This is a genomic window from Klebsiella sp. GN_Kp190, from assembly GCF_040061795.1.
In the GTDB taxonomy this organism is placed as follows: domain Bacteria; phylum Pseudomonadota; class Gammaproteobacteria; order Enterobacterales; family Enterobacteriaceae; genus Klebsiella; species Klebsiella michiganensis.
In genome coordinates this window covers 1-56101 of sequence record NZ_JBEAFN010000003.1, presented here as the reverse complement: position 1 = coordinate 56101, position 56101 = coordinate 1, and the positions used below count along the sequence as shown (strand labels likewise).

57 protein-coding genes, 1 other RNA gene and 1 other annotated feature are annotated in these 56101 nt (G+C 52.1%); of the genes, 40 read left to right on the top strand and 18 right to left on the bottom strand.

Annotated elements, in window-relative coordinates; genetic code table 11:
- The first annotated feature begins 276 nt into the window (after positions 1–276).
- The 21 genes from ABLU67_RS01210 (at position 277) to ABLU67_RS01110 (ending at position 21618) form a co-directional block, all read left to right on the top strand.
- Positions 277–618, top strand: a complete 342-nt coding sequence (locus ABLU67_RS01210) for an HNH endonuclease signature motif containing protein (protein WP_117066453.1) — start codon at positions 277–279, stop codon at positions 616–618.
- Positions 619–735: 117 nt separating this feature from the next.
- Positions 736–1200, top strand: a complete 465-nt coding sequence (locus ABLU67_RS01205; RefSeq protein ID WP_102811759.1) for a phage terminase small subunit P27 family — start codon at positions 736–738, stop codon at positions 1198–1200.
- Positions 1154–2890, top strand: coding sequence for a terminase TerL endonuclease subunit (locus ABLU67_RS01200; RefSeq protein ID WP_189090627.1), 1737 nt, complete (start codon positions 1154–1156; stop codon positions 2888–2890). Before ABLU67_RS01205 ends, ABLU67_RS01200 begins: the two co-directional genes overlap by 47 nt.
- Positions 2891–2896: 6 nt before the next feature.
- Entirely contained in the window at positions 2897–4216 is a 1320-nt protein-coding gene (locus tag ABLU67_RS01195; protein ID WP_016809740.1) for a phage portal protein, read from the top strand.
- Complete coding sequence (locus ABLU67_RS01190) at positions 4192–4899, top strand: HK97 family phage prohead protease (RefSeq protein ID WP_015370217.1); 708 nt, start codon at positions 4192–4194, stop codon at positions 4897–4899. The genes ABLU67_RS01195 and ABLU67_RS01190 overlap by 25 nt, the downstream gene beginning before the upstream one ends.
- 9 nt (positions 4900–4908) lie before the next feature.
- Positions 4909–6129: a phage major capsid protein gene (locus ABLU67_RS01185; RefSeq protein ID WP_047934992.1), complete on the top strand. Its 1221-nt coding sequence runs from the start codon at positions 4909–4911 to the stop codon at positions 6127–6129.
- Between the two features lie 45 nt (positions 6130–6174).
- Positions 6175–6429, top strand: a complete 255-nt coding sequence (locus ABLU67_RS01180; protein ID WP_117066455.1) for a hypothetical protein — start codon at positions 6175–6177, stop codon at positions 6427–6429.
- Positions 6430–6434: 5 nt separating this feature from the next.
- Positions 6435–6767 carry a head-tail connector protein gene (locus ABLU67_RS01175; protein WP_032734570.1) on the top strand — a complete coding sequence of 111 codons (333 nt, stop codon included), beginning with the start codon at positions 6435–6437 and terminating at the stop codon, positions 6765–6767.
- 12 nt (positions 6768–6779) lie between these two features.
- Positions 6780–7118 carry a phage head closure protein gene (locus ABLU67_RS01170; RefSeq protein ID WP_049099930.1) on the top strand — a complete coding sequence of 113 codons (339 nt, stop codon included), beginning with the start codon at positions 6780–6782 and terminating at the stop codon, positions 7116–7118.
- Positions 7115–7564: an HK97-gp10 family putative phage morphogenesis protein gene (locus ABLU67_RS01165; RefSeq protein ID WP_014838144.1), complete on the top strand. Its 450-nt coding sequence runs from the start codon at positions 7115–7117 to the stop codon at positions 7562–7564. The genes ABLU67_RS01170 and ABLU67_RS01165 overlap by 4 nt, the downstream gene beginning before the upstream one ends.
- Positions 7561–7908 (top strand): DUF3168 domain-containing protein, encoded by a 348-nt coding sequence (locus ABLU67_RS01160; protein ID WP_015370214.1) that lies wholly within the window; start codon positions 7561–7563, stop codon positions 7906–7908. The genes ABLU67_RS01165 and ABLU67_RS01160 overlap by 4 nt, the downstream gene beginning before the upstream one ends.
- A 56-nt stretch (positions 7909–7964) precedes the next feature.
- Positions 7965–8675 carry a phage tail protein gene (locus ABLU67_RS01155; protein ID WP_117066456.1) on the top strand — a complete coding sequence of 237 codons (711 nt, stop codon included), beginning with the start codon at positions 7965–7967 and terminating at the stop codon, positions 8673–8675.
- 30 nt (positions 8676–8705) lie between these two features.
- Positions 8706–9110 carry a phage tail assembly chaperone gene (locus ABLU67_RS01150; protein ID WP_032734564.1) on the top strand — a complete coding sequence of 135 codons (405 nt, stop codon included), beginning with the start codon at positions 8706–8708 and terminating at the stop codon, positions 9108–9110.
- A gap of 2 nt (positions 9111–9112) precedes the next feature.
- On the top strand, positions 9113–9418 hold the full coding sequence (locus ABLU67_RS01145; protein ID WP_032734562.1) for a DUF4035 domain-containing protein: 306 nt from the start codon (positions 9113–9115) through the stop codon (positions 9416–9418).
- Between the two features lie 54 nt (positions 9419–9472).
- Complete coding sequence (locus tag ABLU67_RS01140; RefSeq protein ID WP_049100202.1) at positions 9473–9814, top strand: hypothetical protein; 342 nt, start codon at positions 9473–9475, stop codon at positions 9812–9814.
- Positions 9815–9873: 59 nt separating this feature from the next.
- Positions 9874–13482: a phage tail tape measure protein gene (locus tag ABLU67_RS01135; RefSeq protein WP_064402556.1), complete on the top strand. Its 3609-nt coding sequence runs from the start codon at positions 9874–9876 to the stop codon at positions 13480–13482.
- A gap of 20 nt (positions 13483–13502) precedes the next feature.
- On the top strand, positions 13503–13976 hold the full coding sequence (locus tag ABLU67_RS01130) for a hypothetical protein (protein ID WP_004177132.1): 474 nt from the start codon (positions 13503–13505) through the stop codon (positions 13974–13976).
- Complete coding sequence (locus tag ABLU67_RS01125) at positions 13963–14439, top strand: DUF1833 family protein (protein WP_117066458.1); 477 nt, start codon at positions 13963–13965, stop codon at positions 14437–14439. Before ABLU67_RS01130 ends, ABLU67_RS01125 begins: the two co-directional genes overlap by 14 nt.
- Positions 14440–14451: 12 nt before the next feature.
- A complete protein-coding gene (locus tag ABLU67_RS01120) occupies positions 14452–14832 on the top strand; it encodes a nitrite transporter (protein ID WP_117066459.1) in 381 nt (126 codons plus the stop codon).
- A complete protein-coding gene (locus ABLU67_RS01115; RefSeq protein ID WP_117066460.1) occupies positions 14829–17906 on the top strand; it encodes a host specificity factor TipJ family phage tail protein in 3078 nt (1025 codons plus the stop codon). The genes ABLU67_RS01120 and ABLU67_RS01115 overlap by 4 nt, the downstream gene beginning before the upstream one ends.
- Before the next feature lie 220 nt (positions 17907–18126).
- Positions 18127–21618: a hypothetical protein gene (locus tag ABLU67_RS01110; protein ID WP_181943943.1), complete on the top strand. Its 3492-nt coding sequence runs from the start codon at positions 18127–18129 to the stop codon at positions 21616–21618.
- Between the two features lie 41 nt (positions 21619–21659).
- Here the strand turns inward: ABLU67_RS01110 and ABLU67_RS01105 are convergent, their stop codons facing one another.
- Both ABLU67_RS01105 and ABLU67_RS01100 read right to left on the bottom strand, forming a co-directional pair.
- The gene (locus tag ABLU67_RS01105; RefSeq protein ID WP_117066531.1) at positions 21660–22400 is read right to left on the bottom strand and encodes a hypothetical protein; all 741 of its coding nucleotides are present in this window, start codon (positions 22398–22400) and stop codon (positions 21660–21662) included.
- A 9-nt stretch (positions 22401–22409) separates the two neighbouring features.
- Positions 22410–24527 (bottom strand): hypothetical protein, encoded by a 2118-nt coding sequence (locus ABLU67_RS01100; RefSeq protein ID WP_117066532.1) that lies wholly within the window; start codon positions 24525–24527, stop codon positions 22410–22412.
- Positions 24528–24618: 91 nt separating this feature from the next.
- Between ABLU67_RS01100 and ABLU67_RS01095 the strand changes: the two genes are divergently transcribed.
- From ABLU67_RS01095 to ABLU67_RS01085, 3 genes are all read left to right on the top strand, one after another.
- Positions 24619–25167, top strand: coding sequence for a recombinase family protein (locus tag ABLU67_RS01095; protein WP_098362846.1), 549 nt, complete (start codon positions 24619–24621; stop codon positions 25165–25167).
- 263 nt (positions 25168–25430) lie between these two features.
- The gene (locus ABLU67_RS01090; RefSeq protein ID WP_032734479.1) at positions 25431–25850 is read left to right on the top strand and encodes a translesion error-prone DNA polymerase V autoproteolytic subunit; all 420 of its coding nucleotides are present in this window, start codon (positions 25431–25433) and stop codon (positions 25848–25850) included.
- Position 25851: 1 nt separating this feature from the next.
- Positions 25852–27117: a Y-family DNA polymerase gene (locus tag ABLU67_RS01085; RefSeq protein ID WP_117066476.1), complete on the top strand. Its 1266-nt coding sequence runs from the start codon at positions 25852–25854 to the stop codon at positions 27115–27117.
- Here the strand turns inward: ABLU67_RS01085 and ABLU67_RS01080 are convergent.
- The 4 genes from ABLU67_RS01080 to smpB form a co-directional block, all read right to left on the bottom strand.
- Positions 27110–27781 carry an SOS response-associated peptidase gene (locus tag ABLU67_RS01080; protein WP_117066475.1) on the bottom strand — a complete coding sequence of 224 codons (672 nt, stop codon included), beginning with the start codon at positions 27779–27781 and terminating at the stop codon, positions 27110–27112. The genes ABLU67_RS01085 and ABLU67_RS01080 overlap by 8 nt on opposite strands.
- A 220-nt stretch (positions 27782–28001) precedes the next feature.
- Complete coding sequence (locus tag ABLU67_RS01075) at positions 28002–28922, bottom strand: hypothetical protein (RefSeq protein ID WP_117066477.1); 921 nt, start codon at positions 28920–28922, stop codon at positions 28002–28004.
- Between the two features lie 168 nt (positions 28923–29090).
- Positions 29091–29454, bottom strand: a transfer-messenger RNA (tmRNA) gene (ssrA, locus tag ABLU67_RS01070).
- A 144-nt stretch (positions 29455–29598) separates the two neighbouring features.
- Positions 29599–30081, bottom strand: coding sequence for an SsrA-binding protein SmpB (smpB, locus tag ABLU67_RS01065; RefSeq protein WP_004104655.1), 483 nt, complete (start codon positions 30079–30081; stop codon positions 29599–29601).
- Positions 30082–30230: 149 nt separating this feature from the next.
- Between smpB and ABLU67_RS01060 the strand changes: the two genes are divergently transcribed.
- Both ABLU67_RS01060 and ABLU67_RS01055 read left to right on the top strand, forming a co-directional pair.
- A complete protein-coding gene (locus ABLU67_RS01060; RefSeq protein WP_004123817.1) occupies positions 30231–30668 on the top strand; it encodes a type II toxin-antitoxin system RatA family toxin in 438 nt (145 codons plus the stop codon).
- Positions 30658–30948 carry an RnfH family protein gene (locus tag ABLU67_RS01055; protein WP_128334942.1) on the top strand — a complete coding sequence of 97 codons (291 nt, stop codon included), beginning with the start codon at positions 30658–30660 and terminating at the stop codon, positions 30946–30948. Before ABLU67_RS01060 ends, ABLU67_RS01055 begins: the two co-directional genes overlap by 11 nt.
- A gap of 66 nt (positions 30949–31014) precedes the next feature.
- Here the strand turns inward: ABLU67_RS01055 and bamE are convergent, their stop codons facing one another.
- The 3 genes from bamE to nadK form a co-directional block, all read right to left on the bottom strand.
- On the bottom strand, positions 31015–31356 hold the full coding sequence (gene bamE / locus ABLU67_RS01050; RefSeq protein ID WP_004123807.1) for an outer membrane protein assembly factor BamE: 342 nt from the start codon (positions 31354–31356) through the stop codon (positions 31015–31017).
- A 147-nt stretch (positions 31357–31503) separates the two neighbouring features.
- A complete protein-coding gene (gene recN / locus ABLU67_RS01045) occupies positions 31504–33165 on the bottom strand; it encodes a DNA repair protein RecN (RefSeq protein ID WP_348852109.1) in 1662 nt (553 codons plus the stop codon).
- 86 nt (positions 33166–33251) lie between these two features.
- On the bottom strand, positions 33252–34130 hold the full coding sequence (gene nadK, locus ABLU67_RS01040) for an NAD(+) kinase (RefSeq protein WP_004123797.1): 879 nt from the start codon (positions 34128–34130) through the stop codon (positions 33252–33254).
- A gap of 125 nt (positions 34131–34255) precedes the next feature.
- On the opposite strand from nadK, the gene grpE reads away from it, so the two are divergent.
- Complete coding sequence (grpE, locus tag ABLU67_RS01035; protein WP_004853330.1) at positions 34256–34846, top strand: nucleotide exchange factor GrpE; 591 nt, start codon at positions 34256–34258, stop codon at positions 34844–34846.
- Positions 34847–34910: 64 nt separating this feature from the next.
- Here the strand turns inward: grpE and ABLU67_RS01030 are convergent, their stop codons facing one another.
- Together ABLU67_RS01030 and ABLU67_RS01025 are read right to left on the bottom strand one after the other, a co-directional pair.
- Positions 34911–36200, bottom strand: a complete 1290-nt coding sequence (locus ABLU67_RS01030) for an HlyC/CorC family transporter (protein ID WP_025107352.1) — start codon at positions 36198–36200, stop codon at positions 34911–34913.
- An 18-nt stretch (positions 36201–36218) separates the two neighbouring features.
- The gene (locus ABLU67_RS01025; protein ID WP_004853326.1) at positions 36219–37010 is read right to left on the bottom strand and encodes an inner membrane protein YpjD; all 792 of its coding nucleotides are present in this window, start codon (positions 37008–37010) and stop codon (positions 36219–36221) included.
- A gap of 164 nt (positions 37011–37174) precedes the next feature.
- Here ABLU67_RS01025 and ffh point away from each other — a divergent pair, with 164 nt between their 5' ends.
- From ffh to ABLU67_RS00990, 7 genes are all read left to right on the top strand, one after another.
- Positions 37175–38542, top strand: coding sequence for a signal recognition particle protein (gene ffh, locus ABLU67_RS01020; RefSeq protein ID WP_057173933.1), 1368 nt, complete (start codon positions 37175–37177; stop codon positions 38540–38542).
- A gap of 235 nt (positions 38543–38777) precedes the next feature.
- Positions 38778–39026, top strand: coding sequence for a 30S ribosomal protein S16 (rpsP, locus tag ABLU67_RS01015; RefSeq protein WP_004123777.1), 249 nt, complete (start codon positions 38778–38780; stop codon positions 39024–39026).
- 18 nt (positions 39027–39044) lie between these two features.
- Positions 39045–39593, top strand: coding sequence for a ribosome maturation factor RimM (gene rimM / locus ABLU67_RS01010; RefSeq protein ID WP_014226441.1), 549 nt, complete (start codon positions 39045–39047; stop codon positions 39591–39593).
- Between the two features lie 45 nt (positions 39594–39638).
- Entirely contained in the window at positions 39639–40406 is a 768-nt protein-coding gene (gene trmD, locus ABLU67_RS01005; RefSeq protein WP_004104636.1) for a tRNA (guanosine(37)-N1)-methyltransferase TrmD, read from the top strand.
- A 39-nt stretch (positions 40407–40445) separates the two neighbouring features.
- Positions 40446–40793, top strand: coding sequence for a 50S ribosomal protein L19 (gene rplS, locus ABLU67_RS01000; RefSeq protein WP_004104634.1), 348 nt, complete (start codon positions 40446–40448; stop codon positions 40791–40793).
- A 120-nt stretch (positions 40794–40913) separates the two neighbouring features.
- Positions 40914–41351, top strand: coding sequence for a DUF2946 domain-containing protein (locus ABLU67_RS00995; protein ID WP_201993751.1), 438 nt, complete (start codon positions 40914–40916; stop codon positions 41349–41351).
- A 53-nt stretch (positions 41352–41404) separates the two neighbouring features.
- Complete coding sequence (locus ABLU67_RS00990; protein WP_116280454.1) at positions 41405–42775, top strand: PepSY-associated TM helix domain-containing protein; 1371 nt, start codon at positions 41405–41407, stop codon at positions 42773–42775.
- A 4-nt stretch (positions 42776–42779) separates the two neighbouring features.
- On the opposite strand, the gene ABLU67_RS00985 is transcribed toward ABLU67_RS00990, so the two are convergent.
- The 3 genes from ABLU67_RS00985 to ABLU67_RS00975 are packed head-to-tail and all read right to left on the bottom strand — an operon-like array spanning position 42780 to position 44999.
- Complete coding sequence (locus ABLU67_RS00985; RefSeq protein WP_014226437.1) at positions 42780–43262, bottom strand: OmpA family protein; 483 nt, start codon at positions 43260–43262, stop codon at positions 42780–42782.
- An 11-nt stretch (positions 43263–43273) separates the two neighbouring features.
- On the bottom strand, positions 43274–44497 hold the full coding sequence (gene dgcN, locus ABLU67_RS00980) for a diguanylate cyclase DgcN (protein WP_014839238.1): 1224 nt from the start codon (positions 44495–44497) through the stop codon (positions 43274–43276).
- Positions 44490–44999 (bottom strand): YfiR family protein, encoded by a 510-nt coding sequence (locus ABLU67_RS00975; protein WP_004853313.1) that lies wholly within the window; start codon positions 44997–44999, stop codon positions 44490–44492. The genes dgcN and ABLU67_RS00975 overlap by 8 nt, the downstream gene beginning before the upstream one ends.
- 344 nt (positions 45000–45343) lie before the next feature.
- On the opposite strand from ABLU67_RS00975, the gene aroF reads away from it, so the two are divergent.
- From aroF to ABLU67_RS00960, 3 genes are all read left to right on the top strand, one after another.
- Entirely contained in the window at positions 45344–46414 is a 1071-nt protein-coding gene (aroF, locus tag ABLU67_RS00970) for a 3-deoxy-7-phosphoheptulonate synthase AroF (protein WP_014226435.1), read from the top strand.
- A 9-nt stretch (positions 46415–46423) separates the two neighbouring features.
- Entirely contained in the window at positions 46424–47545 is a 1122-nt protein-coding gene (gene tyrA / locus ABLU67_RS00965) for a bifunctional chorismate mutase/prephenate dehydrogenase (RefSeq protein WP_014226434.1), read from the top strand.
- Between the two features lie 68 nt (positions 47546–47613).
- On the top strand, positions 47614–48486 hold the full coding sequence (locus ABLU67_RS00960; protein ID WP_032751928.1) for an SMP-30/gluconolactonase/LRE family protein: 873 nt from the start codon (positions 47614–47616) through the stop codon (positions 48484–48486).
- On the opposite strand, the gene pheA is transcribed toward ABLU67_RS00960, so the two are convergent.
- The 4 genes from pheA to bamD all read right to left on the bottom strand — a co-directional run bounded on the left by pheA (position 48483) and on the right by bamD (position 51249).
- Positions 48483–49643 carry a bifunctional chorismate mutase/prephenate dehydratase gene (gene pheA, locus ABLU67_RS00955; RefSeq protein WP_004853306.1) on the bottom strand — a complete coding sequence of 387 codons (1161 nt, stop codon included), beginning with the start codon at positions 49641–49643 and terminating at the stop codon, positions 48483–48485. The genes ABLU67_RS00960 and pheA overlap by 4 nt on opposite strands.
- A gap of 30 nt (positions 49644–49673) precedes the next feature.
- Positions 49674–49798: a sequence feature (Phe leader region), on the bottom strand.
- Positions 49750–49797 carry a pheA operon leader peptide PheL gene (pheL, locus tag ABLU67_RS00950; RefSeq protein ID WP_101706155.1) on the bottom strand — a complete coding sequence of 16 codons (48 nt, stop codon included), beginning with the start codon at positions 49795–49797 and terminating at the stop codon, positions 49750–49752. It overlaps the preceding feature by 48 nt.
- 106 nt (positions 49799–49904) lie before the next feature.
- Positions 49905–50240, bottom strand: a complete 336-nt coding sequence (gene raiA / locus ABLU67_RS00945; protein ID WP_004104616.1) for a ribosome-associated translation inhibitor RaiA — start codon at positions 50238–50240, stop codon at positions 49905–49907.
- Between the two features lie 271 nt (positions 50241–50511).
- Positions 50512–51249, bottom strand: a complete 738-nt coding sequence (gene bamD, locus ABLU67_RS00940) for an outer membrane protein assembly factor BamD (protein WP_004853303.1) — start codon at positions 51247–51249, stop codon at positions 50512–50514.
- Between the two features lie 132 nt (positions 51250–51381).
- Here bamD and rluD point away from each other — a divergent pair, with 132 nt between their 5' ends.
- The 3 genes from rluD (at position 51382) to clpB (ending at position 55791) form a co-directional block, all read left to right on the top strand.
- Complete coding sequence (rluD, locus tag ABLU67_RS00935; RefSeq protein WP_048260100.1) at positions 51382–52362, top strand: 23S rRNA pseudouridine(1911/1915/1917) synthase RluD; 981 nt, start codon at positions 51382–51384, stop codon at positions 52360–52362.
- A complete protein-coding gene (yfiH, locus tag ABLU67_RS00930; protein ID WP_014226432.1) occupies positions 52359–53090 on the top strand; it encodes a purine nucleoside phosphorylase YfiH in 732 nt (243 codons plus the stop codon). The genes rluD and yfiH overlap by 4 nt, the downstream gene beginning before the upstream one ends.
- A gap of 127 nt (positions 53091–53217) precedes the next feature.
- Positions 53218–55791, top strand: coding sequence for an ATP-dependent chaperone ClpB (gene clpB, locus ABLU67_RS00925; RefSeq protein ID WP_049070042.1), 2574 nt, complete (start codon positions 53218–53220; stop codon positions 55789–55791).
- The last annotated feature ends 310 nt before the right edge of the window (positions 55792–56101 follow it).

The following is a 56101-nucleotide window of genomic DNA, read 5'->3' as shown; positions in this document are numbered from 1 at the left end:
GCTTGTGCGGGGCTTTTTTATTGGAGGTTATATGCGGCTTACAGTTCTGGATGACGATCCCCGTGAATACATAACACCAGGTAGTGAACGCATCAGGGTTTATCTCAACGGTGTTGAAGTAAAGCACGCTTTTCTGCTGACGATGAAAGAGGCGAGGTGATTGCCGCTCTGATTTATTGCCGTGGTTACCTCACTGTCGAGAACGGCGAAGTTAAGCCCCCGATGCTGTTCGGTCAGGTGAGGATCGTACGCCCATCCAAGCAATAGGACCAGAGCATGAACAAAGAGCCCCGCATCTACGGCAGCAAGTGGGACCGTGAGCGTCTTATCTTCCTTCGTGCGCACCCCTTGTGCGCCATGTGCCAGGAGCAAGGCAGAGTGACAGCGGCAACGGTGGTTGACCACATCATCCCGCACAAACTGAAAGAGGCTCTGCGCTCTGGTGACAGCCAGGCAATAGCGAAAGCGCAAAAGCGTTTCTGGAGCCGGAATAACTGGCAAGGGCTGTGTAAGCAGCACCATGACTCAACGAAGCAGAGAATGGAGAAGCGCGGCACCGTTATCGGCTGCGATGAAAACGGTATTCCGCTTGATCCAAACTCTCACTGGTTCAGATGACGTCAATTCCATAGGGGAGGGGCGGGTCAAAAGTTCAGAACCCTGATCCCAAATGACCGCCGCCCATCCTTTTTGTGCACAACCGCGAAATGAAAAGTTTTTTTCCGGGAGGTTCCGATGGCAGGACGACGCCCGAAACCGACCCACCTCAAAGTGGTCTCCGGCAACCCGGGCAAACGTAAACTCAACGATAAAGAACCGAGTCCGGCGCGAGAAATTCCAAGCCCGCCGGCGCACCTGACCGACTGGGGAAAGGTTGCCTGGGGAAGGTTGACTGTTCTCCTTGACGGGATGGGGGTGTTGACAGTTGCCGACACCTTAGCCCTTGAACGGCTATGCGATATTTACGCTGATATTCTTCAGTTGCGCGACACCATCGCAGTAGAGGGAAGAACCTATACCGTCCAGACCGAGGGTGGTTTTCTTATCAAAGCTAACCCGGCCGTTTCGATGCTGGCCGATGCCGACCGCCGTTTTAAAAGTTACCTGGTTGAATTCGGTCTGACGCCAGCGGCAAGGACGAAGGTGAAAGTGAATGGCGAAGACCCCGAAGAGGACACGCTCGACAAGTTCTTCGGTTGATCCTGCAACCCAATATGCGATGGATGTAACCTCGGGCAAAGAACTGGCTGGTCCTGACATCCGTAACTCATGCCAGCGCCATCTCAATGACCTGAAGTCATGCCATGCCCGTGGTCTGCACTGGGATGTTGAGGCGGCGCAACGCTCGATTGACTATTTTGCGAAAGTTCTGAAGCTCAATGGTGGTGATTTCGAAGGCGAGCCTTTCGTGTTGCTGCCATGGCAGTGCTTCATCGTCGGTTCGATTTTTGGCTGGAAAAACGCCAGAGGTTTTCGCCGGTTCCGAATGGTCTATGTGGAGTCCGGGAAGGGATCCGGTAAATCCCCTCTGTCTGCGGGTATAGGGCTTTACTGTCTCACTGCGGATAAAGAAGCACGCGCTGAAGTTTATGCCGCTGCCACGAAGAAAGACCAGGCAATGGTCCTTTTCCGTGATGCGGTTGCGATGGTGGATCAATCTCCAGCTCTTTCCGCACGTATTCAGAAATCAGGTGGTGCCGGTAAGGAATGGAACCTGGCTTTTCTTCAGTCTGGTTCCTTCTTTCGTCCAATCAGTTCAGATGACGGGCAGTCCGGCCCGCGACCGCATTGTGCTCTTATTGATGAAGTTCACGAGCATAAAAGCAATCAGGTTGTTGAAATGATGCGTGCCGGTACCAAAGGTCGTCGGCAGGCGCTGATTTTCATGATCACCAACAGTGGGCACGATAAAACGAGCGTCTGCTATGACTATCACGAATACGGCCGAAAGGTTTCTGCCGGTTCGATAGAAGATGACAGCTTTTTTGCCTTCATTTGTTCTCTGGATGAAGGAGACGATCCTTTCAAGGATGAGTCCTGCTGGAAAAAAGCTAACCCTTCGCTGGGTCACACCTTTGAAGAAAGCTATCTTCGTGAGCAGGTGACTCAGGCCCGCGGGATGCCTTCGAAAGAGAGCATCGTCAGACGTCTTAACTTCTGTCAGTGGGTTGACGCGGCTAATCCGTGGATGAGCAGTGATGTCTGGATGGGTTGTGAGGAGAGCTTTGATCCAGATGAACTGGAAGGTGAGGAATGCTATGGCGGTTTAGACCTGTCCGGATCGCGTGATTTGACGGCACTGGCGTTGTTTTTTCCAAAACAACGTAAGTTGCTGGTGGAGTTCTGGACCCCGAAAGATACGTTACTGGAACGGGCCAAAACGGACCGGGTACCTTATGACGCCTGGGAGCGAGATGGTCACATCCACACCACACCTGGCAAAGCAGTGAAATACGGCTTTGTTGCCCAGCGCATTGCAGATCTGACTCAGAAGTTTGATATCAAGGCCATCGCCTTCGACCAGTATCGCATTAAATATCTTGAGCCGGAGCTTGAGGAAGCATCTGTTTCTGTTCCCTTAATCCCTCATGGGCAAGGGTATTACAAAGCGAAAGATTCCGGGCTGTGGATGCCTCACTCCATCGAATTGTTTGAAGAGTTGCTTGATGACAGCGTCATTATCATCAGGACGAACCCTTGTCTTCGCTGGAATGCGGCTTCAGCAGTGACGGAGGCTGATCAGAAAGAAAACCGAATTTTTGCCAAGAAAAAAAGTACCGGGCGTATCGACGGCATTGTAGCGGGCGCTATGGCAATCGGTGCCTCCGAAGGCTATGAGGATGATTCTGGCGATATCGACGACTTTTTCAGTAATCCCATCATTGTGTGAGTCACCATGAATAAAGATAAGAAGCCAGGCCGGATAAAAAGCGCCGTTCGCCGGTGGCTCGGCGTACCCATCTCACTTACAGACGGTGAATTCTGGGCTGCTTATGCTGGTGGGCAGTCCGCAGCAGGCAAATCCGTTACGGTTGATAAAGCCCTGCAGTTATCGGCAGTGTGGTCATGTGTAAGGCTGTTATCCGAAACCATCGCGACTTTGCCTGTAGGTTTTTACGAAAAAACGGCTGATGGTCGCCAGAGTGCAAATGATCACCCGCTTTATGAGCTCCTCCATAATCAGCCGAATGCTGACATGACCGCTGTGGAGTTCTGGGAAATGATCATGGCCAGCCTTCTTTTATGGGGGAATGCTTACGCGGAAATCGACCGTACCGGAAAGCGTATTACCTCGCTTGTACCGCTCAGGCCAGAAAGGATGAAGGTTGATTTAAGTAGCAGCGGAGATCCTATTTATACCTACCGTGACTGGCCTTCAGGTACATCCCGAAACATTAATGAACGGGACATCATGCACATCCGTGCGTTCAGCACCAATGGTGTCATGGGCCTGTCACCTGTCAGTTATGCCCGACAGACACTTGGTCTGGCAATGGCAACAGATGAAGCCAGCGCAAAAGTTTTTAAAAATGGTATGCGGCCCAGTGGCGTTCTCTCAATGGATCAAATCCTGAAAAAAGAGCAGCGCAATGAAGTACGTGAAAGCATGGTTGAACAATTTTCTGGATCCATGAATACCGGGAAAATGATGGTTCTTGAAGCGGGAATGAAGTTTCAGCCAGTTGACCTCAACCCGGAAGACGCCCAGATGCTGCAGTCCAGGGCATTCAATATCGAAGAGATTTGTCGGTGGTTCAGAGTATGGCCGGGGTTGATTGGACACAGTGCCCAGGGGCAGACAATGTGGGGAAGTGGCGTCGAACAGATGCTGATTGGCTTTTTAACGTTTTCACTTCGTCCATGGCTTACCCGTATTGAGCAGGCGATTCGTAAAAGCCTCCTGGCTCCGGGAGAAAGAAATAAGTACTTCGCAGAGTTTTCCATCGAAGGTCTCTTACGTGCCGACAGCGCCGCCCGTGCCGCTTTTTACTCAACGATGACCCAGAACGGTCTGATGACCCGCAATGAAGCACGGCAAAAAGAAAACCTTCAGCCAAAACCTGGCGCTGACCAACTAACCGTTCAATCTAACCTGCTGCCGATAGATCAGCTTGGCAAGTCCGGCGACAGTGAATCGGCCAAAAACGCACTGCGGGAATGGCTTGGCATTAAATCAGAGGAGACGCCGGAATGTACCGGAAAAACGCAGCCATGAAAGTAAAGGCATTCAACTTCGATATTAAGGCCGTCAACGATGACGGCCTTTTTTCTGGATACGGTTCTGTCTTCGATGTTGTCGATAGTTACAACGAAGTCGTGGCGCCGGGTGCGTTCCTCGAAAGCATCGAGGAAACACGGGCGAAGGGGAGAACGTTCCCGGTTCTCTGGCAGCATCGCACCGGCGAACCCATCGGGAACTGGGACATCTCGACCCTGAAAGAAGATAAACATGGGCTTTTTGGTGAAGGGGCCCTGTGGCTTGAAGACGCGGCCTACGCGAAAACCGCCTGGCGGGGCATGAAAACCCGTGCCATTACAGGCCTTTCCATTGGCTATTACGTCCGTGAGTCAAATTACGATGAGAAAACCCGGATCCGCACCTTAACGAAGCTCGACCTGGTTGAAATCTCCATTGTTACCGTGCCGGCCAATGATGATGCGCGTATTGACGTCATTAAGTCGAAGCTGTCACACGGTGATCTTCCTTCCTTACCTGAATTTGAGAAGTTCCTGCGAGAGGCAGGTTTCTCGAAAAGTCAGTCCGCCGCGGTCGCCTCCCGCGGACTGTCCTATCTGCTTGACCGGAGTGAGTCCGGGGGCGAAGACGGCGAAACCAAAGCGGCTATTGCGGCGATGCGCCAGCAACTGAGCCAGTTTTCTCTCCCAAAAATTCTCTAAGGGATTTATATGTACCAGAAAAAATCGGCTGACGATCAGCCACAAAGTATTGGCGAAATCTCCTCCCAGCTCACCATGGTGATTGATCAGGTCAAAAACTTCGGCGAAGACGTGAAGAGAAAAATGGAGGCAGGAGAAACCGTTTCGCTGGAACTGAAACAAAGAACGGACGAAAGCATTAATCAGATGAACGAGCTGAAAGAACGTCTCACTGAGCTGGAGCAAAAAGGTGCACGCCGCCCGAACGATGCACCTGCACAGCGAAAATCGCTCGGTGAGCTGGTGGTCGAAAGTGAAGAGTTCAAAGGCATGGACAGTTCGGCCCGTAAGAGCATCCGCGTTAAGCTGGAACAGAAAGATATTATGAACGTGCCGGCGACTACGGGCACTGGCGTGAGCACAACCAACAGTCTGGTGGTCTCCGATCGTGTTCAGGGCATTATCGCCCCGCCAGAACGCACTCTGACCATCCGTAATCTGCTTATCCCCGGTAATACCGCATCTAACGGTATTGAATTCGTTCAGGAAACGGGGTTTACCAATAATGCTGCAGCTGTGGCGGAAGGTGCTCTGAAGCCAAAATCAGACATTAAGTTTGAGTTGAAAAGTGCGCCGGTTCGTACCATTGCGCATTATTTTAAAGCGTCCCGTCAGATCCTGGACGATGCGCCCGGTCTGGCCAGTTATATCGATGGCCGTGCTCAGTATGGTCTTCGCTTTAAAGAGGAGCAGCAGTTGCTGAGCGGCGATGGCACCGGCGCGAATATCCTCGGTATTCTGCCGCAGGCAACAGAATTTGCTCCAGCGCTTACCCTGTCCAACGCCACGCCGATCGACCGTCTTCGCCTGGCTGTTCTGCAGGCCGTTCTTGCAGAATATCCGGCGTCTGGTTTTGTACTGAACCCTATTGACTGGGCAGGCATCGAGTTAACCAAAGATAACGAAGGCCGCTACATCATTGCGCAGCCGGTCAATGGTGGTGTTCCACGTATCTGGGGTCTTCCTGTTGTGGAAACTCAGGCTATGGCGCAGAACAACTTCCTGACTGGAGCCTTCAACATGGCTGCGCAAATCTTCGATCGCATGGATATCGAAGTGCTGCTCTCCACTGAGAACGAAGATGACTTTATTAAAAACATGGTCACCATTCGTGCGGAAGAGCGTCTGGCGTTAGCAGTTTATCGTCCGGAAGCATTTGTCACCGGTAATGTAACCGCTTCTGGCGGCTGACAATTCAGGGCCGCTTAGCGGCCCTCTCTTTCTGAGGAGATTGTGATGGCCAGAAAAAATGTGGATGAACCGTCTGTATCCGACGGTAAAAATGCGGCGCCAGAACCCACTGAGGCCGGGACTATTCAGGTTCAGCCTGTCCGGCGTTTTATGGATGGCGATATTTTCAGGACGCCCGCCGATGATCCTTTTCATGTCTCTCGCTTACGTGCTGCCGAGCTCAAAGGTAACGGGCTGGTGACGATAGTTGGTGAAGTCCCTGATAACAAAATGAACCGCGCCCTCGAAACCAAAGGGTAATGGTTATGACGGTAATCAACACTGAAACAGCCATGGAACATCTCAGGCTGGATGATGAAATCGATAAAACGATGGTGGAGGGGTATCTTGCCGCTGCGGAGGATGCTGCTATGCAGTTTCTTAACCGTCGCTTTTTTGCTGACCAGGCTGCTCTGGATAGTGCTGTTGAGAATGAAAGTGCCGGCGATCGTCCGCTTATCATCACGCCCTCCATTCAGAGCGCGGTTCTTCTTATAGTGGGCTGGTTGTATGAAAACCGCGGGGATGATCTGAGTCCTGATATCCCAGGACCCGCACGCTGGTTGCTGAATCCCTGGCGAATTCAAATGGGTGTTTAGCCGGAGGGGATGATGAAAATTGGACCAATGCGGCATCGGATCACCATCCGAAATTTTATTGCTACGCGAACACCGAGTGGTCAGCCGACAGAAGAGTGGTCTGACGGCGCCACTATCTGGGCAGAGGTAAAGGGAATCAGTGGACGAGAGAACCTGACAGCAGGAGCAGAAAGGGCAGATGCTACAGTTCGTGTCTGGGTTCGATATCGCAATGATATTTCGGCATCATCGCGGCTTCTTGTCCTGAACGGCCCCTACAAAGGAGTGACATTGAATGTCACCGGGCCTCCGGTGCCAGATAGCAAAGGTACCCGGCTGGAAATTCTCTGCAAACAGGGGACCGAAAAATGATTGATGTGAATCTGGATTTTTCCGGCTTAGAGGATATCGCCCGAGACCTGCAAATCCTCAGCAAAGCCGAAAACAACAAAGTCCTCCGGGACTCTACTCGGGCCGGGGCTGAAGTCCTCCGACAGGAAGTGATTGATCGGGCTCCTGAGCAAAGCGGAAAACTGAAGAAAAACGTTGTTGTCGTCACCCAGAAAAGCCGTCGCCGTGGGGAAATCGCATCGGGGGTGCATATTCGTGGCGTTAACCCGCGAACGGGGAACAGCGACAACACCATGAAGGCCAGCAACAAGCGGAATGCTTTCTACTGGCGCTTCGTGGAGCTGGGAACATCTACGGCCCCGGCACATCCTTTTGTTCGCCCCGCTTTTGATACCCGACAGGAAGAGGCCGCAAAGGTAGCGATGGAGAGAATGAACAAGGCGATCGATGAGGTGCTGGCGAAATGACAGAGGATGATATCTATACCCTGCTGTCGCCGCTGGCAGACGGGCGGGTTTATCCGTATGTGGTGCCGCTTGGCAGCGACGATTTACCCGCAGTGGCCGCTCCTTACATCATTTTCTCGATACCGACTGATGTTGCCGGGGATGTGTTCTGTGGGCAGGCCGAATCGACGCTGCACATTCAGGTAGACGTGTGGGCAGAAACTAACGATGAGGCCAGGGCGTTGCGGCTTGAGGCCCTTTCCCGGCTGGAAGTGCTTTCACCTACCGAAGTAACCAAAATCCCCGGCTACGACACTACAACCCACTTGCATCGGGCAACGCTTGAAATAACGGTCATTGCCTGACAGGAACCAATCCAATCTGACCGCCGCTGGCGGTTTTTTCATTTATGGAGGCTGCAATGTCAGCATTGTACGAACGCGCCCAAAAAACGGTAGTAATGATTACATCAGTGCCGGTCACTTCGGAAGAGCTGGCATCGGCGACCTGGCTCAACCTGAGTTGTACCATTAAACAGGCCAGTTTTACCGCTGGTCAGAAAAACGATATTGACGTGACAACGCTATGCTCCGAAGAAACGGAGAATATCAACGGACTCCCGGCACCGTCTGAGATGTCTCTCTCCGGTAACTTCTACCGCAACCCGGCGCAGGATACGCTGCGTACTGCTTACGATAATGACGGCGTATACGGCTTTAAGGTTGTGTTCCCTTCCGGGAATGGCTTCCTGTTCCGCGCCGAAGTTCGTCAGCATACCTGGGATTCACAGACCAACGGTGTTGTTGCTGCAACGTTCTCTCTGCGTCTGAAAGGTAAGCCCAGCAATATTGATTCGACAGGTATTCTGTCATTCATCAACGATCTTTCACCTTCGCTATCAGTAGCGGCAGGAAGCGCCCTGACAATGGGTGTGGTCATCCAGGGTGGCACTGCACCTTATACCTACGTCTGGAAAAAAGGTTCGTCAACCGTCAGCGGGCAGACCAGCGCAACGTTTAATAAGGCCAGTGCAGTTTCTGGTGATGCCGGTGTTTACTCCTGTGTAGTCACTGACTCTGCCACTCCGGCGAACGTTATCACCTCATCTGACTGCACCGTCACCATCAGTTAATGGAGCGCCGGGAAACCGGCGATAAACTTAATGTCAAAACAGAATCTTAAAGCGCTGGCGCTGGCCCCGATGGCGGGTTTTCGTAAAAAAGAAGTCACCGTTCCGGAATGGGAAAACGCCAAAGTTATCATTCGTGAACCATCGGCTGAGGCCTGGATTCGCTGGCAGGGGATTGCCAGCCCGGAACAACCAAAACTACCGGAAGGGCAGGAAGCGTCAGAGGTGCCAGAACTGACCCCTTCAGAACGCGCGTTCCGCACGATGCGGGCAGATGTCACACTCTTCATTGATATTCTGCTGGATACCGACCTGCAGTACGTTTTCACCGTCGATGATACCGAACAGGTTGAAGCAATTTATGGCCCTGTCCATTCCCGGTTGCTGAAACAGGCGCTTGATCTCATTCGTGATGCGGATGATGCCAAAGCAAAGTAAAAATGCCTGGCATGCAGTTCCTGATGGCGCTGGCGCTCCGGATGGGCCGCACGCTGGGCGAACTGCGACAAACCATGACGGTTGGCGAATTCAGAATGTGGGCTGAATTCGACCGTATCAGCCCGATCGGTGATATCCGTGGCGATATTCTCAATGCCCAGCTGGTTTCAGCGATGTACGGGGCGCAGGGCGGTAAAGTCACCATCGAAGATGCTCAACTCAAGTGGAGCACAGAAGAGGATGAGGTAATCGACAGTGGCGATCCATTTGCCGGATTAGAGGCCGCTTTGCTCGCGGCTTCTCAGTGACAATACATACGCGACGGTTTAGGATCCCCTACTGTGAACCACAAAGGGGGGATTATGAAGAAAATACTAATTATGATTGTTTGCATTCCTTTAATTAATGCATGCAAGCCATCTGAAAAAGATTTTATTTCTATTGGGGAAGCCGTTGTTAGAGAATCACTGAAAGATCCTGATAGCGCTAAGTTTGAATCTTTTTATCACAAGGTTGGCGACAATGATGGATACGTATGTGGGAATGTTAATGCAAGAAATTCTTATGGTGGATATACAGGAAGAAAAGAATACTTTGTATTTATAGAAACGGAAAGCGGTAAGCTTAAAAATAACGGGCCAGTAACCATCGTAAGTGATAGCGATAGTAACGCATTAGAAAAATATAAACTTTTCTGTCAATAAGTTAAATCCTCAAAAAGACCTCGCCTTAGCGAGGTCTTTTTATTTCAGGAGAAAAATAAATGGCAACCCTGCGTGAACTTATTATTAAGGTCTCAGCAAACTCTCAGTCATTTCAGACAGAGATCGCCCGCGCTTCACGCATGGGGCAGGATTATTATAAAACCATGCAGAATGGTGGTCGTCAGGCCGCAGTCGCAGCAAAGGAAAGCCAAAAGGCTCTTTCCGAATTAACGGATGGATTTGCTTCTGCTGGTCGGGCCGCCACGGCAGCAGCAGCTGCATTTGCTACTGGTAAATTAGTTCAAATTGCTGACCAGTGGAACTCCGTGAACGCAAGGCTTAAACAGGCCTCAGTTTCCTCAAACGATTTCACTCTATCTCAGACTCGTTTAATGGCGATCAGTCAAAGTACTGGTACGGCTTTTACCGATAACGCCAATCTATTTTCGCGTGCAGCTGCATCCATGCGTGAATTTGGCTACAGCTCAGATGAAGTAATCAAAATCACCGAAGCGGTATCAACAGGACTTAAACTATCCGGTGCTAGTTCTGAAGAGGCCGGCTCTGTTATTACCCAGTTTAGCCAGGCTCTTGCTCAAGGTGTTTTGCGTGGCGAGGAGTTTAATGCAGTTAACGAATCTGGGGATCGTGTTATCCGTGCCTTGGCTGCTGGTATGGGGGTTGCCCGAAAAGACCTTAAAGCAATGGCGGATCAGGGGCAACTCACGATAGATAAAGTCGTACCAGCTTTAATCAGTCAGTTAGGTGTGTTACAGGGGGAGTTTTCCTCGCTACCGCCGACAGTTTCCGGTTCAATGCAAAAAGTCACTAACTCCTTTATGGCATGGGTTGGTGGGGTGAACCAGGCGACTGGCGCGACAGATGCACTTTCTGGTGGCCTTGATGGGTTGGCAAAGACCCTGGATTCTCTTACATCATCCGCTGTCAGCGGAGCCCTCAGTGACGTAGCAGATAATATGTCACTGGTTACCACCGCAGCAGGTGGTCTGGTTGGGATTGGATTAGCACGGTATCTTGGCGGGATTGTTACCAGCGCAAGCAGTGCTACTGGCGCACTTATTTCAGCCGCAAAATCTGAGGTAGCTCTTGCAGTAGCCCAGGAAAAAGCCGCGCAATCTTCTGTTGCCGCCTCCCGCGCCGCAGTTTACCGGGCCCAGCAGGCCCTTCAAAGTGCGAAAAGTGCAGATATTCAGGCGGCTCAACAGGAGAGGGTTGCGGCCGCAGAATCAAGGGTTACCGCGGCACATGGGCGATTGACTACAGCACTTGCCACCGGGACAGCTACAGAAAAAGTACGAGCACGAACCGCTCTGGAGCGAGCTCAGGCCGGGCTTGTGGCTGCGAAAAATGCCGATGCACAGGCTGTTGCAGAAAGAAAATTGGCTGCAGCTCAGTCCGCTCTTAGTCGTAATATTGCAGGCCGGGTTTCTGCTCAAAATAACCTTAACAGCGTTACCTCTGTCGGTACCCGCTTAATGAGCGGCGCCCTTGGCCTGATCGGTGGTGTACCTGGGTTAGTTATGCTGGGTGCTGGAGCATGGTATGCAGTTTACCAAAGCCAGGAACAAGCAAGAAGATCAGCGCAGGAATACGCCAAAAATATTCAAGAGGTAAAAAATAATATCACATCAATGAGCTTGCCAGAATCATCTGATAATTTAGATAAAACACGCAAGTCACTTAATGAGCAAAATCGATTAGTATCAGAACAAATTAGTAAAATTAAATCATTAAAAGAAGAAATTTCCGGGTATCAGTATATTCTAGCAAATCCCGGCCCAACAACTAGCGGTGGTTTTATGATAAACCACTTAACTAGTATTGATGATGTAACAAAAGAATTATCTGCTTCAACTACTCAACTTTCTGTAGAGCAAGAAAGATTGAACGAGATGCAAAATCAGTCTAATTCCATACAGGATGTATTGGTTAGCCTAGAAAGGCGGCGAGCAGACCAACTTACAAGAATTTCTACTGCACAAGAACAAACCTATCAATCTCTTTTAATGATGAACGGTGAGCATAGTAGATTTAACCAATTGCTTGGATTAGGAAACCAGCTTTTAATGGAACGGCAGGGCTTAGTTAACGTTCCAATGCGGATGCCTCAGGCTGACTTAACATCACAACAAACGAATGCTCTTGAGAAAAGTCGCCGAGATTTAGCATTATCGAAACTTAAGGGCGAGGCAAAAGAGTTAGCCAGACTTGGTTTTGCCGCCGACGATTTGGGATTGACTAGTGATCCTCAACACCAGACAGGAAGGCAGGAATTAATTAATAATGGAATTGCTGAGTGGAGAAATAATGAATCCAATAAACCCGCCCGGAAAGCGCCTAAAAGCGAAGAATTAAAAGCCGCTGAGAAGACAGAAGATGTTTACAAGCGTCTTATTAAACAGCAGGAAGAACAAATTGCTTTGGGAAGCCAGAATACCGAACTGGCTAAAGTAAAATACCAGGTCACGCAGGGTGAGTTAGCCTCTCTTGAGCAAGCTAAAAAAGAAACCCTTCTGCACAATGCTGCGCTTATCGATCAGAAAAACATTGCTGAACAGTTAAAAACGTTCCGTGAGGGGCTCGCTGACAGCAACGCTGCTGCGCGTGATCGGGGGGATATTGATTTTCTTGGTGCCGGGATGGGGGATAAGGCCCGCGACCGCATGAAGGAAATGGCGGATATTCGTACTGATTTTCTCAAGCAGCAGCGGGACCTGCAGCGGGATTTCAGCAAAGGTCAGATTTCAGAAGACCTGTACAAACAGCAAACGGAAGCGCTACAGGCGGCGCTTACTGAACGGCTCCAGATTCAGGAGGACTACTACAAGAAAACCGATGAACAGCAGTCAGACTGGCGGGCTGGGATCAGCGATTCACTGATGAACTACGCCGATCAGGCTGCTGACCTTAGTTCAATGGCAGCATCAGCGACCAGCGAGATTCTCAATAACACCACGAACTCCATTTCCAACAACCTGACCAGTGTCCTGACTGGTGCGACTTCGTTCAAAGATGGGATGTCGAATATCTTCAGCTCTCTGGGTGAAACGGTGATTAAGACGCTGATCCAGATGGCAACACAGGCGTTAATTACCAAAGCGATTATGGCGTCGTTCGGCGGTGGTGCTGGTGGGATGTTCGGTAGTCTTTTTGGTGGGGCAAGTGGAGCTGCAAGTAGTGGAACTGCATTGCAAAGCTTCGGATCGTCTTTTGCCTTTAATGCCCTCGGTGGTGTCTACGATTCGCCTTCACTTTCCGCATACAGCGGCGGTGTATACAGCACTCCGCAGTATTTTGCCTTTGCGAAAGGTGCGGGCGTGTTTGGTGAAGCTGGTCCGGAAGCAATTATGCCGCTGACCCGTGGCGCTGATGGTTCGCTGGGGGTTAAAGCTGTAGGGCGGGAATCGCCGGCGGTACAGAACGCTGCGAGGCAGCAGCAGGAAAGACAACTTCTTTCAACTGGTGACATCAACGTCAATTACCACCTCACTGGTAAACCGGATGATGTAATGATGCAGACATTGGATGTCCACGGCCGCCGCCTGGCTAAACAGATAAAATCTGAACTGACGAGCGACGTAAACAATCCTCAAAATGCCTTCGGTAGAGCACTTTACTCCAACCTTCAGCCCAAAAAACCACGATAACCTGCCCGGAGGGAATATTCATGGCAGATATTTTCTACCCGGATGAATACCTGCCCATGCCGCTTATGGACGGGTACGGGTTTAAGCCCATATCACCTTTACTGCGAACGGAGATGACGTCCGGTCGCGCTCAACAACGAAGGCGATATACCTCAACACCCACCCAGGCATCGGTTAAATGGATTTTTAAAACTGATGCTCTGGCGCAGGTGTTTGAGGCGTTTTTCAGGGATGCGCTTAAAGATGGCCAGTCCTGGTTCTATCTGAAACTCCAGACTCCAATCGGGGTAAAGCCCTATAAAGCCAGGTTCGTGGATATTTACGAAGGGCCGACGCTGGTCGCGCCAAAATACTGGCAGTACAGCGCAACGCTGGAATTATGGGAGCGCCCGTTACCGCCTTCAGGCTGGGGAAATTACCCGGAATGGCTGGCGGGCCAGTCGTTACTGGATATTGCGCTAAACAGAGAGTGGCCGAAGCATGACAATTCTTGAGCGACTATATGCCAGCAGCGGATCGGAGGTTATTCACGATACGTTGCAGATATCGGCAGGCGATGATAACTACTGGCTAACCAGTGGCTGGGATGACGTCTCAGTGACGCTGGAAAATGGTCAGCCGGCGACGTTTGAAGCCAGCGCGATAGATATCGCTTTACCAGCCAGGAACGCCGACGGGACACAGGATTTAAAGTTTGCTATCAGCAATATTGACGGAAGGGTTTCTGAGGCGATCGATAAAATCCTGGATGAAATGAAATCAGCCACGCTGACATTTCGGCGGTACATTTCATCCGATCTGTCTTCCCCGGCATCATCACCGTATACGCTCGATATCAAATCCGGCTCATGGACCCCGACAGCAGTGCAGGTCACGGCGGGCTATATGAATATCCTCAAAACAGCCTGGCCCCGTAAACGTTATAACCTCGCCGAGCATCCGGGCTTACGTTACTAACCTGAGGCAAATATGTTTAATCCTGATAAATACCGTTCTGTTAAATGGCAGAAGGGCGGTAGAGCCTACCCGCTACTCGACTGCTTCGGCATTGTGAATGAAATACGCAGCGACCTGGGGCTACCTGAATGGCCGGATTTTGCAGGTGTGACTAAAGACGGGGGAGGCCTCGACCGGGAGGCGAGAAAGTTGATGCTTTCCCTGCAACGCTGCGAGCCCTGCGAAGGTACTGGCGTGGCCTGCTATTCCGGCTCAACGGTTACGCATGTCGGGATCGTTGTCATGCTCGATAACCAGCTGCAGGTCGCGGAATGTAATCCAGGCTCGGGGGTTACGTTTCTGCCACTGGCGCGATTCATACGAAGGTTTAACCGCGTGGAGTTCTGGCAATGACGATAAAGTTTTTTCCGTCCCGGTTGCCGGGTGAACCCCTGGAGACGCACGAACATGGCGCGATGACCCTGCATGAGTGGATGGCCAGGAATGTCCCGAGCTACTCGAAGGACAGAAAGCATCCTGTTGCGGTCGAACTGGACGGCCGGGCTGTTCCACCTGCGGAATGGCCACTATGTTTGCTGCGGCCAGACAGCGATGTGCGGATTTACCCGATCCCGTATGGAACCGGCCTTGAAATCGCCGTGTGGGTATCGGTTGCCGTATCTATTGCCTCTACGGCCTATGCGCTGTTTTTCGCCCCGAAACCAGAGCTGGGCGGGTTTTCGTCAGGCAATTCAGCATCACTGGACCTGAACCCGGCAAAAGCGAATACAGCTAAGCTTGGCGATCCTGTTCGTGAGGTATTCGGAAGAAACAGAATTTATCCGGATTACCTGGTGCAGCCGGTCACTCGCTTTGACCCCAATGATCCGACCCGGATGACGGTCGAAATGTTTGTGTGCCTCGGTTATGGACGTTTCTCTTATACCGGCGGTGATTTTCGGGTGGGTGAAACTCCTGCTCTGCCGTTAGGCGGTGGCTTTTCTTATACCAGCTATGGTCCGGGCGATAACGTGGCGGGGGACCGTCGCAGCGAGGTCTGGTTCAACAGTACAGAAGTTGGCGGGACATCAAGCGGGTCAGGTCTGGATATGGCTCAGACTGCCCCTGAAGCCAGTGATATCGTTGCTGATGCCATGACCGTCAGCGGCGCCTCAGTCTCGTTTTCAGGTCTCGATGTCGATGATGACAACGATGATGATGAAGATGAGAACAAGCTGCCTCCTGGCTGGATTGAGGGTGCAATTGTCACTCTGAAAGCGCCGGTGAATTATCAGGTATCGATTGAGGATGGTTTTAACGTTCTGACAGGTGACGCCGTCGAAGAAGTGGCGCCATATAATGGTATGCCTGTAACGCTGACGTTTAGCGGTACCGATTATGATCTGCAGATTGCCACGTATACCCCTCACCAGGACGCCGTTCCTGGAACGGGTGGATCGACTGCAGCATTGCGCGCCAGTGCGTCGCCAGCCACGTATGATTTTACGACAACCAGCCAGACGTTTGCTCTGACCTGGCAGGGCGTCACCTATACCCTGTCCCTGGTTGCTGACTACGGCACAATGTCCGGTTTACTGGCGGTGATTAACAGCGGGCTCACCGGATCGGGGTTGATTGCTCAGGATGACGGCGGCGTGATTCGTATCGTGGAAATCTCCAGCCCGTGGCGTGGCGGTTCCATTACGTCATCATTCCTGCCCGCGTCAGTTTTTGGAGACAGCCCTGTGTTTACTGCCGGTACAGCATCCAGTGGCGGAAGCCCGGCGGTCACAGCCAGTGTCAGGCTGGCATATGATTCCGGTACCGCATTTTCTGGCCTGCCGGACGGCACGCAGCGGATTTCCCTGGCTCACCGTGGCAACGAATACCAGATAGCGTCGACTGACGGACCGTCTGCGACCGTACAGAGAGTGGTCAATGGTGTCGTTGATAATACCTGGGCAGGTTTCCTCACCCGTACCGTCGTGGATTTTTCCGCATCTGGTATTAACGATAATGAAACCTGGCTGGGTCCATTTCTGGCCTGCCCGCAAAACGAGGTTATTGATGCCTTTGAAATCAACTTTGCTTTCCCAAACGGAATTTGCGGATTCCAGAACAACGGGAATAAGCGGGTTCGCCATGTCGAGTATGAAATCCAGTACCGCATTTATGGTTCCGGATCAGGATGGACGAGTAAGCAGGGGGTATACGCGCTTAAAAACGTTAATGGCCTCGGTTTTACAGAGCGTTTTGATCTGTCTTCTCCCGGGCTGGTGGAGGTTCGATGCCGCCGCCGCAACGAGCAGGGGAGCAACAACGCGAGAGACAGCATGTTCTGGCAGGCGCTCAGAGGTCGTTTGCTTTCCCGTCCGACCTCATACGCAGGGATATCAACAATAGGGATCACGGTTGAAACCGGCGGCCAGCTGGCGGCGCAGTCAGACAAGCGTGTGAGTGTTGTCGCGACGCGAAACTATGATGGCGGTGGTGACAGGACAATCAGCGGGGCATTCCTGCATCTGGCCCGCAGTCTGGGTTATCGCGACGATCAGATCGACATTTCCACAATCAACATGCTTGAGGCTAATTACTGGACGCCACGAGGCGAGTATTTTGACCATCAGGCAAGCAGTGACAGCACGTCCGCAAAGGATATTTTCGACAAGATTGCTGAAGCAGGCATGGGGTATTTTCTGCTGTCTGACGGCTTACTTTCCGTCGGGCGTGAAGGGGTCAAAAGCTGGACCGGAATCATCACTCCCCAGGATACAGTCGAGGAAATGCAGACATCATTCAGGGTGCCTTCGGAGGACGATTTTGATGGCGTGGATGTGAAATACATCAATCCCGTTACCTGGGCGGAGGAGACCGTACAGTGCCGGACGCCTGAAAATCCGTTCCCCCGGAAAACGGAGGCTTACACCATCGATGTCGTCATGACAGCGGATCGTGCCTGGCGTATCGGGATGCGCCGGTTAATGAAATATCTCCATCAACGCCGGACGTATACGGCTACAACTGCAATGCTGGGATGGTGCCATGATTTTGGTGACCACATCATTTTGTCAGATGATATTCGAACCGGGAAAACCCAAAGTTGCCTGATTGACGCAATGACATACGACTTTCAGGAAATAACGCTACATGTTACCGAGCCTCTGGACTGGAGCTACACAAATCCCCGGTGCTGGATACAGTTTCAGAACAGTCGTCCATCGTCACGGATGCTGACGCCGCAGCGGATAGATGATTTCACTCTTACCATACCTTACAACGACGATCTGCACCCGGAAGACTGGATTATGGACGACCCTGATATTGATCCACCGCGTTTGCTGTTCTGCGACAGTGAAAAAGGTGCCCGGCATGGGATAGTCCAGGAGGTTGCCCCCTCCGGTGACAGCAACTGTCAGATTACCGCGCCGGAATATAAAGAAATTTTCTACGCCTACGACGACGCCACATACCCCGGCGACGCCGCTTAATACCCCATAAAAACCCCTTATTAACTCTTTTCGCTCAAACCCTCGTTTGCGCGAACGCCTTTTTTTGGAGCAAAAAAACATGGCCTTTAATCCTCCTCTGGGGAGCACTTCTCCTGCGGTGCTGCTCGATAACGCCGAGCGACTGGATAAGCTGGTGAATGGCCCCGCTGCTGATGTTCCTGACCGCGGTGGAGATTCGCTTTATTCATGGCGCCAGATCATGGCCAAATTTGATGATGTTATTGCATCGATGGATACCGGGAGTTTTACTTTTGCTGACGAAGCTTCTGGCCTCGCCGGTACAACAGATGGTCAATTTTTCAGAGTTATTCAAAACGGATCATTTATTTACTACCGAAATGTTGGCGGGGTTGCCCATGCCGTTTACTGGTATCCGGACGGACGGATTGTTATCGCCCAGGAGCTGAAAGACAACGTCATATATACTCAGCCAAACCTGTTCGCCAACAATGTGTCTGACGTTACCGTGCTTCCGCCCCGTAAAACTGGTTCGGCAGTGCCGACGATCAGCACATATAATGGACTCCCCTGTTACAGTCTGATCAAGGCGGCGGGTTCGGATAATGAGGCTCCTCTGTGGTTGGGAGGCCATGAACGCAGTAGTTTTCCTGGCGGATATATCTCGGCAGGAATGGCCGTTATCTATGCAGATGCATCAACGGGCGTTGCTTCTGTCAGGGTATTGCTGGTGCAGCATGACGCAGCCGGGAATGAAATTACAGCAGCCAGAGTGGAATCGACTGTGACTGTTAGCTCGCAGATCACCAGTACCATCTTCGCTAAATTCTCAGCCGTTCCGCTTCACGTCGATTGTGCAAATGTCTGGCTTTATCTTGGAGTTCAGTCGGGAGGACAGGCGCGCCGTGAGGTGAAGTTTACTAATCTGTTACTGTGTGATGGTCCAGTTTCCGCCTTTCGCCGTATCCCCCTGAAGGCAGCTACCGAATCACAGGCTATCCATGGTACAGATACCACTACGTTCCTTAACCCGCAAACTGCAGCCCGCGTCACAGACCAGAAGATGCTCGGAGGGATGGCACAAAACCTGATGCCTTATCCGACATTTGAATCATTTGCAGAAAACTCCACTCCGGCAGGCTGGATTAATGCCATTGTTGTATCTGTTGGAAACAGAAAGTGCCTGCGCACACCAGCTGCCACATCTGCAATCGCATCTGATGGGCCGCTCATTGACGTATCTGCTTTATCCGGAAAACATATTTCTGTCGCAATGGATATTGTCAGAAAGATTGGTGATCAGGGGATTGACTCTGTTTACGGCCAGAATAACCTCAGGGCGCGTTTAGTTGCCTACACCGCCGATGGCACAGAAATAGCTAACGCGTGGACAGGTGTTGCCGGTAACGACGATACCAGCGGCACGGTCGTGGAAGAGAAATATTATACCCGTAATATTCCTCGTTCTGATATCAGTGAACCTTATCGCTTAAACCTGGCGCGCAATATTCTGGTTCCGGCGAATGCGGCGACTATTCGAATTACAATTCGTGCAGAAAACAACGGTTCGACCCCGGCTCCTTTTGTCTACATCGATAATTTTGTCTTTGTCAATGCGCCGGATGCCATCATGTTTCCCGCAAAGCTGGCCCGCACGGCAGCCTACACGGGCGGTAATAATATTAACTTTATTACCGAAGCGATGGCAGCCCAGGTGGCGAAAAGCAAATCTTTCTGGAATGACCTCCCAAACTGGTTCCCGGACAGCCAGTTAAAGAATGCTTCCGAGGGGGCCGCGGTTGCCGGGTGGGACAATAACGCAAAAGCGGTACTCAAGAACGGTTACATGACCGTTGAACAGCCCCCGGCCAATACAGTTACCGCTGTCGGGCCAAACCTCTTGCCGGGAATACCCGTCTCTGTATCTAAGTTTCCGTCCGGGTATTTTTCCGCTTCGGTAGACATTATCGAGAAAATTGGAGACCAGGGAGCGCAATCCAACGGCCAGAACAACCTGCGTGTCCGTATCTGGGCCCGCGATGCCAGCGGTAATTTGATTAACACAGCATGGACCGGGGTCGCAGGAAACGATGATGCTGCATTTTCAACGGGGCCGCAGTATTACACTCGCTATGTACCACGCAGCAGTATTACATCGCGTACCCGGTTAATTATCGCGGAAAATATCCCGGTACCGAATGGGGCGGCATACCTTATATTCAACGTTCGCGCTGAAGGGGCGACAGGTGCGCCGTGCCCTCAGATGTATCTGACGAACTTCTCGCTTCGCAACGGTGCGGATGCAACATGGACTTCTGAGACTCTGTCCGGTGCTGGCAGTTCTGCAGTATCCTCCGTTTTTATTTCTCCCACGGGGTCTGACTCAAATACAGGCACTTCGCTGTCATCACCAATGAAAACGCTGGCCGCTGCTGTAGCCAAAATCGGGGGTACTGGTAACGTTTATGTCGCTGCAGGCAACTATGCACTTTCTGATTTCCAGGTGTCATTCTCTGCTGTCAATCGCGTACATATCGAAGGGATTACGACCCCGGCCTTTGAATATCCGGTCATCAGGGGAGGAACCAGGCTGACAAGTATCACCAAACTACCTGGTTATAACCGTATCTACTCTGCGCCCCTGACGGGGTTTGCTACTGGTACACACCCGTCATGGTTATGGATCGACGATATGCCTGACGCTGACACGCTGGAGCAGCCGGAAAATTACTTGCCAGTGATGCGCGGGCGTGCAAATCGTCTGGAGTGTACGAAAATCTGGCTGGCCGATACTGTACGTAACGCTATTAACCAGACCGTACCGGTTTCATGGGATAAGTCAGTGGCACTGACAGAACTGGATGTCAGTAACTCAGCTAAATGTGTATGGATTGAAGCTGAGGGTATTATCTATTTCACGCTTCCTGGGGGTGGCGATCCAATCTTATCTGGTCGAACTATATATGCTGCGACAACGGTGCAGGGTATTTTCACGGGTTCTGAAACTCAGTTCAATGGCAGAGGTGCAGTTTCAATCACCGGCATACACTTACGTTACGCGCGCATGGGAACGTGGGCTTTTCGTGAAACGGCACTTAATGATGTGTGGGTTCTGGGAGCGGCGGAAAACTGCTTTGATATTGGTAACTGGACAATAGCCACTAACTGTAAAGCCGGTGGTGCTGGCTCGCGAAACTTTCTTGGAACATATGACGGGTTCAATCAGCACAACTTTTCAGTTTTTACGCACTTTGGCTGCTGGGCGACTGATTGTCTTGATGACGGATGGTCAAGTCATGAAAACTGTACCGAAATGGGCTTTGCTCCCGTTGCAACGTTTAACCTGGGTTCCGGACTTACCCCGGCTTATGGTGCTGAAGCTTTTTATGTAAACCCGTTCACCCGTGGTAATGCACTTCAACAGCGGAAAGTTAACAGCAAATCGGCAGGTATAGAGTCTCACCAGAGCCCAATATCCACTGATCCTGGCGTAGCAACGATGGTCGTGGTGCATAACGGTATATCAGAGGGGGATTATAACGGTTACGTTTCCGGTGATACGTTCAGTACGCCTGCCGCAGCCTGTCTGGTTGCATACAATTGCAAAGCAATTAATCCTGCAAATTATGGGTTTCGGTGTACAAAAATTGTCGATTGCAGTCACGGCGGCTCAGGAAATGCCAGACATCCGTCAACGAAAAAAGTTGTAGCGACTACATTAATCACCGGGTGAGGATAAATGAGGCTGTCACATCCAGGCAGCCTCATTGCCTTTTAGCTAATCGCTATTACGTTTGACAGCATGTTTTTAAATGTGGAATACATTCTTGATTTTTCTTCAGTCGCGAGGTTCACGCCTGACCACAGTCCCCAGGCTGATTCCTGTATCGGCCCGTTCAATCCGCCCGTCGCAATTGAAATATCATACCCGATACCCAAACGGATCGTTGATGTCGGAATGGCCCTTGTAGTGAATGCCGCCAGTGGTGCGCTGACCAGAGCACCCTCTCTGAACATGTGAAGCTGAACGCCGGCAGCTGAATAGTCCGCAACCAGTAGCATAAACTTTGTCAGATCTGCGGTAGTAAGGTTCAGAGATGATGTCGCCACGCCTGTGGTCGTGCTGCCAATAGCCCTGACCGTCAGGTTTACCGGGTCAATAACGAAGGTATCCCCCTGAGGCACTGGTGGCGTGCCATTCCCTCCATGATATGACCCGATTGCCAGCGACCGCAGCGAGCCGCCAATTACCGGTTTAACCAGCGCCATCATGGTTTTTATCGGTGTATCTGCAATTCCCGTATCGTACCCTGCGTTATAACCATTCAGCGTCTGATAACCATCCCCCATAACCGGCGAGCCGATTTTTGTCGGCGCCGCCCCGGCCAGCATGGTTACCCCGTCAGCATTCAGTAGCCCAATATTGGCGACCGTCGGTTGAGGGTAGATACTGCCTATAATATTGGCCGGGTCCCAGCCGGAACCATCCACGATAAAACCTAATTTTGCGACCATGTGTGCCTCTTAGTTCAGTGTAATTTCTTCAACAATTGCATAGTTATCCATGCGATACGCCACGCCATTCGGATCGAATTTGATAGTGTCGCCCTGGCTATCGCGCAGGCAGCAGCGCGGGCCGTTAGTTCTGCTCGGGAGTGTTCCAGTCGTGCCGCCGGTAAAACCAAGGCGCAGTTTAGAGCCGGATGGAATGCCTCCGGATGCACGGACGCGCAAGCGGTTGAGGTGTACCGAAACCTCTGTCAGCGTTAGCGCATTTCCAGACGGGTCTACGGCAGACACCCCGTAATTCCCCGGATCGGTGACAATGCTGGTATCCAGCACCAGTTTGCCAACCGGGTCGTACCAGATGTTTGCTATGCCTCCCTGAAGAGAAACGTCCTGCGACCACAGCGGCTCGAACTTCTTACCTGTCAGCATTTCCTGCTCAATGGCCAGGCCGAACCTGTATCCACACATTTTCGAATCAAATCCCAACAGGTGCGCTGTATCGTAGTAGTCATACATGTACATGGGCTGTACCAGCCTGACGTCATCGCGGCTCCGGGCAAGTTTTAACAATGCAAGGGGGATGGTTGGATAACTGGTATTTGGCGTGCGGTTTTTCCAGCTGTTGAACTGATAGATAAACCACGGGAGTGACTCTGTTTTCCCTGTCACGTCGCTGGCAAAGCCATTGACGGCCGCAATCATTTTGTCAAAGCTGTCGAGGTAGACGTCTTCTGTTGTCCCTGCGGTCTGGTCACTTTCATTCCCCATATAAATCATTGCATGGGGTGAGTAGGTAAGTCCCAGCTCATTGGCACGCGCTTTACCATATGTCATGTCATCGATGATGCGCTGCATGTAGAGGCCAGGATTCTGGCGCAGCTGGGCTATGGTTTTACTTCCCTGTGCCGGAACAGAACCCAGAATTTTTACGTCACCTGACGCGTACCCATCGGCTTCAGCAGACAGGCGGTCAAATATCGCAGTAATGGCCCCGCCCAAAGGTGTTTCATAGCCAACACCATCCCCCGTATCATGTGTGGTTTCGATATATGGAAGCAGGCTGGCATGATTCTCAGCAGACGTTCCTGAACCCTCTTGCGCCCTGACGCCACCATTAAAACGGTAGGCATTGGGAATGGCAGTAATGGTCTGGAGTGGCATTGAATTGATACCTGCCATCAACGACTGTCCAAAGCCGATGATGTGGTTTACATCTGTCAGTCTTTTGGCGAGAGGTTTTTTATCAACGGGCAGTGAGTCCGATTCGATAGAGCCAGCGATAAGCCTTTTCACTTTTATCGTGCCTGTCTCAACGCTTCCATCGGTTTTCCCGCCGTGTGTAACTCGCCCGTAATCATCCATCCAGCCCCACAGAAAACCCTCTGGTAATACGCCTGTGGTTTTCCCCCCACCATGAAAAACGATGTCACCAAGCAGTTTTCCGATACTGGCAACCAGTGCCTGTAACTTGCCAGCAGCAAAAGTACCGTCGTCTTTCAGGCCAACAGCTGCGCTGCCGAACAAACTCATCAGCGCCCATTCAAATCCAGGAGGGATATTTGAGGTCATCTCAGCCCCGCTCGCCAGCTTCATTGATTCCGTCGTCAATGACTTGATATCAGCTGACACAAACGCTGCGAGGTTCGCGATCATCTTCCCGAAGTTCAGGGCACCAGAGGAGTCAATACCACCGACATACTGCCCCTGTGTATTTGAAAAAATAGCATCAAACCCGGCCACACCACTGGTACTGAACATGGAGTTAAAGAGGTAGAGAAAGTCAAAAAAGCGCTGAGCGCCCAGCAGCCATGCAACCTCCTGAGCAACACCATTCGCATTAACAAAATATCGAAAGGCCACAGGCGATTCGGTCCCTTGCGGTGTACGGAAATATTGCCCGTTTGTTGTGCCTGCTATCCCGGATGGCTCATCCGGAAACGTTGAGTTGGAGGTATCAAGCGACGCGAGCACGCTTTCAATATCAGCAGTGATCCCGCGCCAGGTAGGAAGAGGCTCTCCGCTGCGGTCATCCACCGTGGATTGTTCACCATTCACCAGCTCATCGAGCCGTTTGGCGTTATCGAGCAGCACCGCCGGAGAAGTACTCCCCAGCGCCGGGTCAAATCCAGCCATGTTTTTTGCTCCAAAAAAGGCGTTCGCGCAAACGAGGGTTTGAGCGAAAGACCGGAGCTTTTTACAATCAGCTATTTCAAAGGGTTACATCATGCTGATTGGTTATGCCAGGGTCTCAACAGTGGACCAAAACCTCGATTTACAGAAAAATGCGCTGATCCGCGCAGAATGTGAGCTGATTTTTGAAGATAAATCGAGCGGTAAAAACACGAAGCGGCCAGGTTTAAAGAAGGCCCTAAAGCGCCTCAAAAAAGGGGATACGCTGGTTGTTTGGAAGCTGGATCGATTAGGTCGACGAATGTGGGATTTGATTAAGCTGGTGGGGGAGCTGCAGGAGAAGGGGATTTACTTTCGTAGTCTCACAGACAGTTTTGATACCGGAACGCCTGCTGGCCGGTTCGTCTTCCATGTTATGGGAGCACTGGCTGAAATGGAGAGAGAGCTAAACATCGAACGTACTCGCGCAGGTCTGGCCGCAGCTCGCGAACGTGGAAGGATTGGCGGTCGTCGTAAAATCATGACCCGCACTATCATCAATCGGGCGGAAGAAATGTTAATCGCTGGCGCGACCCGGCAGCAGGTGGCGGATGTCATCGGGGTAGGGGTAAAGACTATTTATAAATATTTTCCGGCTGGCTAAGTTTGCTCACCTGCGAACCGTATGCAAGAGCCCGCAGGTGAGCAATTTGCTATGGAGGCAGTGCCATAGCTGAAAAATTTTATCCTCGCATTGTTCGCAAAACCATCAAACAGTTCAGCACTAAAAGCACTTTAAGACTTACCTTACTCATTACATCAATGCGTTACGTCAATGACGAGAATTGATAGCCGGAATCTATATTGATATGTGGCTGGGTTAAATCTACTGTATATATAAACAGTATTTATGTGAGCGAGTCTATCATGCAGTTCTACACGCCCGTCGAGTTACGTAAAATCATCCTTATTCCGTTGTACAGTGACCTCGTGCAGTGCGGATTTCCCAGTCCAGCGCAGGATTATGTTGAGCAACGCATCGACCTGAACGAGTTGCTAGTTAACCACCCCAGCGCGACATATTTTGTCAAAGCTGCAGGCGATAGCATGAAAGATGCGGGCATTGGCGAGGGGGATTTACTGGTCGTGGATAGTTCAAGAACCGCAGTTCATGGTGATATTGTGATTGCCGCGGTGGACGGGGAATTCACTGTTAAGAAACTGCAGCTGCATCCGCGGGTTCAGCTTAACCCAATGAACCCTGCATATTCGCCGATAGTTGTGGGTAGCGAGGACACTCTCGATGTGTTCGGGGTCGTTACTTACATCATCAAATCGGCTGGCTGAGATGTTTGCGCTTTGCGATGTGAACTCCTTTTACGCATCGTGCGAAACTGTATTCAGGCCAGATCTGAAAGGGCTGCCAGTAGTCGTCCTTTCCAATAACGACGGGTGTGTGATTGCTCGTTCCGCTGAGGCGAAGCCCTTAGTCAAAATGGGGGAGCCGTACTTCAAACAAAAGGACATGTTTCGCCGGCACGGCATTATCGCATTTAGTAGCAACTATGAGCTCTATGCCGATATGTCTAATCGTGTGATGACGACACTGGAGGAGCTCTCTCCACGATGCGAAATTTACAGCATCGATGAAGCTTTTTGCGACCTGACAGGAGTTCGTAACTGCCGCGACCTAACCGACTTTGGCCGGGAAATTCGTGAGACAGTTCTACGCAGGACGCATCTCACGGTCGGCGTCGGCATAGCCCAGACAAAAACGCTGGCAAAGCTGGCCAACCATGCAGCGAAACAGTGGCAGCGGCAGACCGGAGGCGTAGTTGATTTGTCGAATCTGGAACGACAGAGGAAGCTGATGTCTTTGCTGCCGGTGGAAGAGGTCTGGGGGGTAGGGCGCCGTATTAGTAAAAAGCTGGAGTATATGGGGATAGACACGGTACTCAAGTTAGCCGACACGGATATTCGTTTTATCCGCAAGCATTTTAACGTCGTGCTGGAAAGAACTGTGCGTGAGTTGCGCGGTGAGCCTTGTCTTGGGTTGGAGGAGTTCGCGCCGGTAAAACAGGAAATCGTGTGCAGCCGTTCGTTCGGCGGTCGTATCACGGAATACCATGAGATGAGGCAGGCGATATGCAGCTATGCGTCGCGCGCAGCGGAGAAACTCCGTGGCGAGCATCAGTATTGCCGTTTTATCTCTGCATTCGTCAAAACGAGTCCGTTTGCGTTGAACGAGCCGTACTATGGGAACAGCGCATCGGTAAAGCTGCTTACGCCAAGCCAGGACAGCAGAGACATTATTACCGCAGCGACGAAATGCCTCGACGCGATATGGCGAGACGGACATCGCTATCAGAAAGCAGGCGTGATGCTAGGGGATTTCTACAGCCAGGGAGTGGCCCAGCTAAACCTGTTTGATGATAACGCACCGCGGCAGAACAGCGAGAAACTGATGGAGGTTCTTGACCATCTCAACGCGAAGGATGGCAGGGGGACGCTCTATTTTGCAGGGCAGGGAATCCAGGCCGCATGGCAGATGAAGCGAGAAATGCTTTCGCCTCGCTACACAACGAGATATAGCGATTTGCTGAAGGTCAAGTGATCGGCTCTATTAATTCCGGCCCCTGATTCTTAACGTTACCCACCGCGCGGGATACAGGGTGCCAGGTGAAATGGTCCGCTGACACAGCGCCATCAGCAATTATTTCCTCCGCCTCTTTCCCTCCGGTATCCTGCCGTATCCATTCGCGCGCAGCTTCCGGCACTAACACTAACGGCCGGCGGTCATGAATATCGACGAGACCCTGGTCGGCCGCAGCGGTCACTATCAAAAATCCTTCAGCTTCATCGCCGCGTTCAAACGGTACGCTGCCGATAGCCGCCATAAAAATCGGCTGACCATCCTTACGATGGATGAAATAGGGCTGCTTCTTGTCACCTTCACGCTTCCACTCAAACCAGCCATCCGCAAAACAGATCGCCCGGCCATGTTGCCATAGTGGCTTAAACATTCTGCTTGTCGCCGCGGTTTCTACGCGAGCGTTAATGAGCGCTGGCTTATCCCACCACCCTGGCGCGTAACCCCAATGGACCGGATCGAGGTGCAGTTCTTCATTGCGTTCGCTCAGCAACAGAACCTTGGTGCCGGGGGCGACGTTGTAGCGTCCTATTGGCTCTGGATCAAAGGCGATATCTCGCTCGGCCTCTTCAGCCAGATAAGCCAGGTATTCTTCACGGGTTTGTGATTGGGCAAATCGTCCGCACATGGTTACCTCCAGTCTTCAGACTGAAAGTATAGAAGACAGAAAATTGAGCATTTCTGAGGGAGGAAAATAACCCCGGAGAAGTTGTTATTGATGGGGTTTCTCCCCGGCTTCACCCCACTAACTCCCCGCTCGAAAAACAGCATTAAAAGGCTGGTTTTACTGGGGTTATTTGGTCGGCACGAGAGGATTTGAACCTCCGCCCCCCGACACACCATGATGGTTATGATAGACCGTAGTATTTTTTCAGAGCAGCGGTTGCTGCTTGAGTTGCAGCAGCTATTCCTATGCCCAAAGTACCATGGGCAGCTTTACTCGCAATATTTGCCAACCATTTACTAACAGATTGACCATATTCACCACGTTTGTTAGCTATCGGGCCATCTTCACCAATAGCAATTTCTAAATCGTTAACATCAGATTTAGGGAAACCCTGAGATGAGAGATACTCTTTTAATGAGTCAGTGTCATTTTTTAAGACGTGGTTATTCACAGAAAATGAGTTTTCATCTCCGAAGTTTATGACGGTATTGTCTCCAAAAATTGAGTTATGGAACAATGAAGACGTGTCGATATTTTTAAGTTTTTCTGTCATATTTTTCTCATCTGGTATTTCAGAAACTTGATCAGAAAGCTCAAGTATAAAATCAAGTAGCCGTGACCTGACCTGAGTTAAGATGGAAGTGAAGTTATGTAGCGCGATCTCCTTATAACAGCGTGTTAACTCATAGTCTCTATCGATGTTTTTGCAATATTTAATTAACGCGTAATCTAAAGGAATTGGCTGCTGAAGAGCATGGCTATCACCGGCATTGGTTACTAGGTCTTCGATTTGACTGATTGAAAGCCTTACTTCACTAATTGTAGCATCTTTATAATCATCTTCACTTAGATAGCCAATCGGTAACGGAAAAGCTCTATATAGACGAACGGCGTTGTTCAGATCTGCAAGAATTCTTGTACCAACAATTCTATAATCGGGAAGGGAAACTGAATCTGGATAACCATTTATTTCATGGTTTACCCATGCAGCAAGCTCCTTTTTCCCGATAGAGAAAAGAAGGATCTTCGTTTTTATGAGAGCATTTGTTGTGCCTTCATCACCAGTACTTAGTATCTGAATGATTTCTTGCAGTTGGTTCATATGTCTTACCCCATAAAAAAAGCCCGCATTAGCGGGCTTCTGTGTCATCAAAGAGCCGCGGCTCCTTTGCGTATCCTTTTTTGTCCCCTCACCGTCTGGTCGGTGTCCTGCTGAGACTGCTAACTTCCTGTTATTGCTAGTGATGTCCTATCACTGTCCAATCATGATTGGTGGAGCTGGCGGGAGTTGAACCCGCGTCCGAAATTCCTACATCCTCGGTACTACATGCTTAGTCTGTCTTTACATTCGCCTGGCACCTGCGGACGGACACGCCACTACCAGACTAGCCTGATTAGTTTTAACGCTTCAACCCCAGGCAGGGCTTCCACGCGATCTCTTTTGGGTTTGACCTCTCTTTGATCCCCGTCTTAAGAGCGGAAGCTAGGGAGAGAGGGCTCAGAGCAGGTTATTAAGCTGCTAAAGCGTAGTTTTCGTCGTTTGCGACTATTTTTTTGCGGCTTTTTACGAGGCCAACCGCCCCTCGGCATGCACCTTGGGTTTCGCAAATCCCGTCGAATCCAGAATCAGCCCCAATGTGTACGGTGAGTATAACAGATTTATGAATGTGCTTACCAGTCCTCGTTTTGAGGATTATGGCGTCAGGTTGGGTGAAAAATCAGCATCAACAACGATATAGCATCAGGGCCAGCAAAACTGACCCTGACAGGAAGGGGAATTAACGACCGGCGTGTTTCATAATTCGGGCTTTATCTACCGCCCACTCGCGGTCTTTGATATCGGTACGCTTGTCGTGCTGTTTCTTACCTTTCGCTACGCCGATTTTGACTTTGCACCAGGCATTCTTCCAGTACAGAGAAAGAGCAACCACGGTGTAACCTTCGCGGTTGATGCGCCCGTACAGGGTATCCAGTTCGCGCTGGTTGAGCAGAAGCTTACGGGTACGCGTCGGGTCGCAAACGTAATGAGTGGAAGCAACGGCCATTGGCGTAAAGTTGGCGCCAAACAGATAGGCTTCGCCATCTTTTAAAATGACATAGCTATCGCCAATGTTGGCTTTACCTGCGCGGAGAGATTTTACTTCCCATCCCTGCAGGGCAAGACCAGCCTCGTATTCATCTTCGATAAAGTATTCATGACGAGCGCGTTTATTCAGCGCAATGGTGGCTGATCCAGGTTTGTGGGCTTTTTTCTTAGTCATAGTATCCTGAAGTCATCGTCTTAAAACAGTCGTACCTCAATCTTCCCGCGAGGCGTAATGGGCTATCTTAGCACGAGTTGCGGTACAGCGTTTTTTTTAGCAGCAGATAAATGATATTATTTACACCGTGTTTATATGTGGAACCTGCTATGCCTCAGATTAGCCGTACCGCCCTGGTGCCGTTCAGTGCGGAACAGATGTACCAACTGGTAAATGATGTGAAGTCCTACCCTGATTTTCTGCCGGGCTGCACCGGTAGCCGGGTTCTGGAGCTCGGTCCGACGCAAATGACCGCGGCGGTTGACGTCTCCAAAGCGGGTATCAGCAAGACCTTCACAACGCGAAATACGCTGACCAGTAACCAAAGTATTCTGATGAGTCTGGTCGATGGTCCGTTCAAAAAGCTGATTGGCGGCTGGAAGTTTATTCCCTTAAGCCCGGAAGCGTGCAAAATTGAGTTCCATCTCGATTTTGAATTCACTAATAAGCTGATTGAAATGGCCTTTGGTCGCATTTTCAAAGAGCTGGCCATGAATATGGTGCAGGCGTTCACGACCCGCGCTAAAGAGGTCTACAGTGTCGGCTAAAATCGTGGTTGAAGTGGCCTACGCATTGCCGGAAAAGCAGTATCTGCAAAGCGTTAAGCTGGAGGAGGGCGCGACGGTCGAGCAGGCGATCGTGGCCAGCGGCCTTCTGGCGCTGCGTGATGATATCGATCTGACGAAGAACAAAGTGGGGATTTATAGCCGCCCGTCTAAGCTTCACGATCGGGTCCACGATGGCGATCGGGTAGAAATCTATCGGCCGCTGATTGCTGACCCAAAAGAGCTGCGCCGGCAGCGGGCGGAGAAAAGCGCCGGAAAGTAACCGTTTCGCACGAAGATGCAGATATAAAAAAAGCGCTCATTGAGCGCTTTTTGCGTATTGATAGCTTTACTCCGCCGTCAGGGCAGGTTTGTTATCAATGTTGGTCAGCACACCGCTGCTGTTGAAGGTCAGGGTAAGCGTCTGCTGGGTAACTTTCTCATGCCCAGGCTGCTGACGGAAAACGTAGAACCAGGTATTGGTGCCAAACGGATCCGACATCATCGGGGTACCAAGAGCATAGGCAACCTGTTGTTGCGTCATGCCGACGCGGATTTTTGCTACATCGGTTGGTGCCAGATAGTTACCCTGGTTGATGTCAGGACGGTAAACCACTCGTTCCAGAGTGGAACAGCCTGCGGTCAACATAAGAAGAACCGCTGCGGCAGCAGTCAGCATTTTACAGCGCATAGTGATTTGATTCCTTTTTGGGCCCGAGCAGTACGTGGCTCATCTGTAATATGCCGATGATAATAGACCTTTGCCCGGTTGGGAACCTTCGGCTGCAGGTCTGTCGGCAATTTGCTGTTCACTATGACTCTGTGAAAATCAAAAAGTTTACGCGGCGAGCAACTCTTTCGCGTTTGCCAGGGTGTTACGAGTGACTTCACTACCGCCCAGCAGTCGGGCCAGTTCCTGCAAACGAGCGCGTTTATCCAGAGGGTGCATATGCGTCTCGGTCATTTCACCGTCGGTTTCCTTGCAGACGAAGAAATGGTGATGTCCGCAACCGGCAACCTGCGGTAAGTGGGTAACGCACATCACCTGGGTTGATTCACCCAATTGACGCAGCAGCTTACCGACGACCGCCGCCGTAGGGCCGCTGATGCCGACGTCCACTTCATCGAAAATCAGCGCCGGAGTTTCCATCTTACGCGCGGTGATGACCTGAATCGCCAGCGCAATACGAGACAGCTCGCCGCCGGAGGCAACTTTAGCAATCGGCTGCAGCGGTTGACCCGGGTTAGTGGTGACGCGGAATTCGATATGGTCTGCGCCTTCAGCCGTAAGATGGCGCTCATCAAACGCGACATCAATGGAGAACACCCCATGCGGCATCGAAAGTGAGTGCATACTCTCCGTAATGAGCTGAGTCAGCTCATCGGCGCTATTTTGGCGTAAGGCATGCAGCTGTTTCGCCGTATCCAGCGCCAGCTGATGATGCTCCACAACCCTCTGGCTGAGTGATTCCAGAGAACCCGCGCTATCATCCAGCATACGCTGTTCTTCCAGCAGTGACTGGTAAAGGTCAGGAAGCTCTTCGGGCGTAATTTGATGCTTCCGCGCGAGGGCAATTTGCCGGGAGATACGCTGTTCCAGCTCAAACAGGCGGTTCGGATCGAGATCGAGTCGGTCATGATAATGGCGCAGTTCGTCCGTGGCTTCGCTAAGCTGAATAGACGCTTCTTCGAGCATATCGAGTACCCCGGAGAGCTTACTGTCCATACCAACCAGCTCGCTGACCAGCTGCTTCGCGGCGTAGAGTTGGCTTTGCAGGTTGGATTCTTCGCCGTCTGCCAGCACCGTCAGCGCATGCTGGCAGGTAGTCAGCAGCTGACCGCTGTTAGCAAGGCGTTTGTACTCTTCATCAATTTGCTCAAATTCGCCCGCCAGCGGGTTGAACTCATTTAGCTCTTTTAATTGATATTGCAGCAGGTCCGCACGCGCTGCGCGCTCCTGGTTTTGCTGCTGATGCTGCGCCAGATCGCGACAGCTTTTATGCCACTGACGATAGCGCTCTGCCATGAGCTGAGTAAGCGCATACTCACCGGTATAGCCATCAAGCAGCGTTTTCTGGTGTTCGGGTTTAGTCAGTAACTGGTGGGCATGTTGGCCGTGGATCTGGATTAGCAGCTGACCGAGCTCACGAAGCTGGGATAAAGGGACTGCCGTACCGTTAATAAACCCGCGAGAACGGCCGTCTGCGCTGATGACGCGACGAAGTAAACACTCACGCCCGCTTTCAAGCTGGTTCTGTTCCAGCCAGCGCTGCGCGGCAGGCGTGTCCTTCAGGGAGAAACGGGCGCACAAATCAGCCCGGCTGGCGCCTCTGCGCACCATGTCGGCTTCCGCCCGACCACCGAGGCACAGCCCCAGCGCGTCGATAGCGATCGATTTACCGGCGCCGGTCTCGCCGGTAATGGCGGTCATCCCGCTGTGAAAATCGATTTCCAGCTCACGAACGATAGCAAAATGACTGATAGTGAGTTGTGCCAACATAGCTGCCTTCCTGTATTAAAAACCATTACTGTGTTTTCGTACAGTATAATATGGTTTTTTATCCAGTAAAGGGGCTGGCTATAAAATCAGAACAATTTTTTCGACCAGCCAAGCTTGGTGCTTAATGTATTGAAATAGCTGTAATCTTTTGGATGAATGAGATTGAGGTGATAGTCACAGCGGCGGATCAGCACATCTTCACCATCCTGAATCGGCAGCGCTATCTGGCTATCGCAGCTAATCTCGAGGTCGCTACAGCGTTGAGAAAAGCGCAGGCGAATCGTGCTGTCACCGTTGATCACCAGCGGGCGTGCCGACAGCGTATGCGGGAACATGGGGACCAGAGTGATAGCATCCAGCGAAGGCGTGAGGATCGGCCCGCCGGCGGAGAGGGAATAAGCCGTGGAGCCGGTTGGCGTGGAGATAATCAGGCCATCGGAGCGCTGAGAGAAAGCAAACACCTCATCAATGTAGACTTCAAACTCGATCATATGCGCCACTTTGCCAGGGTGCAGGACGACTTCGTTAATCGCCGTGCTGATGCGCTTCTGGCAATCCTGCTGACATACCTGCGCTTCCAGCAGGAAGCGTTTTTCGGCGATATAGTGGCCTTCGAGGACATCGGCGAGCTGCTGTAGCGCGTTATCCGGGTCGAGGTCGGTCAGAAAACCGAGGTTACCGCGGTTAATCCCAATAACGTTAATGTCGTAGCGGGCCAGCGTCCGCGCTGCGCCGAGCATATTGCCATCACCGCCCACCACGACGGCCAGGTCTGCCTGCTGGCCGATTTCCGCCAGCGTCCCGGTCTTCACATTGCTGAGCTGCAGTTCATGAGCAATTTGCTGCTCAACCAGCACTTCATAACCTTTGCCGGACAGCCAGCGCCAGAGCATTTCATGTGTGGTCAGCGCGGTTGGGTGACGAGGGTGTCCCACAATGCCTATACACTTGAAGTGGTTCTTCATGATCTGGATGTCCTTGCGTTAAATGAATAGTGACAATCTGGCTGCGTTCCCTTGAAACCAGGAAACTGATCCCCATAATAAGCGAAGTTAGCGAGATGAATGCGAAAAAAAACGCGGAGAAATTCATGAGTAGTAAAGAACAGAAAACGCCTGAGGGGCAAGCCCCGGAAGAAATTATCACGGAGCAGCACGACGACGTTGAGGCGGTAGAGCCTGAGGTTTCGGCTGAGCAGGTGGATCCGCGCGATGAAAAAATTGCGAATCTGGAAGCTCAGCTTGCTGAAGCGCAGAAGCGCGAACGTGAAGTATTGCTGCGTGCGAAAGCCGATGAAGATAACCTGCGCCGCCGCACCGAGCTGGATATCGAAAAAGCGCATAAGTTTGCGCTGGAGAAGTTCGTTAACGAGCTGCTGCCGGTCATCGACAGCCTGGATCGCGCGCTGGAAGTCGCTGATAAAGCTAACCCGGATATGGCGCCGATGGTTGAAGGCATCGAACTGACGCTGAAGTCCATGCTCGACGTGGTGCGCAAGTTCGGCGTGGAAGTGATTGGCGATACTAACGTGCCGCTGGATCCGAACGTACATCAGGCCATTGCGATGGTTGAGTCTGAAGACGTTGCGGCAGGTAACGTTCTGGGCGTGATGCAAAAGGGTTATACCCTGAACGGCCGTACTATTCGCGCGGCGATGGTCACCGTGGCGAAAGCGAAGTAAATAAGCGAAACGGCTACCGCGAGGTAGCCGTTTTTCTATTCCCCTCAGCCAGGTCCCAGGGTTGCTATGACTCGGCCACGCTTTCGCGAATGGGTTTTACCGGCATCACTTTCACCCTTTTAATCATATTCTCCTGAACATCAAGAATATCAATGTCATACTGTTCGATGCGTACGCGGGTGCCCGGGGCGGGGATCTCTTCAAGTGCTTCCAGGATAATACCGTTAATGGTTCGCGCTTCATCTTCCGGCAGATGCCAGTTAAAAGCCTTGTTGATTTCACGTACGTTGGCGGTACCGTCGATAATCACTGAACCATCGTTAAGCGGCGTCACCTCTTCAGCAAGCGTAGGCGACATTGATGTCGTAAAATCGCCAACGATCTCTTCGAGGATATCCTCAACCGTGACCAGACCCTGAATGTCTCCATATTCATCAACAACCAGGCCCACTTTCTTCTTATTGCGCTGGAATTTCACCAGTTGCGTACTGAGCGGCGTACCTTCCGGCACGAAGTAAATTTCATCGGCGGCGCGCAGCATGACTTCTTTCGTGAACTCTTTTTTCTCCGTCATCAGGCGATAAGCTTCGCGAACCCGCAGCATGCTGATGGCATCGTCCAGCGAGTCGCGGTACAGCACAATGCGTCCGTGCGGAGAGTGGGTCAGCTGGCGGACAATGGATTTCCAGTCATCGTTAATATTGATACCGACAATATCGTTGCGCGGGACCATGATGTCGTCAACGCTGACTTTCTCGAGGTCAAGAACGGAGAGCAGCATGTCCTGATTGCGGCGGGAGATTTGCGAGCGTGATTCATTAACGATAGTACGCAGTTCATCCTTGCTTAAGGCCCCGCTCACGACGATATCGGTTTTTATACCCATCATGCGCATCAGAATGCGGGTAATGGTGTTGAGCAACCACACCAGCGGCATCATCAGGATTTGCAGCGGCGCGAGCAGCAGGCTGCTGGGATAGGCGACCTTTTCCGGATAGAGCGCGGCAATGGTTTTTGGCAGCACTTCGGCAAACACCAGCACCACAAACGTCAGGACGCCGGTGGCAATGGCGACGCCGGCATCCCCATACAGGCGCATACCGACAATGGTGCCCAGCGCCGAGGCAAGAATGTTGACGAGGTTATTGCCAATGAGGACCAGACTAATGAGACGGTCAGGTTTGCGCAGCAGCTTTTCGACACGTTTTGCCTGACGATTGCCCTGCTTGGCCATATGACGCAGGCGATAGCGGTTCAGCGTCATCATGCCGGTTTCAGAACCGGAGAAATAGGCGGAGATGACCACCATGACGATCAGCGTCACGATCAGCGTGGTGGTGGAGATATGTTCCACTTGGGATTCCTTAAAGACTTAGCTCATGAACTGTTGCAATACGCGGCTACCAAAGTAGGCCAGCGTCAGCAGCCCCGCGCCAGTCACGTTAAACCAGACGACCCGGCGTCCGCGCCACCCTTCATGATAGTGGCCCCAAAGCAGGACGATATAAACGAACCACGCAACGATAGACAGCACTGCTTTATCAATGTTTTCCGCACTAAATAGGTTGTGCATGTAAAACAGCCCGGTACACAGCGTCAGGGTTAACAGAACCACGCCTATCTGGGTGATATGAAACATTTTACGTTCAATGCTCATCAGCGGCGGCATTTCGCTACTGAAGGTCAACTTTTTATTCTTCAGCTGATAGTCAATCCACGCCAGCTGCAGCGCGTAAAGCGCAGCGATAATCAGCGTAGCATAAGAGAAGAGCGACAGGCCGATATGGACCAGCATCCCCGGCGTGGTTTCCAGATGCGTGATGTACTCGTTCGGCATAAAGGTAGCGAACGCGAGGTTGATTAAGGCGAAGGTGTAGACAATGGGTAGCAATAGCCAGCCGCGATTACGCGAGGCGACGATGGTCATCACCGTACAGATCATCAGGCTGACCAGCGATCCCACGTTTAATAGACTGAGATTTTGCCCGCTTTCGCCGCCGGGAAAAATGCGTGACTCCAGCGCGAAGGCGTGACAAATCAACGCAATAGTTGCGGAAAGAATCGCCATCCGCCGCCAGCTGCTGTTTTTTTGCAGCAGGCCAGGGACGATCAGCGCGAGGCTGATGGAGTAGGCGACAAGGGCGAGTAGAGCAAAAACAGGCATAGGGGTGTCGACTGTTGACTAAATAGTAAAGAGAAGCAGTATAGCGTCACGCGACTCTGGCTCCAACCGTTGCAGCACATTCGCGTTTATGTCGTGTTATACTGCGCCCATTCCGTTTTTGTGTCGCTGCGGCGACCGACCGTTTCCACCTCAGGCGAGAGACAATGTTTGATAATTTAACCGATCGTTTGTCGCGTACGCTGCGCAACATTAGCGGCCGCGGACGCCTTACAGAAGACAATATTAAAGATACCCTGCGCGAAGTGCGTATGGCGCTGCTGGAGGCGGACGTTGCTCTGCCTGTGGTACGTGATTTCATCAACCGCGTAAAAGAAAGCGCGGTAGGTCATGAAGTCAACAAAAGCCTGACCCCGGGCCAGGAGTTCGTCAAAATCGTGCGCAACGAACTGGTTGCCGCGATGGGCGAAGAGAACCAGGCGCTGGATTTAGCGGCGCAGCCGCCAGCCGTGGTTCTGATGGCCGGTTTGCAGGGGGCGGGTAAAACCACCAGCGTCGCTAAGCTGGGTAAATTCCTGCGTGAAAAGCACAAGAAGAAAGTCCTTGTCGTTTCCGCTGACGTCTATCGCCCTGCGGCGATCAAACAGCTGGAAACGCTGGCCGAGCAGGTTAACGTTGATTTCTTCCCGTCTGACGTGGGTCAGAAGCCGGTTGATATCGTTAATGCCGCGCTGAAAGAAGCGAAGCTCAAATTCTACGACGTGCTGCTGGTGGATACCGCCGGTCGTCTGCACGTTGATGAAGCGATGATGGATGAGATTAAGCAGGTCCATGCGTCTCTCAATCCAGTAGAAACCCTGTTTGTTGTCGATGCGATGACCGGCCAGGATGCGGCGAACACGGCGAAAGCCTTTAACGAAGCTCTGCCGCTGACCGGGGTCGTGCTGACCAAAGTGGATGGTGACGCCCGCGGCGGTGCGGCGCTGTCGATTCGTCATATCACCGGCAAGCCGATTAAGTTCCTCGGCGTTGGCGAGAAAACCGAAGCGCTGGAGCCGTTCCATCCGGATCGTATCGCTTCCCGTATTCTCGGCATGGGCGACGTCCTGTCGTTGATCGAAGATATCGAAAGTAAGGTCGACCGCGCGCAGGCTGAAAAGCTGGCCTCTAAGCTGAAAAAAGGCGACGGTTTTGACCTGACCGATTTCCTTGAACAGCTGCGGCAGATGAAAAACATGGGCGGTATGGCCAGCCTGATGGGCAAGCTGCCGGGCATGGGGCAGATACCGGACAACGTTAAATCACAGATGGATGATAAAGTTCTGGTGCGTATGGAAGCCATCATCAACTCGATGACGCTGAAAGAGCGCGCTAAACCGGAAATTATTAAAGGTTCGCGCAAGCGCCGCATCGCCGCAGGCTGCGGAATGCAGGTGCAGGATGTGAACCGTCTGCTCAAGCAGTTTGACGATATGCAGCGCATGATGAAGAAGATGAAGTCGAAAGGCGGCATGATGAAGATGATGCGCGGAATGAAAGGAATGATGCCGCCAGGGTTCCCTGGAGGCCGATAGGCTGGTCGCCATTTCTGCCGGGGCGCGCTTCTTTTCTGACACATGGTTGGCGCATTCTGGCTATGACTTATGCTCCGGTACCAATTTAAGGGTACCGGAGTCGCCCTTCCACAGCAGAGTTTATAACTGCTGATTGCAATTTCCCCAGAAATCAGTAAAATTTTCGGGCTTTTAATATGACACCGGGCTCCGTTCCTCGATGGGGCCCGGTGTTTTATTCACACAAGAGGATGTTATGGTTACTATTCGTTTAGCACGTCACGGCGCGAAAAAGCGTCCGTTCTACCAGGTTGTTGTTACCGACAGCCGTAATGCACGCAACGGTCGCTTCATTGAGCGCGTTGGTTTCTTCAACCCGATCGCTTCTGCGACCGAAGAAGGAACTCGTCTGGATCTGGATCGTATCGCTCACTGGGTTGGCCTGGGCGCTACTGTTTCCGATCGCGTAGCTGCGCTGATCAAAGCCGCTAACAAAGCAGCTTAATCTGTCACGGTGGTCATGATGAGCAAGCAACACACCGCACAAGCACCTGTTGAACCGATTGTATTGGGCAAGATGGGTTCTTCCTACGGTATCCGTGGTTGGCTCAGAGTGTTTTCCTCCACCGAAGACGCCGAAAGCATTTTTGACTATCAGCCCTGGTTTATCCAGAAGGCGGGTCAGTGGCAGGTTGTTGAGCTGGAAAGCTGGCGCCACCACAATCAGGATATCGTCATTAAGCTGAAAGGCATTGACGATCGCGATGCAGCGAATCTGTTGACTAATTGCGAAATTGTCGTGGATTCATCGCAGCTGCCTGCGCTTGAAGAGGGTGACTACTACTGGAAAGACCTGATGGGCTGCCAGGTAGTGACCACGGAAGGCTATAGCCTCGGCAAAGTCATCGACATGATGGAAACCGGGTCTAATGACGTTCTCGTCATCAAGGCAAACCTGAAAGATGCATTTGGTATCAAGGAGCGGCTGGTTCCGTTCCTCGATGGGCAGGTTATCAAGAAAGTCGATCTCGCTACTCGTACCATCGAAGTAGACTGGGATCCTGGTTTTTAAATTCTCCGAATAAACGGTAAAAAACGGCACTATGGGGATTGGCTTGTGTTTATAGGTATCGTTAGCCTGTTTCCTGAAATGTTCCGCGCAATTACCGATTACGGGGTAACTGGCCGGGCAGTAAAAAATGGCCTGCTGAGCATCCAGAGCTGGAGTCCTCGCGATTTCGCTCATGACCGGCACCGTACCGTGGACGATCGTCCTTACGGCGGTGGACCGGGGATGTTAATGATGGTGCAACCTTTACGGGATGCCATTCATGCAGCAAAAGCCGCGGCAGGTGAAGGCGCAAAGGTGATTTATCTTTCACCTCAGGGACGCAAGCTTGATCAAGCGGGCGTCAGCGAACTGGCAACAAATCAGAAGCTGATTTTGGTGTGCGGTCGCTATGAAGGCGTAGATGAGCGCGTAATTCAGACCGAGATTGATGAAGAATGGTCAATTGGCGATTACGTTCTCAGCGGTGGTGAGCTACCGGCAATGACGCTGATTGACTCCGTTTCCCGGTTTATTCCGGGGGTGCTGGGTCATGAAGCTTCAGCAATCGAAGATTCGTTTGCTGAAGGATTGCTGGATTGCCCGCACTATACGCGTCCTGAAGTGTTAGAAGGTATGGAAGTACCGCCGGTATTGCTGTCGGGAAACCATGCTGAGATACGTCGCTGGCGTCTGAAGCAGTCGCTGGGCCGTACCTGGCTTAGAAGACCTGAACTTTTGGAAAACCTGGCTCTGACTGAAGAGCAAGCAAGGTTGCTGGCAGAGTTCAAAAAGGAACTCGCGCAACAGCAACATAAACATGATGGGATGGCGTAAGCCCCCAATATCAGTTTACCCAGGATAAGAGATTAAATTATGAGCAACATTATTAAGCAACTTGAACAAGAACAGATGAAGCAGGACGTACCTTCCTTCCGTCCGGGTGATACCGTGGAAGTGAAAGTATGGGTTGTTGAAGGTTCCAAAAAACGTCTGCAGGCATTCGAGGGCGTGGTTATCGCTATTCGTAACCGCGGTCTGCACTCTGCATTCACTGTTCGCAAAATTTCCAACGGCGAAGGCGTTGAGCGTGTCTTCCAGACTCACTCTCCGGTAGTTGACAGCATTTCTGTCAAACGTCGTGGTGCTGTACGTAAAGCTAAACTGTACTACCTGCGTGAGCGTACCGGTAAGTCTGCTCGTATCAAAGAGCGTCTTAACTAAGATTCGCTTTCGCGACATCCTGAATGAGAGGGCTGGCCTGATGGGCCGGCCCTTTTTTTATCTTTATTTTAACCATTCCATTGCGAATCATTTACAATACGCCCCTCATGGGGAGGGACGGTGGTCAGCAATATTTTTCATCACGCAGCATTACAACGGCGGGCCGTATGGTTGGCGCTGTTTGCGATCCTGCTGATCGTGGTGGCGCCGTTGATCTCCATCGCCCTGCAAAAAGATCCGATGAATGGCATGCATCACGCAATGATGGGGATGCCGGAAGGTATGCCATCACATCAGATGTCCATGACGAATACCGATGCCTCGATGCCGGAACACGCGCACAGCGTGCCGCTCGATCATGCTGAAGCCTGTGGCTACTGCGTACTGTTAGCTCATGTTCCGGGCCTGATTTTCGCGCTGCTGCTGCTGCTCAGCCTGATGCTTCGACGCCAGCGAGTCCCGGTGTCCCGCCCGGAGAGGAAACGCTGGCATGACTTTACCTGGCTTTATCCCCACACCCGCGCGCCACCGCGTCCGTCTGCTTTCTTCCTTACATAAAAAATAATGTGCGCACTGCGCAACGTTCTCTTTTGCTTTAAAAAAGGAAAAGTATGACTACCTGCACCTCGCGCGCGGCATGGCTGAACCTGCTGCGTCGTCTTCATTTCTATATCGGATTGTTTATCGGGCCGTTTATTTTTGTGGCGGCCCTGACCGGTACGCTATATGTCGCCACCCCTCAGCTGGAAAACTGGCTCTATCGTGATGCTCTGTACGGTACGTTGACTGGGGAAAAACAGCCGCTAAGCGCGCAAATTACCGTAGCGACGGAGGCCATTCAGGGAAACCTCCGCCTGCATGCGGTTCGACCGGGGATAGTGGCTGGCGATACGACCCGAGTGATGTTTATTGACCCGACCCTTGGCGAGTCGGAAACGCGGGCAATTTTTGTCGATCCGGTGACGCTACGGGTGACAGGCGATATGCCGGTTTATGGCACCAGCGGTATTTTGCCCCTGCGTCAGTGGATTGATTATGCCCATCGCTCTTTGCTGCTGGGTAACTTCGGCCGACTGTACAGCGAGCTGGCAGCCTCCTGGATGTGGGTTGCCGCTCTGGGCGGGATCGCGCTGTGGTCGATGACCCGGCCGCGTCGTCGCATAAATAACAGCGTGCAGAATAACCGCCGCCTGCACGTTTCTCTCGGCTGGGTGCTGCTGGTCGGTATGTTGTTATTCTCTGCGACCGGTTTAACCTGGTCGCAATGGGCCGGTAGTCACGTCGATAGGATGCGTGCCGCCTTTGGCTGGCTGACGCCGCAGGTGAATACCCAGCTGGAAAGTGCCGCTCCGGCCGCTCACGATCCGCATGCCGAACATCATGTGGGACATGGAGCGATGGGGGAGATGACGGCGCAGTTGCGCGTAGAGGATTTTGACCCGGTTCTGCTGGCTGCCCGCGCGGCGGGGCTGGATGCCGGCAAGCTGGAGATTCGACCGCCGTCGGGTGCCGGGCGCGCGTGGACGGTAAATGAAATCGACAGAAGCTGGCCAACCCGGGTTGATGCTGTCGCGATCGATGGTGCAACGATGCAAATCGTGGACCGCACTCATTTTTCCGACTTTCCGCTCATGGCTAAGCTGACCCGCTGGGGCGTTGATTTCCATATGGGAATTTTGTTCGGTCTTGCTAACCAGCTACTGCTTATCGCATTCGGAACCGCACTCTGCGTGATGATAGCGGTGGGGTACCGGCTGTGGTGGATTCGTCGCCCGGCGCGCGCGGCGTTTAACCCGGCCAATACGTTGATACAGGCGTGGTTTGGCTTAGCGTGGCCTGCTCGTTTGCTGACTGCTGTTATTGCGGTGTTGTTGGGCCTGGCGCTGCCGCTCATGGGGAGCAGCCTCGTGCTATGTCTCGCCGTTGATTATCTGCGCTGGCGCTCAGCAACGGCGGTGATAGCGGCTAAACCAGTCGAATAGGTGTTTAAGGCGTGCTGATAACCACCGTGACGCGGCGGTTTTCAGCGCGCCCTTTCGCGGTATCGTTGCTGGCTATAGGATACTTTTTCCCGAGTCCGCGAGTGGTCAAGTTTGCGCGCGGAATATTCGCCCCTTCGGCCCAGGCATCCGCCACGCTGTTAGCCCGCTTAAGCGATAGCATTTCGTTGTAGCTGTCTTCGCCGTAATTATCAGTATGACCTTCAAGGCGACTATGGGTAATACCGGTACTCGCCAGACGTGAAGCCATTGTGCGAATTTGCTGTTTGCTTTCGGCACGCAGATGATAGTCGTTTTTATCAAACAGGATGGTATCAGATATTCCTAATAACCAGTCGCCGTTGGTTTCAGTAAAGCCATATGACTTCATTGCTGCAATTTGTTCTGCCGAGAATTTTCCTTGCGGAGCCTGGCAGCCGCTAAGAAAAAGTGCGGCCAGTAAAGCAGGAGCAAAATATTTTCCGATCATGGTGATTCCTTTTATTTTTGCGTTTGCTGTAAGCGCTGGTGTTTCATCCGATACATATTTTGATCGGCAAGCTCTTGCAGATTTTCCGCTGAGGTATGTTCCCAGGTTAAAGCGTAACCAATGCTCAGTGACAGGCTGGCGGTGTGGCCATTGTGTAGATTAAACGGTGGGATAAACTGTTCGGACAACGCGCTGCACAGTGCCCGAACTTCGGTTTCTGAATGAACATCCCGTAGCAGAACGGCAAATTCATCGCCGCCGAGACGCCATGCCTGATGCTGTTTACCGACAAAGGCCATCAGGCGGCTCGCGACCTCAATTAACACTTTATCGCCGGCTGCGTGGCCCCAGTTGTCGTTAATAAGCTTGAAGTTATCGCCATCAAGAAATAACAGCGCAGAATGACTTTGGGCGGTTTCATCCTTCATCAGATCATTAATGACATTCCGGAAAGCCGCTCTGTTAGCCAGCCCGGTTAGCGGGTCGTGTAATGAACTGCGCAGGAGCTGGGCGTTTTTAGCCTGAAGCTGCCGCTGCCAGTCCTCCATTTCACCCAGCAGGCTATTGAAGTCCTGGGCGAACAGGTGGAATTCTTCAATGCGCTCTTCGGGCACCCGGCGGGAGAAATGGCGATTTTCGCGGATGTCATGTACCACCTCGGTAATGCTCTGTAACGCTGCCACAATGCCGCGATGCAGCGAGTGGGTAAGGAGCAAGGCGATGCAGGAAGCCAGAAAAATGCTGCCGGTGAGCACAATAATAGAGATACCAAGAAAATAGCTTATCAATCTGTCCAGCGCGGTCAGACGGAGTTCACCGATAATTTTTCCCTGGTGCAGGATAGTTTGCACCGTGGGTTTCGGGAAGAGCCATTTGCTGATGACGTCGCTGATTTTATCCTGACTGACCAGACCATCGTTATGCCATGAGGCGAAGGGTCTTTGCCGGCCATCGACCAGAATTGCTTGAGAAAATTGCCCCTGTCTGCCCAGCGTGGCCAGCGTGTCTTCAGCCGCTGCGCTATCGCCAAAAACGAGCGCTGCTTCCAGGCTACGGCCCATGGTGGCGGCGGTAAGTTCCAGGTTTTTTTGGGCGTATTGCTTGAGTGTAAATATGGAAGCGGTGCAGAGTAACAGCCAGACCAGTGTCATAGAGATCACCACGCTTATCATGCTGATACGGCGCAGCGCTCTTTTAAATGTGGGGCGCGGGGCCTGAGAAAAATCCTTATTCATGTGATGTTTTCCGGGCAAGCATCAGCACCTCGGGATTAACCCGAACGCCGCTGTGCGTCAGTACATCCAGATTTACGGAAAATCTGACTCTCTCATTGTTGATGAGCAGGCAAAAAGCGCTGCCAATAGAGCAATCGGTGTTTTGTTCCGCAATAAGTAATAGGGGCCGGTTTCCATATTTGGCCGTAAATTCAGACTGTTGGGTCGGCGATTCACTGCCAAAATAAAAACCATCGCAGGTCGTCTGTAAGGCTTCTTGTGTATTACGAACAATCACGGGTTTATAAGGCAATATTTCCGGAGCGTCTTCGGCCAGGCTATGGATATATCGTGATGTTGAAAAAATACAGAGCCTTGGAGGACCGGATAATTGCGGCCAGCGAGTATAAGTCACGATCCCCGAAACGATTGTCCGAACATTTTCAGACGGTCCGGAGGCAACAGCAGAGATACCCACGAGTGATAGTACTAAAGTCAAAAAGAGACGGTGAAGAACAGTCATTACGGTTCCGTCAGATTGTCATAGCGTGGGGGATGCAGATTGCTGAAACCCGGGCGAAGAATAGCATTGTTGAGGAAAATCGTCATTAGCCAGCCTCGCCGCTTTGAGATAATTCTTACCAGGATTTTTCGTAAAAGAAATTCGTGGAAGCAGGGAAAAACTGGCGTTTAATGACTCACTGTAAATAATTTGATACGCATTGAATGAAATACAGCGCGATTTAATTTCCGTATGTAAAGTAAAATTTACGTAATATGGATTGAAATCTTTACTCTGTGTGGTATCGTTACGTCATCCTCGCTGAGGCAATAACTATCGCAAACGAGCTATACAGGATCGCAATCATGCAAAAAGACGCGCTGAACAACGTACACATTACCGACGAACAGGTTTTGATCACTCCGGATCAGTTGAAGGCTGAATTCCCTCTGAGCGTTGAGCAGGAGGCGCAGATCGCGCAGTCTCGCCAGACCATCTCCAACATCATCGCCGGCCGCGATCCGCGTCTGCTGGTGGTATGTGGCCCTTGTTCGATCCACGATCCTGAAACCGCCATTGAGTACGCTCGTCGTTTTAAAGCCCTTGCCGAAGAGGTCAGCGATAGCCTCTATCTGGTCATGCGCGTCTATTTTGAAAAACCCCGCACCACCGTTGGCTGGAAAGGGCTGATTAACGATCCGCATATGGATGGTTCGTTTGATGTGGAAGGCGGCCTGAAGATTGCGCGCCGTCTGCTGGTTGAACTGGTCAATATGGGGCTACCGTTGGCGACGGAAGCGTTGGATCCAAACAGTCCTCAGTATCTCGGCGATCTGTTTAGCTGGTCTGCTATCGGCGCGCGTACGACCGAATCCCAGACTCACCGTGAGATGGCTTCTGGCCTGTCGATGCCGGTAGGGTTTAAAAACGGCACCGATGGCAGCCTTGCCACGGCAATTAACGCAATGCGCGCTGCCGCGATGCCGCACCGTTTCGTCGGCATCAACCAGGCCGGACAGGTGTGCCTGCTGCAAACGCAGGGCAACCCGAACGGTCACGTCATTCTGCGCGGCGGGAAAGCGCCAAACTACGGCCCGGAAGATGTTGCGAAGTGTGAAAAAGAGATGACTCAGGCGGGACTGAAGCCCTCTCTGATGGTAGATTGCAGCCATGGGAATTCTAATAAAGACTACCGCCGTCAGCCTGCGGTTGCGGAATCCGTGGTCGCGCAGATTAAAGATGGTAACCGTTCCATTATTGGTCTGATGATTGAGAGCAATATCCACGAAGGTAACCAGTCCTCTGAGCAGCCGCGTTGCGATATGAAATACGGCGTCTCAGTGACCGATGCCTGCATTAGTTGGGAAACCACCGATGCACTGCTCCGCGAACTTGATAAGGATCTGCGAGGCCATCTGGCGGCTCGTCTGGCGTAAGAGGATGATATGGTTGCTGAACTGACCGCATTGCGCGATCAAATTGATGAAGTCGATAAGGCGCTGCTGGAACTGCTGGCTAAGCGCCTGGAGCTGGTAGCGGAAGTCGGAGAGGTTAAAAGCCAATACGGCCTGCCCATTTACGTTCCTGAACGTGAATCGGCGATGCTGGCGTCCCGGCGCGAGGAGGCTGCTGCGCTTGGGGTCCCGCCGGATCTTATCGAAGATGTTTTGCGTCGCGTCATGCGGGAGTCTTATTCCAGCGAAAACGATAAAGGTTTTAAAACGCTTTATCCGAACCTGCGTCCGGTGGTGATTGTTGGCGGCGGCGGGCAAATGGGGCGTCTGTTTGAGAAAATGCTGACGCTTTCCGGATATCAGGTTCGTATCCTTGAAAAAGACGACTGGTCGCGGGCGGAAGAGATTGTCGCCGATGCCGGTATGGTTATCGTCAGCGTGCCGATTCATATCACGGCGGCAACGATTGCTCAGCTGCCACCGCTGCCGGCGGACTGCATCCTGGTCGATTTGGCCTCGGTGAAAGCGGAACCGCTGCAGGCGATGCTGGCCGCGCACAAAGGTCCGGTATTGGGGTTACACCCCATGTTTGGGCCGGACAGCGGCAGCCTGGCGAAGCAGGTGGTGGTGTACTGCGATGGCCGCCAGCCCGAAGCGTATCAGTGGTTCCTGGAGCAAATTCAGGTCTGGGGCGCGCGGCTCCATCGTATCAGCGCCGTCGAGCACGATCAGAATATGGCCTTTATTCAGGCGTTGCGCCACTTTGCGACCTTCGCTTACGGCCTGCACCTGGCCGAAGAGAATGTGCGTCTTGAGCAACTTCTGGCGCTGTCGTCGCCTATTTATCGTCTGGAACTGGCGATGGTTGGCCGGCTGTTTGCCCAGGATCCGCAGCTCTATGCTGACATTATTATGTCCTCGGAAAATAATCTGGCGCTGATTAAGCGATACTACCAGCGCTTCGGTGAAGCTATCGGCCTGCTGGAGCAGGGGGATAAACAGGCGTTCATCGATAGCTTCCGTAAGGTTGAGCACTGGTTCGGTGACTATGCCCAGCGCTTCCAGAGCGAAAGCCGGACGTTGCTGCGCCAGGCAAATGATAATCGGCAGTAAGTCGTCAAACACGTATACAATAAAGCCAGAGGGGTGACCCGCTGGCTTTTTTTATAGGGATGAAAACGATGGCTGAACCACAACCGCTGTTTGATTACACCGGGCATTTACCGGAATGTCCGACCTGGAGCGAAGCCGAACAGGCATTGTACTGGGCCGATATTATGGAATGCGAGATTCATCGCTACGACGTGCAGACGGGTGAACATCAGGTTCTGCAATTTCCCGAGGAGCCCGGCTGTTTTGCCCTGCGCGAGAAGGGCGGTTTTATCGTCGCTTTACGCAGCGGTATCTGGCTCACTGATGCGCATGGTCTTCTACAGCGCAAAGTCTGCGATAACCCCAGCAACCCGCAATTAGCGCGCTTTAATGATGGTGGAACCGATCGTGACGGCCGCTTTTATGCCGGGACTTTCTGGGGGCCGGGAGATTTTAACGGCGCGCTCTTAGTGCGCATCGATAACGATCTCTCCCCGCAGGTTATCCAGTGCGATATTCACGGCGCTAACGGTCTGGCGTTTAGCGAAGACAAACGTTGGATGTATACCTCGGATACGCCAAATGCCGTTATCTATCGAACACCTCTCGATGAGCGGGGCGAGGCGGGTAAACGTGAGGTCTTCCTGCGCTTTCAGCCGGGAGAGGGGATTCCAGACGGCGCGGCCATCGATGCTGAAGGTTGCTACTGGAGCGCGATGTTTGACGGCTGGCGTATTGCGCGCTTCTCGCCGACGGGCGAGCAGCTGGAGGAGCATCGTCTACCGGTGCGTTGCCCGACGATGGTCTGTTTTGGCGGAGCGGATATGAAGACGCTCTACATTACCACCACGCGGGAGAATATGGATGCCGAAGAAGTGGCGAAATATCCGCTTTCCGGTGCGATCTTCACCCTGCCAGTTGCCGTGGCAGGGATGAAGAAATTGCCGTTTATCGAACGTTAAACCGGGTCGACCGGTACCACGTTTTCGCTGGCATAGCAGCCCAGCACTTTCATTGAACGCGTTATCTCGGCCAGCTCTTTTAATGCCTTGCGCATTGGCAGTGATTCCAGGTTGGCCTGGATATCCAGATAAAACATCTCTTCCCACGGATTACCGTGAATGGGGCGTGATTCCAGCTTGGTCATGATCAGATTATGGTTTCGCAGCACCAGCAGCGCTTCTACCAGGGCCCCGGCTTGCTGGCCGGTGGCCATCAACAGCGTGGTTTTCGCGGGGACCTGATCGGAGACTTCCACCGCTTTACGCGCCAGAACCAGGAAGCGGGTGATGTTTTGCGTCTGGTTCGCCTGACAATGTTCCAGGACCTGCAAACCGTGCAGCGCTCCGCCTGCTTCGCTGCCCAGGGCGGCAACGGTCGGCGATTTAGCCTGAGCGACTTTTTCCATCGCTGAGGAGGTGCTGTCGGTATATTCAATGTTCCAGTGCGGATAGCGGCTCAGATACTGGCTGCACTGCTGAAACGGCTGCGGATGGCTGTAGACCGTCGTAATCTGTTGCGCATCGGTGGACGTTGAGACCAGCACGCAGTGATCGATAGGCAGCGTCAGCTCGCCCACGATGGATAAGCTGGTGTGCTGCAGAAGATCGTAAACATCATTGATGCCGCCGGAACTGGTATTTTCGATAGGAACGACGGCATAGTCAGCCTGGCCGGTCTCCACTTGCTCAAAGATATCGGCGAACTTCGCGCAGCCGCTTTCGATAAACTGTTCAAAGTGGCGGGCGGCGTACTGACGAGCCGCAAGGTGCGAATATGAACCTTTAGGTCCGAGGAATGCCACCCGCGCGGAGTGCGGATTAATTTTATTCAGGTGCTGTTGCAGCAGCGTTTGTTGGGTAAGGACCGAGTCTTCAATGATCAGCTGGAACAGGCGCGTGATGTAATGGGCATCAAGATGGTGTTTTTTCCCCAGCGTCATCAGGCGTTCCAGCAGGTCCCGCTCGCGGTCGATATCCCGCACCGGCCGGTGCGATGCCAGCTTGGCTTTACCGACCTCGACGGCCAGGCCGCGTCGCTCAGCCAGCAGCGCAAGCAGTTTCTCATCCAGAGCGCTGATCTTATCGCGTAGGGCCAGTAATGGGTTTTCCTCGGTCATATGTGTTGCCTTTCTTGTTATTGATTATCAATAAAAAAGGCCTCCCGTTTGGGAGGCCTTGTTGTTCGTCTTCGCATTCTTTATCACACGACGAATTGCCTCCCATTCAGGGGAAGGTAAAAAAGAATGCGAAGAAAAACGGGATCAGTTTCACGATGAATTCCTTGAGTTAGTGGGGATTACAGTACCTGTACTGTTTTCACTCTGTCAATAAAAAACGCGCCCGAAGGCGCGTGGCATGACACAAGCTTAAGTTAAGGATTACTCTTCTTCTTCCACAAAGCCTGCCTCTTTCACCGACGTTGCGGCGCGGCGGGCTTCCCCTTTGTGTTGCACTTTATTGAGCTGCCGTTCCAGCTTGTTGATCAATTCGTTAATTGCGGCATACATGTCTTCGTGCCGTGCGCTGGCGACCAGGTGCCCGTTTGGCGTATTGATGGTTGCGTCAGCGACAAAACCCTGCGGCTCCTTAGAGAGGATGATGTGCGGGTTAATTAAGTGGGTTTGCCATTTATCCAGTTTGGCGAGACGGTCTGCGACGTGCTGGCGGATTGCCGGAGTAATTTCCATTTGTTTACTGGTAATGTTCATTGTCATAAATTTTACCTCTTGTCTTTCCCGTCTTGGTAAACTCAGCATACCTCGCCCAATGTCAAAATGCGTGATTTAAATCACATTTTATTGTCACTTTTTGTCAACAAATCTGTTTTGTGAGACAGGACAGGAACAGGTGAGATTTTACTTGTGGAATGGAAGAAAGAGAGCCATATTTGATGAGTTAACTCGGCGCTAAACCGCTTCAGCTTAACGATTTAACGAATAAAAAAACGGCAGCCACTCGGCTGCCGTTTTGCTTATCTAAGGGCTATCAGGTGTTCTTGCTGTTAGCCGCGATGATTTTCGCAACCTTGTCCGCCTGCGCGTTCATCTGCATCTGACGGTAGGCGTTTTCCATTTTCGGAAGCGCGTCGCGGGTGGCCTGCGTATCCGGATAGTTACGCAGCATGCCGTCTACGCGGTTAACGACCGCAACCCATGCGCCACGATCGGTATAGTAATCCACGACCGACAGCTCGTACTTCGCCAGACGATCTTTCAGGAACACCATACGCTTGTAGGCGTCAGTAGCGTACTGGCTGTTAGGATAGCCACGAACCAGTTTGGAGAAGTCGTTAAAGGCATCGCGCGCGTGTTGTGGATCGCGGTCAGAACGATCGACACCGAAGAAGCCCTGCAGCGCACTGTCATCCAACGCCATATTTGTCAGACCACGCATATAAATGACGTAATCAATGTTAGGATGGGTAGGGTTCAGGCGCACAAAGCGATCGATAGCTGCCTGAGCCAACGGCAGATCGGCGTTTTTGTAGTACGCATAAATCAGATCCAACTGTACCTGTTGGGAATAAGGACCAAAGGGATAACGGTTATCCAACGCTTCCAGTTGCGTTATTGCCTGTTTCCAGTTACCGTCCTGCAGCTTTTGCTGAGCGGTCGCGTAGATCTCATTCGGCGGATTATCGGGCACCTCCTCCTTTGAGCCAGAGCAACCCACCAAAGCCAGGCTCAGTGTGGCTGCTGCCACCAGGTATTTCATGCGCGTCATGACGTTTTGACTTCCTCAAAATGTTTATGCGGGAGAATCTCTGTTCCTGCTCCCGATTAAGACCAGCTACAATAGCACACTATATTAAACGGCAAAGCCGTAAAACCCAACGTTAAAACGAAGAAGCTGTATATGGCACAACGAGTACAACTCAACGCAACGGTGTCCGAAAATCAACTCGGACAACGCTTAGATCAGGCTTTGGCCGAATTGTTCCCGGATTATTCGCGTTCGCGCATAAAAGAATGGATCCTTGACCAGAGAGTGCTGGTAAACGGCAGCGTCAGCGACAAGCCGAAAGAGAAAGTGCTGGGGGGAGAAACGATTGCTATCGATGTTGAAATCGAAGAAGAAGTCCGTTTCCAGGCACAGGATATTCCGCTCAATATCGTTTATGAAGATGATGACATCCTCGTAATTAATAAACCGCGCGATTTAGTTGTGCACCCTGGCGCGGGCAACCCTGACGGTACTGTGCTGAATGCGCTGTTGCACTACTATCCGGCCATTGCTGACGTGCCGCGTGCGGGGATCGTGCACCGTCTTGATAAAGACACCACCGGCTTGATGGTGGTCGCGAAGACCATTCCGGCGCAAACCCGCCTGGTGGAATCCCTGCAGCTGCGCGAAATCACCCGCGAGTATGAAGCGGTGGCGATTGGTCACATGACCGCTGGCGGAACGGTGGAAGAACCGATTAGCCGCCACCCGACCAAGCGTACGCATATGGCGGTACATCCCATGGGAAAACCGGCGGTGACGCACTATCGGATCATGGAGCATTTTCGCATTCATACTCGTCTGCGTTTGCGCCTGGAGACCGGCCGTACGCATCAGATTCGCGTACACATGGCGCACATCACTCATCCGCTGGTGGGCGATCAGGTTTATGGCGGGCGCCCGCGTCCGCCTAAAGGCGCATCGGAAGAGTTCATCACCGCTCTGCGTAAGTTCGATCGCCAGGCCCTGCATGCCACCATGCTGCGTTTATACCATCCGATCAGCGGTATTGAGATGGAATGGCATGCGCCAATTCCACAGGATATGGTTGATTTGATTGATGCCATGCGCGCTGATTTTGAAACCCATAAAGACGATATTGACTGGCTATGACTAAACTGATTGTACCGCAATGGCCAATGCCGGAAGGCGTGGCAGCCTGTAGTTCCACGCGCGCTGGCGGGGTGAGTTTGTCGCCATACGATTCACTTAACCTCGGTGCCCATTGCGGAGACAATCTGCAGCATGTAGAAGAGAACCGTCGGCGCATGTTCGCCGCTGGCGGTCTTCCGTCATACCCGGTGTGGCTGGAGCAGGTTCACGGTACGGCAGTGTTAAAGCTCGACGGCGGGCCGTACGAGTCAAAGCGCGCTGATGCTTCATACTGCAATGTGCCGGGTACGGTATGCGCGGTGATGACCGCTGATTGCCTGCCGGTGCTTTTTTGCAACCGCGCGGGAACGGAAGTTGCGGCTGCTCATGCCGGCTGGCGGGGCCTTTGTGAAGGCGTGCTGGAAGAAACCGTGGCCTGTTTTGCCGATAAACCGGAAAACATCATGGCCTGGCTTGGTCCCGCCATTGGGCCGGACGCGTTTGAGGTTGGTCCGGAGGTACGTGAGGCCTTTATGGCAAAAGATACTCAGGCGGAGCGCGCATTTCGTCCTGCAGGTGAAAAGTATTTTGCTGATATCTATCAGCTTGCGCGTCAGCGGCTGGCGAGCGTTGGCGTTGAGCAGATTTTTGGCGGTGACCGCTGTACCCTCAGCGAAAAAGATGATTTTTTCTCTTATCGTCGCGACAAGACGACGGGTCGTATGGCAAGTTTCATCTGGCTGATATAACCTCCCGAACTAAGACGATCCAGAAGGCAAACTTATTTTTGCATAGTTCAGGTCTTTAACCTTGAATAATTGAGGGATGACCTCATTTAATCTCCAGTAGCAAATTTGACCTGTTATGGGAGGAGTTATGCGTCTGGATCGTCTTACCAATAAATTCCAGCTTGCTCTTGCCGATGCCCAGTCCCTTGCACTCGGGCACGACAACCAATTCATCGAACCTCTTCATCTTATGAGCGCCTTGCTGAATCAGGAAGGGGGATCGATACGTCCTTTATTAACTTCGGCGGGCATCAATGCCGGAGAGTTGCGCACCAATATTGAACAGGCGTTGAGCCGATTGCCGCAGGTGGAAGGTACCGGCGGCGATGTTCAACCGTCCCAGGATTTAGTGCGTATCCTGAACCTTTGCGACAAGCTGGCGCAAAAGAGAAAGGACAACTTTATTTCGTCAGAGCTGTTCGTTCTGGCAGCGCTTGAATCACGCGGCACGCTGACCGACCTTTTAAAATCCGCCGGGGCCACAACCGCCAACGTGAGTCAGGCGATCGAACAAATGCGCGGAGGTGAAAGCGTGAACGATCAGGGAGCCGAAGACCAACGTCAGGCCTTGAAAAAATTTACCGTCGATCTGACCGAACGTGCCGAGCAGGGCAAGCTTGACCCGGTGATTGGCCGCGATGAAGAAATTCGTCGTACGATTCAGGTTCTGCAGCGCCGTACCAAAAACAACCCGGTGCTGATTGGTGAACCCGGTGTAGGTAAAACGGCCATTGTTGAAGGGCTGGCGCAGCGGATCGTCAACGGTGAAGTGCCGGAAGGGCTGAAGGGGCGCCGGGTGCTGGCGCTCGATATGGGCGCGCTGGTGGCGGGTGCCAAATACCGCGGTGAGTTTGAAGAGCGCTTAAAAGGCGTTCTGAATGACCTCGCCAAGCAGGAAGGCAACGTCATCCTGTTTATCGATGAGCTGCACACCATGGTGGGTGCGGGTAAAGCGGACGGCGCAATGGACGCCGGTAACATGCTGAAACCGGCGCTGGCGCGCGGTGAGCTGCACTGCGTGGGCGCTACGACGCTGGATGAATATCGCCAGTACATTGAGAAAGACGCCGCGCTGGAACGTCGTTTCCAGAAAGTATTCGTGGCGGAGCCGACCGTTGAAGATACCATTGCGATTTTGCGTGGTCTGAAAGAACGTTATGAACTGCACCACCACGTGCAGATCACCGACCCGGCGATCGTTGCGGCAGCCACGCTGTCTCATCGCTATATCGCCGACCGACAGCTGCCGGATAAAGCTATCGACCTGATCGATGAAGCCGCATCCAGCATTCGGATGCAGATTGACTCAAAACCGGAAGAGCTGGACAGACTCGACCGTCGCATCATTCAGCTCAAGCTGGAACAGCAGGCGCTGAAGAAAGAGTCTGATGAAGCCAGCATTAAGCGGCTGGAAATGCTGAATGAGGAGCTGGCCGATAAAGAACGTCAATATTCAGTCTTAGAAGAAGAGTGGAAGGCTGAAAAAGCATCGCTCTCCGGAACCCAGACGATTAAGGCTGAGCTGGAACAGGCGAAAATCGCGATTGAGCAGGCGCGTCGCGTCGGCGATCTGGCGCGGATGTCCGAGCTGCAGTACGGCAAAATCCCGGAGCTGGAAAAACAGCTGGCGGCGGCAACGCAATCCGAAGGCAAGACGATGCGTCTGTTGCGTAATAAAGTTACGGATGCGGAAATCGCGGAAGTGTTGGCTCGCTGGACGGGTATCCCGGTGGCCAGAATGCTGGAAGGCGAGCGTGAGAAGCTGCTGCGTATGGAGCAGGAGCTGCATAGTCGCGTCATTGGTCAGAATGAAGCGGTTGAAGCGGTATCGAATGCAATCCGCCGTAGCCGTGCCGGATTATCCGATCCTAATCGTCCAATCGGCTCGTTCCTGTTCCTGGGCCCTACCGGTGTAGGTAAAACAGAACTCTGTAAAGCGCTGGCCAACTTTATGTTTGATAGCGACGATGCGATGGTACGTATCGACATGTCAGAGTTTATGGAGAAACACTCCGTTTCACGTCTGGTTGGGGCGCCTCCGGGATACGTCGGTTATGAAGAAGGCGGCTATCTCACTGAAGCGGTCCGCCGTCGTCCTTATTCCGTCATCCTGCTGGATGAAGTGGAAAAAGCGCATCCGGATGTCTTTAACATTCTGCTGCAGGTACTGGACGATGGACGTTTGACTGACGGGCAGGGGAGAACGGTCGACTTCCGCAATACGGTCGTCATCATGACCTCTAACCTCGGTTCGGATCTCATTCAGGAACGTTTTGGGGCTCTGGACTATAGCCACATGAAAGAGCTGGTTCTGGGCGTGGTTAGCCAAAGCTTCCGGCCGGAGTTTATCAACCGTATTGATGAAGTGGTGGTATTCCACCCGTTAGGTGAAAAACACATTGCTTCTATTGCACAGATTCAGCTGCAGCGGTTGTATAAACGACTTGAGGAACGCGGCTATGAAGTTCACCTCTCTGATGAGGCACTGAAGCTGCTGAGCGAAAACGGTTACGATCCGGTTTATGGCGCACGTCCTCTGAAACGTGCTATCCAGCAGCAGATCGAAAACCCGCTGGCGCAGCAGATTCTCTCTGGAGAGCTGATACCGGGTAAAGAAGTGCAGCTGGTTGTGAAAAACGACCGGATAGTGGCAGTGCAGTAAATCACAAAACAGCAAAAACGGGCCCGCTGGGCTCGTTTTTGTTTAAAAACCAGGCGATAATGTATTCTCAGCTGCAGCTTTGGTTGAAAAATAAGCGGGTGGAGTTTTTTTTTGAAATTCCTCTTGCCACTTCAGAATTACTCCCTATAATGCGCCTCCACTGACACGGAACAACGGCTTACAGCCCGCCGGGTCAGCGGGATTCAGCGATGAATACCGGCAGAGAAAAGCGAAATTAAACGCTTGACTCTGAATGAGGAAAGCGTAATATACGCCACCTCGCAACGGTGAGCGAAAGCCGCGTTGCACT

Coding starts and splice junctions, on each gene's coding strand:
- ABLU67_RS01210 (WP_117066453.1), top strand. CDS start 277: ATGAACAAAGAGCCCCGCATCTACGGCAGCAAGTGGGACCGTGAGCGT.
- ABLU67_RS01205 (WP_102811759.1), top strand. CDS start 736: ATGGCAGGACGACGCCCGAAACCGACCCACCTCAAAGTGGTCTCCGGC.
- ABLU67_RS01200 (WP_189090627.1), top strand. CDS start 1,154: ATGGCGAAGACCCCGAAGAGGACACGCTCGACAAGTTCTTCGGTTGAT.
- ABLU67_RS01195 (WP_016809740.1), top strand. CDS start 2,897: ATGAATAAAGATAAGAAGCCAGGCCGGATAAAAAGCGCCGTTCGCCGG.
- ABLU67_RS01190 (WP_015370217.1), top strand. CDS start 4,192: ATGTACCGGAAAAACGCAGCCATGAAAGTAAAGGCATTCAACTTCGAT.
- ABLU67_RS01185 (WP_047934992.1), top strand. CDS start 4,909: ATGTACCAGAAAAAATCGGCTGACGATCAGCCACAAAGTATTGGCGAA.
- ABLU67_RS01180 (WP_117066455.1), top strand. CDS start 6,175: ATGGCCAGAAAAAATGTGGATGAACCGTCTGTATCCGACGGTAAAAAT.
- ABLU67_RS01175 (WP_032734570.1), top strand. CDS start 6,435: ATGACGGTAATCAACACTGAAACAGCCATGGAACATCTCAGGCTGGAT.
- ABLU67_RS01170 (WP_049099930.1), top strand. CDS start 6,780: ATGAAAATTGGACCAATGCGGCATCGGATCACCATCCGAAATTTTATT.
- ABLU67_RS01165 (WP_014838144.1), top strand. CDS start 7,115: ATGATTGATGTGAATCTGGATTTTTCCGGCTTAGAGGATATCGCCCGA.
- ABLU67_RS01160 (WP_015370214.1), top strand. CDS start 7,561: ATGACAGAGGATGATATCTATACCCTGCTGTCGCCGCTGGCAGACGGG.
- ABLU67_RS01155 (WP_117066456.1), top strand. CDS start 7,965: ATGTCAGCATTGTACGAACGCGCCCAAAAAACGGTAGTAATGATTACA.
- ABLU67_RS01150 (WP_032734564.1), top strand. CDS start 8,706: ATGTCAAAACAGAATCTTAAAGCGCTGGCGCTGGCCCCGATGGCGGGT.
- ABLU67_RS01145 (WP_032734562.1), top strand. CDS start 9,113: ATGCCTGGCATGCAGTTCCTGATGGCGCTGGCGCTCCGGATGGGCCGC.
- ABLU67_RS01140 (WP_049100202.1), top strand. CDS start 9,473: ATGAAGAAAATACTAATTATGATTGTTTGCATTCCTTTAATTAATGCA.
- ABLU67_RS01135 (WP_064402556.1), top strand. CDS start 9,874: ATGGCAACCCTGCGTGAACTTATTATTAAGGTCTCAGCAAACTCTCAG.
- ABLU67_RS01130 (WP_004177132.1), top strand. CDS start 13,503: ATGGCAGATATTTTCTACCCGGATGAATACCTGCCCATGCCGCTTATG.
- ABLU67_RS01125 (WP_117066458.1), top strand. CDS start 13,963: ATGACAATTCTTGAGCGACTATATGCCAGCAGCGGATCGGAGGTTATT.
- ABLU67_RS01120 (WP_117066459.1), top strand. CDS start 14,452: ATGTTTAATCCTGATAAATACCGTTCTGTTAAATGGCAGAAGGGCGGT.
- ABLU67_RS01115 (WP_117066460.1), top strand. CDS start 14,829: ATGACGATAAAGTTTTTTCCGTCCCGGTTGCCGGGTGAACCCCTGGAG.
- ABLU67_RS01110 (WP_181943943.1), top strand. CDS start 18,127: ATGGCCAAATTTGATGATGTTATTGCATCGATGGATACCGGGAGTTTT.
- ABLU67_RS01105 (WP_117066531.1), bottom strand. CDS start 22,400: ATGGTCGCAAAATTAGGTTTTATCGTGGATGGTTCCGGCTGGGACCCG.
- ABLU67_RS01100 (WP_117066532.1), bottom strand. CDS start 24,527: ATGGCTGGATTTGACCCGGCGCTGGGGAGTACTTCTCCGGCGGTGCTG.
- ABLU67_RS01095 (WP_098362846.1), top strand. CDS start 24,619: ATGCTGATTGGTTATGCCAGGGTCTCAACAGTGGACCAAAACCTCGAT.
- ABLU67_RS01090 (WP_032734479.1), top strand. CDS start 25,431: ATGCAGTTCTACACGCCCGTCGAGTTACGTAAAATCATCCTTATTCCG.
- ABLU67_RS01085 (WP_117066476.1), top strand. CDS start 25,852: ATGTTTGCGCTTTGCGATGTGAACTCCTTTTACGCATCGTGCGAAACT.
- ABLU67_RS01080 (WP_117066475.1), bottom strand. CDS start 27,781: ATGTGCGGACGATTTGCCCAATCACAAACCCGTGAAGAATACCTGGCT.
- ABLU67_RS01075 (WP_117066477.1), bottom strand. CDS start 28,922: ATGAACCAACTGCAAGAAATCATTCAGATACTAAGTACTGGTGATGAA.
- smpB (WP_004104655.1), bottom strand. CDS start 30,081: ATGACTAAGAAAAAAGCCCACAAACCTGGATCAGCCACCATTGCGCTG.
- ABLU67_RS01060 (WP_004123817.1), top strand. CDS start 30,231: ATGCCTCAGATTAGCCGTACCGCCCTGGTGCCGTTCAGTGCGGAACAG.
- bamE (WP_004123807.1), bottom strand. CDS start 31,356: ATGCGCTGTAAAATGCTGACTGCTGCCGCAGCGGTTCTTCTTATGTTG.
- recN (WP_348852109.1), bottom strand. CDS start 33,165: ATGTTGGCACAACTCACTATCAGTCATTTTGCTATCGTTCGTGAGCTG.
- nadK (WP_004123797.1), bottom strand. CDS start 34,130: ATGAAGAACCACTTCAAGTGTATAGGCATTGTGGGACACCCTCGTCAC.
- grpE (WP_004853330.1), top strand. CDS start 34,256: ATGAGTAGTAAAGAACAGAAAACGCCTGAGGGGCAAGCCCCGGAAGAA.
- ABLU67_RS01025 (WP_004853326.1), bottom strand. CDS start 37,010: ATGCCTGTTTTTGCTCTACTCGCCCTTGTCGCCTACTCCATCAGCCTC.
- ffh (WP_057173933.1), top strand. CDS start 37,175: ATGTTTGATAATTTAACCGATCGTTTGTCGCGTACGCTGCGCAACATT.
- rpsP (WP_004123777.1), top strand. CDS start 38,778: ATGGTTACTATTCGTTTAGCACGTCACGGCGCGAAAAAGCGTCCGTTC.
- rimM (WP_014226441.1), top strand. CDS start 39,045: ATGAGCAAGCAACACACCGCACAAGCACCTGTTGAACCGATTGTATTG.
- rplS (WP_004104634.1), top strand. CDS start 40,446: ATGAGCAACATTATTAAGCAACTTGAACAAGAACAGATGAAGCAGGAC.
- ABLU67_RS00990 (WP_116280454.1), top strand. CDS start 41,405: ATGACTACCTGCACCTCGCGCGCGGCATGGCTGAACCTGCTGCGTCGT.
- ABLU67_RS00985 (WP_014226437.1), bottom strand. CDS start 43,262: ATGATCGGAAAATATTTTGCTCCTGCTTTACTGGCCGCACTTTTTCTT.
- dgcN (WP_014839238.1), bottom strand. CDS start 44,497: ATGAATAAGGATTTTTCTCAGGCCCCGCGCCCCACATTTAAAAGAGCG.
- ABLU67_RS00975 (WP_004853313.1), bottom strand. CDS start 44,999: ATGACTGTTCTTCACCGTCTCTTTTTGACTTTAGTACTATCACTCGTG.
- aroF (WP_014226435.1), top strand. CDS start 45,344: ATGCAAAAAGACGCGCTGAACAACGTACACATTACCGACGAACAGGTT.
- tyrA (WP_014226434.1), top strand. CDS start 46,424: ATGGTTGCTGAACTGACCGCATTGCGCGATCAAATTGATGAAGTCGAT.
- ABLU67_RS00960 (WP_032751928.1), top strand. CDS start 47,614: ATGGCTGAACCACAACCGCTGTTTGATTACACCGGGCATTTACCGGAA.
- pheA (WP_004853306.1), bottom strand. CDS start 49,643: ATGACCGAGGAAAACCCATTACTGGCCCTACGCGATAAGATCAGCGCT.
- raiA (WP_004104616.1), bottom strand. CDS start 50,240: ATGACAATGAACATTACCAGTAAACAAATGGAAATTACTCCGGCAATC.
- bamD (WP_004853303.1), bottom strand. CDS start 51,249: ATGACGCGCATGAAATACCTGGTGGCAGCAGCCACACTGAGCCTGGCT.
- rluD (WP_048260100.1), top strand. CDS start 51,382: ATGGCACAACGAGTACAACTCAACGCAACGGTGTCCGAAAATCAACTC.
- yfiH (WP_014226432.1), top strand. CDS start 52,359: ATGACTAAACTGATTGTACCGCAATGGCCAATGCCGGAAGGCGTGGCA.
- clpB (WP_049070042.1), top strand. CDS start 53,218: ATGCGTCTGGATCGTCTTACCAATAAATTCCAGCTTGCTCTTGCCGAT.